Raw genomic sequence first — 57,671 nt, 5'->3', positions numbered from 1 at the left:
CGGTCCACCCAGCGCCGGACCGGGCCGTCCGCGAGGACCCGGATCAGGAAGTTGTACGGTCCGGCGCCGCACGTGGAGCAGGACACACCACGGGCGTCGCACCGCCCTATGCGGGCCCCGCGTAATCTCACAAACAGGAGCCCTGCCGGCACCGCCTCTCAACTCGCCGAGCGCGGCGGCGTCCTCGTTTCTCCCACGAAGACGCCGCATGGCACACCGCAGGGCGGCAAGCTGCCCGAAGAAGGAGACGACGTGTTCGACGGTGCGCACGTGATCCTCTACAGCCATGACGCCGCCGCCGACCGGGAGTTCATCCGCGACGTCCTCGGATTCCCCCACGTCGATGCCGGCGCAGGGTGGCTCGTCTTCAAGCTGCCACCCGCCGAAATCGCCGTACACCCGACCGACGACGCGCCACGGCACGAGTTCTACCTGCTGTGCCCCGACGTCGACGAGGCACTCGACGCGGTCGCGGCCACCGGCGTCGACGTTTCCCGCGACGTCACCGAACTTCGCTGGGGCCGGCTCGCCACGATTCCCCTCCCCAGCGGCGGCGAGTTGCCGATCTATCAGCCACTGCATCCCGTCGCCTACAACCTGGCCGACTGACAGCATGATCGCCGAGGCGGCTACACCCGCCACAACCCGACGTGCGAAACACGGGTCTGGCTCGCAACCACGAAGATCGTTTTATGGGGATGTCCCGACCGGCGGACCGTCAGGTGACCAGCGTCACATATGCTTTTGCGTCGTGACTTGAGTAATTTCAGTTGCTCGCTCTGACTCCGACGATCCCACCAGATCACCACCGGCCTCCAGCGCCACCGGCCACCGGCGGAGTTCCCTCGCCCTCCGTGGCCGGGCCAGGCCGGCCCTGATCACTGAGGGGTCGGGGAGTTCGCGGCCGTCAGGTCCTGGGTATGCGGAGATTGCGCATGGTCACGAGAGCGGTCGCGCACAGCGTCTCCCCCGTGTCGCCGAGCGCGAAGACATCCGCGGCGGCCACGGACAGGGTCATTCCGGGTTTGACGACCCGCCCACGCGCCACCACACTGTCGCCCCTGGCCGGCGCCACGATCTTGACCGTGTAGTCGATGGTCATGTTCGTCCATCCCGGCGGCAGCAGCGTTCCGGCGGCCGAGCCCCCGGCGAAGTCCGCCAGGGCGCCGAGCACGCCTCCCTGAATGAAACCGTCGTGCTGGGTCAGCTCCTCTCGGTACGGCTGAACGATCTCGACCTCGCCCGGCGCGATCCGCCCGAACACGAATCCCAGATGCCTGGCGGCGGGCATGCTGAGCACCGCGGCCCGCACGGCCTCGGCGAAGTCGGGATTCTGCGCCGTGAAAACGTCCACGTACCGTCCTTCCACGTGCCGTTTTTCCGCGTGCCGCCATTCCACAGGTCGGGCCGTCAGGCGACCGAGGACGTCTGCGCCGTCCAGAGCTCGAAACCGGCCTCGAGGTAACGTTTCCGAGCGGCGGCCCGCATGATCTTGCCACTGCTGGTCTTCGGGAGGCGGCCGGGCAGCGTGAGCACCAGGTCGCCCACCGAAAGCTCGTGCTCTCGCAGCACCGCCGCGCGGATCGACGCGGCGACCTCGTTCGCGTCGGCCTTCCGCCGCTGCTCGGCCCTGATCTCCTGGACGACCACAAGCTTCTCGCCGCCGGCGCCGGGAACCGAGAAGGCGGCGCACCCACCGGCCCGCAGCGCGGGATGCGAGGACTGCGCCGTGTGCTCGATGTCCTGGGGGTAGTAGTTCCTGCCCCGGATGATGACGACGTCCTTCAGCCGGCCCACGACGTACAGTTCGCCGTCGACCACCAGGCCGAGATCGCCCGTGCGCAGATAGGCGCGGCCAGGTTCACCGGCGCACTCGGCCTGGAAGGTGCCGGCAGTGGCCTCCGGGCGTCCCCAGTAACCCCGCGCGACGTGCTCGCCGGCGACCCAGACCTCGCCGATGTGGTCGTCGGGACAGGGGCGCAGCGTCTCCGGGTCCACGATCCGGACGTGCTCGTCGGACAGGGCGATGCCCGATCCGGCGAGAGTCCGACCGCCGCCACCGCGGGCGGCGGCGTACCGTCCGCGGCCGAGCGCTTCGGTGTCCATCTCGAGCATGCGCGGACCGCGGCCCTTCTCGCTGCCGGTCACCAGCAGTGTCGCCTCGGCCAGGCCGTAGCAGGGGTACAGCGCGTTCTCGCTGAATCCGAAGGGCGCGAACGCGTCGGCAAAGCCGCGCAGCGTCTCGGGCCGGATGGGCTCGGCGCCGTTGAACGCGACCTTCCAGCAGCTCAGGTCGAGCTCGGGCAGTCCCCCGCGGGCGGCGCGGGCGACACAGGCGTCAAAGGCGAAGTTCGGCCCGCCGCTGGTATGCGCGCGGTAGCGGGAGATGGCCGAAAGCCAGAGCAGCGGCCAGCGGATGAACGCCCCCGGTGACATGAGGATGCTGGTGGCCCCGAGGTGGAGGGGCTGCAGGACGTTCCCGATCAGGCCCTGGTCGTGGAACAGCGGCGCCCAGCCGACGACGGTCGAGTACGCGTCGTGGCCGAACGCGCGCCGGATCATCTCCTCGTTCGCGGACAGGTTCCGGTGCGAGACCATGACGCCCTTGGGATCGGAGGTCGATCCCGACGTGTACTGGAGGAAGGCGATGGCGTCCGGCGGGCACGGCTGAGGCTCGAATCCGCCGTCCGGGGCGTCGGGCAGCTGGTCGACCGGGAGCCAGCGCAGCTCCGGATGCAAGGGCTCCAGCGCGGCCCTGGTGGCCTCGAGCATCGCGCCGACGGTGAGCACCACGGCCGGCGCGCAGTCCCGGACGATGCGGTATGTCGCGTCCTGAACGTGATTCCTGCGCGGCGGGCTGGCGGGAACCGCGATGACCTGCGCGAAGAGGCAGCCGAAATACGCGACGATGAAGTCGAGGCCCGGCGGGAACAGGAGCAGCGCCCGGTCACCCGGTTCGCAGTGCCGGCGCAGCTGCTCGGCCACGGCCAGCGCCCGCGTGTGGAGGTCGCGGTAGGTCAGCACCGCGGTCTCCTCCAGGTACTCGTTGACGAAGACGTATGCCCTGGCGGCCGGCTCGTCGGTCGCGCGGCGGCGCAGAACATCGGGAAGCGGTGTTCCTTGCTGTGTCATGCCCTGCCCTGTCCGCTGTCCGGGTGGGGCGCCGGAAGCTCACCCCAACGCCCGGGTGATGTGCGTCGCGATCGCCGATCGATGACGCTGATGAAAGAAATGGTCGCCGGAGAACGCGTGCATCCCGAAGTCCGCCGCGGTCAGGTCCCCCCAGGCGGCCACCTCGGCCGCGGTGACAATCGGGTCCTCAGTTCCGTGGAAGGCCGTGATTGGGCAGCCCAGCCGGGCACCCGGCTGGTACGCGTACTCCTCGGACAGCTCCAGATCGGCGCGGATCAGCCCGAGCGAGTACCGCAGGAGCGCCGGGCTTCGGCCCAGGGGCGGTGCCGTCCCACCCATCGTGGCCAGCGCGGCGGCGAACGCCTCGTCAGGCAGGTGATGAACCGGCGCCGTACGCGCCGGCCGCTGCGGTGCCCGGCGCCCGGAGACGAACAGATGCAGCGGTGGCACCCCCTCGGCGTCGAGGGCCCTGGCCAGCTCGAAGGCGACCAGGGCGCCCATGCTGTGGCCGTAGAGCGCCACCGGCAGGTCGCCGTGCCGCCTGACCCGCGGCAGGAGGGCGTCGACGGCGTCGCGGACCCGGCGGAACGCGGGCAGCGCCGCGACGTCCTCACGACCGGGCAGCTGGACGCGCACCACCGCGATCGACGGCCCGAACAGGCCGAGCCAGCGGTTGAACGACGCGGCGCCGGCGCCCGCGTGTGGGAGGCACAGCAGCCGCACGGCCGCGTCCGACGGCTCCCGTCGCGGCCCTGTGCCCGTTCGCAGCCAGGGGTCGGTCAGGAGCCGGCCGGCCGTCACCCGCGGCCCCGAACCGTGACCGGCAGGTTTTTCAGGCCGCGGACGATGAAGCTGTGGTCCTGCCACTGGAGCTGACCGCCGAGCAGCTCCAGGCGCCCGACGCGCCGGAACAGGTGGTCGAAGGCGATCTCGGCCTGCAGCTCGGCGAGAACTCCTCCCAGGCATCCGTGCATCCCGTGGCCGAACGCGAGATGCCCCCGCGCGTCCCGGCCGATGTCGAAGTCGTCCGGCTCGCCGAACACCGCGGGATCGCGGTTCGCCGCGCCCAGGCACAGGAGAACCTGGTCGCCCGTCCGCACCCGCTCCTCCCCGATCTCGACGTCACGGGTGGCGACCCGCTTGGTGAGCTGGAGCGGGCTGTCATAGCGCAGGGCCTCGGTGACGGCGCTCTTGCCCAGCGCGGGCCGGTCGCGTAGGAGATCGCCCTGGTCAGGATGGCGCAGCAGTGCGAGCAGGCCGTTGCCGATGAGGGATTTTGTGGTCTCGTTGCCGGCCACGAAGCACATGATGCAGACAAAGACGAGCTCTTCGTCGCTGAGTCGGTCGCCGCCGCCGCCGGTGCGGGCGGCGAGCAGGTGGCTGATCAGGTCGTCGCCCGGCGCGGATCGCCGGTGGGCGACGACCTCGTCGAGAGCGTGCGCGAACAGGTCGACGACCTGCGCGACGCGCACGAAGTCGTCGGCTCTCATCAGCCCCGGCTCGAGCAGGAAACGGATGTCGTGGGTCCAGGGGCCGACCTGCGCGCGCAGGCTGCCCGGCAGGTCCATCCAGTCGCACATGACCGTGAGCGGCAGGACCGCGGCGAAGTCGGCCATGGCGTCCATGCCGCCGTCGTCCAGGGCCCGCTGCACCAGGCGCTCGGCGATCTGGGAGACACGGGGCCGAAGCCTGGCGGCCGCCGGCGCGGTGAAAACACGGTTCACCAGGCCACGTAGCCGCGCATGGTCCGGGTTGTCGGTGAAGACCAGCGACTTGTTCCCCAGCCGCACGATCCGGTCCGCGTCGACATGCGCGAACCGGTCCGCCTGCTGGCTGACCAGCCGCGGGATGAGCCCGGCGCTGAACGTGCGGTCACGCAGCACGCCCCGCACATCCGCGTGCCGGGTCAGGACCCACATGCCCAGCGTCCTGTGCACGGGCCGGATCTCGCGCAGCTCGCGGTAGACCGGATAGGGATCGCGCTGGAACTCGGCGCTGAAGGGGTTGAACCGGACCGGCGGCCGAGGCTGCTCGGCCGCGCGCTCGACGCCCACCGGCCGCGTCCGCGGGACCATCCGCCTACTCCCCCGGGCCCGCGAAGTACCGGCGGTCCCCCGAGCCCGCGAAATACCGCTGGTCATATGGGCGCAGCACGATCCTCAACAGGCAGATCTTCCCCATGCGGAATCCGAGCGCCGAGAGCTTCAGGTAGCGCTCGTACCGCGCCACCGTCTCCGGTCCGACGAGCCCGGCGGCCTCGTCGCGGCGGGAGCGCAGCCGGCGTGCCCACCGCTCGCAGGTCCACGCGTAGTCGAGGCGGCCGTTGCTCACCGACCGCACCTCGAACACGCCCTCCGCGGCGGCCGTGATCTCCGCCAGGGTCGGCAGGTCCGCGTTCGGAAAGATCTCCCGCTGCATGAACGCGCTCGCGTCGTCGCGGGACATGTTCGCGTAGGCGATCGTCTGAAGCGACAGCACGCCGCCCTGGTTGAGCCAGCCGTGGCAGCGGCGGAAGAACTCCCGGTACAGGCGCACCTTCTCGGCCGGTGGGTCCGCCGGGGTGGCGAAGTGCTCGAAGGCGCCGATCGAGATGATCCCGTCGAACGGGGCCGCCGGCTCGTAGTCCAGCCAGTTGTCCGTCCGGACCTCCACGCCGGGGTATCCGCGGTCGCGGACGTAGGCCGCCTGTTCGTCGCTGAGGGTGAGCCCGACGGCCCGGGCGACGCGGTGCGTCTCGGCCAGCCGCGCCAGGACCGCGCCCCATCCGCAGCCGATGTCCAGGACGCTCGTGGCCTGACCGGCACCGATCGCGTCCAGGTGAAAACGGATCTTCCGTTCCTGGGCGGCTTCGAGAGTGTCGTCGTCACCGGCGGGCATCGCGCACGAGTAGGTCAGGGACCGGTCCAGCCAGAGGCTGTAGAACGCGTTGCCGACGTCGTAGTGGTGACGGATCGCCGCCGCGGCCTGACTGGTCCGGCCGGTGTCGGCCGACACGGCCGTCACGGCTGGGCCACCTGCCGCGGGCTGTGGGCGTACAGGTACGCGGCGACCGCGCTCAGGTTCGGGTTCTCGAACAACGCCTCCGGCGGGAGGTCCACGCCGTAGCGCTCCTCGACCTCGATCAGCAGGGACACGGCGAGCGCGGAGTCGACTCCCAGCCGGTCGAAGTCCGCGTCCGGGTCGATCGACTCGACCGACACCTCGAGCAGGTCGGCGAGATACGCCCGGCACCACTGGACGATCTCCGCCTGGGATGGCGTCATCTTGGCTGCTCCTTATGCCGCGGCGGCGGTGACGGGATCGTCTTTCCTGGACACGCGCCTCGACCTGATTCGTTCCTTGGACGGAACGCCGAGATCCGAGGCGAGGCCGCAGGCCGCGAGCAGCCTTATCAGCCAGTAGCCCGGGTCCAGGCGGTACCAGCTCAGCCCGAAGGAGGGCGACTCCGGGAACGCGTGATGGTTGTTGTGCCAGGACTCCCCGAGAGTCAGCAGGGCGAAGAAAGCGCCGTTTCTGCTCCTGTCCCGGGACTGGTAGGGACGGGTACCGACCATGTGCAGCACGGAGTTGATCGACCAGATGATGTGTTCCAGCACGAACATCCGCACCAGCCCGCCCCAGAGCAAGCAGCTCAGCGCTCCGGTCCAGCTCTGGTAGACGATCCCGCCGACAAGCGCGGGGACCGCGAGCCCGAGCGCGACCCAGTAGTAGTAGAGCCGGGCGACGCGCAGCAGCGGGCGGTTCCTGATCAGGTCTGGCGCGTAGTGCGCGACGTTCGGGTACTCGTGCCGACGCATCCACAGGAAGTGGGAGTGGGCGAGGCCGCGCAGCCGGCCCCGCGCGCCCCCGCCGGCGAGGTTGGGCGAGTGTGGGTCCCCCTCGCGGTCGCTGCGCTCGTGGTGACGCCGGTGCAGGGCGACCCAGGACACCACGGGGCCCTGGCCCGCCATCGAACCGAGCACCGCGAGCGTGCTCGCGACGGCGGGCACCGCCTTGAAGGTGCGGTGGGTGAAGAGCCGGTGATAGCCCACGGTCACCCCGAGCCCGGTGACGAGCCACAGCGAGAACAGCAGCGCGACCTCCGTGACCCCGATGGGGCGCACCGCCAGCAGGGCGAGGGCCGCCGCGGTGCCGAGAATCGGCGCGACGTCGAACAGCAGGAAGTGGCGGCGCTGGAGGCGGTGCAGATAGGGACTGCTGATGGTCTTTCTGCGCGGCTCCGGTCCGTCGGCCCCGTTGTCGGGCTCGGGAATGTGCATCGTAGGCTGGGCGTCAGCCATTTTCCGACCGCCCCTCCTGAGCGCTAGACCTTCAGGTCGTCAGCGTTACGCCCAGGACCGTAACAGGCGGCCGGCATCACCTCGGCCATCCATTGTCGACACCAATCGCGGGATCAGGAAACAACCGTGGGTCCGGTGGGTGGCTCAGGGCAGGGCCGCGCCGCCGTCGGTGCGCGGCGTCAGCGCGCACCCACCCCGCCGCCCCGGCCCCGTATGATCGGGCCGGCCCACCGGCCGCGCCTCCCGACCGCTCACCGCTCGGCCTTCGGGCCGGCCGGCGGCCGGGCGCCACCGGCCCGCGCGACAGGAGCCGCCATGGCCTCGACCCTTGCCGCCGGCGCGGAGAACGGCACGCAGGCGCGCATCCTGCGCCACCTCCGCGACGGCGGTCCGCTGTCCCGCGTCGAGCTGGCGGAACGCATCGGCACGTCCCGCACGACGGTGGCCACCGAGGTGAGCCGGCTCGCCGAGCTCGGGCTGGTGGACGACATCGGACCGGGCGTGTCCCGGGGCGGCCGGCGCGCCACCCTGGTCGACCTGGCGGGGCGGCTGCGTTTCGTCGGCGTCGACGTCGGCGCCACCTCGCTGACGGTCGGGATCACCGACGGCCGGCTGCAGGTGCTCGTGCAGCGCGAGGAGGACCTCGACGTGCGCCGCGGCGCGGAGCACGTGCTCGGCCGCGTCCTGGAGCTGACCAGGAAGCTGCTCGCCGAGCAGCACCTGGCCCGGCCGGCCGGGCTCGGCATCGGGCTGCCCGGGCCGGTGAACTTCCACACCGGCGCCCCGGTCGCCCCGCCGATCATGCCGGGCTGGGATGGCTACCCGGTGCGCGACGTGCTGGCCCGCGAGCTCGGCTGCCACGTGCTGGTCGACAACGACGTCAACGCGATGGCGCTCGGCGAGCTGCACGCCGGTGTCGCCCGGTCGGCGAGGGACTTCCTCTTCGTCAAGATCGGCACAGGCATCGGCTGCGGCATCGTGGTCGACGGCCGGCTCTACCGGGGGGTCGACGGCTGCGCCGGCGACATCGGGCACATCCAGGCCGAGGAGTCCGGGCCCGCGTGCGCCTGCGGGAACTCCGGCTGCCTGGAGGCGTTCTTCGGCGGAGCCGCGCTGGCCAGGGACGCGGCGGCGGCCGCCCGCTCCGGCCGCTCCCCGGAGCTCGCCGCGCTGGCCGAAGGCGGCGCCCCGCTGACCGCGGCCGACGTCGGCACCGCGGCCCGACACGGCGACCAGGCCGCCCTCGCGCTGATCCGCGACGGCGGCCGGCGGGTCGGCACCGTGCTCGCCGGCCTCGTCTCGTTCTTCAACCCGGGCCTGGTCGTCATCGGCGGCGGCGTCTCCGGGCTCGGGCACCTGCTGCTCGCCGAGATCCGCGGCGTGGTGTACCGCCGGTCGCTGCCGCTGGCCACCGGCAACCTCCCCGTGGTCCTCACCGAGCTGGGCGACGCGGCCGGCATCGTCGGCGCCGCCCGCCTGGCGAGCGACACGGTCTACTCCCCCGGCTGACCCGCGCCCTCCCCCGCCGCGCCAGGCCCGGGGAGGTGGCCGAAAGCCCTGGGGTGGTGCTCGGCCGCAATGGCACCGAAACCGGGTGGCCATGTTCGGGGGGTTAGCTCGGGGAAGAGGTCTCGTGGGTGGCCGGCGGTTGGTTACCGCCTCCACGCGGCCCTCGGAGGACGGTCCTGATATGAGGGCGGCCCCACGGACTTCCGGCAACCAGCACCAGGATCGAGCCACGCGGCACGACGGGCCCGATCATCTGGTGATCTCCGAACATCCAATTCTTCGCAGGTTCTGGTACGCCGTGTGTCTGGCCGGGAGTCTGGGCGACGAACCGGTGGCGATTACCGTTCTAGGCACCCCCCTTGTGCTCTGGCGCCCTTCTCCGGGCGCCCCGGCCAGCGGCGCGCTGGACCGGTGCGCGCACCGGGACGCACCGCTCTCACGGGGCTGGATCGCCAACTGCCATCTGGTCTGTCCGTACCACGGTTGGGAATGGGACGGCGCCGGACACACACGGCGCATTCCACAGTTCCCGAACGCGCCGCATCCGACGAAGAGTGGCCTGACCATGGTCGCGACGCGGGAGCGGCACGGAATGGTGTGGGTCTGCCTGGCCGACGATCCGATCGTCGACATCCCGCCGTTGCCGGAGTACGACGACCCCGCCTGGCGCGTGGTGCCGGAATACGAGTTCGACTTCGCGTGCACCGCCATGCACCTGTTGGAGAACAACTTCGACCCGGCCCACGTCGCGTTCGTGCACCGGAACACGTTCGGAAACCCGGACCGCGCCGAGCTGACCGACACGGTGGTGACCCGCGAGCCACACGGCCTGCGCTCGCGTGGCCAGGTCAACGTCGAATCCCGGCCCGGTGAGATCGGCGCGACGACACGTACCACCGTCGCCGACCTGTACGCGCCGTTCTTCGCTCGTATCCACATCACCTATCCGGACGGCCTGCGGCATCTGATGACCAAAGCGATCACGCCGGTCGACGACGAACGGTGCCGACTGGTGCAGATCGTCCTGCGCACCGACACCGAGCAGGAGCGCCCCGCCGCCGACATCCTGGCCTTCGACGTCGCCGTCGAGACCGAGGACCGTGACCTGCTCGACCTGCTGCCGACGCCGTTCCCACTCGCGCCGCACCTGAACGCCCACGCCCGGGCCGACCGCAACAGCCTCGCGATCCGGCGCCTGTGGACCGACCTGGTCACCGGCCGCTGGCTGCCCTCCTGCTAGACGAAAATCGCCGGCGGCCGGTACGCGGGACGCCGCCGATCAGCTGGTGCGATTTTCGGAGTTCCGACTCCGAAAATCGCACCAGATCATGAGCCGGGCCATGATCTGGTGCGACCCTCGGCGACGCCTCGATCACCGGTCCGAGGATTTCCCTCTGGATCATGGACCCGGCCATGATCCAGCGGAGTATCGACGCTTCCCCGGCTCGCCGGCGTTGGCCCGTCGTCGCGCCCGGGCTGGCGTGCCACCGCTGCTCAGCGATCAACGGGTTCTTCCTGTGAGTCGCCACGCTCCGACCTCGGGGAGATGGGCGTGGTGGCGACCAGCGCAGGGTGTCCCTGCTCCATCAGACGTCGTCGCGGCGCTCGCCCCTCTCACAGTTCACCGGGCCGAACCGCCGACCGACCTGCGCTTGCTATGGCAAGCGCCTAGCAAGCGCAGGTGAGACGAGCTGCAACCAAGGCCGACGAGGACGACCCTCATCGATCACGGTCGACCGGTCGCCCGTCTTCGGCACAGGGCCGCTCCATCGAACTTTCGTCAATGACTTTGAAACTTATGAAGATGACCTCTTGACCTGGGTTGAAGGGATCTCTAACTTGACTGCAGGCCGATCAAAGTTGGTCGGAAGTGGCGCAGATCATGGGATCAGTGGTGGACAACGACCCCGCCTTACCGAACACGTCCGATCCGCTCCTAGCCGTTACCGGTGTCGTCAAGACGTTCCCCGGTGTGCGCGCGCTCGACGGCGTCGACCTCGACGTCCGCGCCGGCGAGGTGCACTGCCTGCTTGGCCAGAACGGGGCCGGCAAGTCCACGTTGATCAAGGTGCTGTCCGGGGCGCACCAGCCGGACGCCGGCGCGATCCACTGGCGCGGCGAGCAGGTCAGCCTGCAGACGCCGACCGCCGCGACCAGGCTCGGCATCGCCACGATGTACCAGGAGCTCGACCTGGTCGACGGCCTGTCGGTCGCCGACAACATCTTCCTCGGCCATGAGCTGGCCCGCGTCGGGCTGTCCCGCCGGCGCGCGATGGACGACGCCGCCCGGGCGCTGCTCACCCGGCTGGGCCACGCCGAGATCCCCGTGAACCGCGAGGTCGGCCACCTGTCCGCGGCCGGCAAGCAGGTCGTGAGCATGGCCCGCGCCCTGTCCCACGACGCGCGGCTGATCATCATGGACGAGCCGTCCGCCGTGCTCGACGCGGACGAGGTCGACAACCTGTTCCGGCTGGTCGGCGACCTGACCGTGCACGGCGTCGCCGTCGTCTACATCTCGCACCGGCTCGCCGAGATCCGCCGGATCGGCGACCGGGTCACGGTCCTCAAGGACGGCCGCACCGTGGCCCGCGGGCTGCCGGCCCGCACCACGTCGACCGACGACGTCATCCGGATGATGACCGGCCGCGCCATCGAGCACGCGTTCCCGCCCAGGGTCGGCCCGGCCCCGGACGCCCCCGAGGTGCTGCGGGTCAGCGGCCTCGGCCGCCCGCGCGAGTTCCACGACGTGTCGTTCGCCGTGCGCGCCGGGGAGGTCGTCGGCCTCGCCGGGCTCGTGGGCTCCGGGCGCTCGGAGATCCTTGAGACGGTCTACGGCGCCCGCCGGGCCGCCACCGGCGAGGTGCGGGTGGCCGGCCGGCGGCTGCGCCGCGGCTCGGTCGGCGCCGCGGTCGCCGCCGGCGTCGGGCTGTGCCCCGAAGAGCGCAAGAGCCAGGCCCTGCTGCCCGACGAGCCCGTCTACCGCAACATCACGCTCGCCACGCTGACGCGGTTCGCCGCCGGGCCGTTCACCCGGGACGGCCGCGAGTCGGCGGCGGCGAGCCAGCAGGCCGGCGCGCTCGACATCCGGCCGGCCGGGGTGGCCCGCCCGGTGCGCACCCTGTCCGGCGGCAACCAGCAGAAGGTCGTGCTGGCCCGCTGGCTGCTGCGGGACTGCCAGGTGCTGCTGCTCGACGAGCCGACCCGCGGCGTGGACGTCGGCGCCCGCGACGAGATCTACGCCCTGGTCCGCCGGCTGGCCCGGTCCGGGGTCGCCGTGGTGCTGGTCTCCAGCGAAGTGCCCGAGGTGATCGGGCTGGCCGACCGGGTCCTGGTGGTCGCCGCCGGCCGGGTCGTGCACGAGGCCGCGGCCACCGACATCAGCGAGTCCCAGGTCCTCGACCTGGTCATGGAGGAGGGACGCGTCGCGTGAACGAGCCACACCTGACCGACGCCCCGGCACTGGACCCGGCGGCGGCCGAGGCCCCGGCCGCCGCCGAACCACTCGAGCCGCCGGCAGCGGCACCGCCGGCGGCGATCCCGCCAGCCGCGGCGCCGTCGGCCGCGGCCCTGCCAGCCGCCGCGCCGCCAGCCGCGGCACCGCCGACGGATGAGCGGGCGCGGGTCGAGCGGGCCGCGGTCGAGGCGGACGCCGCCGTCGCCCCGGGCCTCACCGGCGCGCTCGCGGGGAAGGCTGACGCCGCCGAGGCGCGGGGACCGGGCATGGCCGGCTGGGCGGTGCTGGGGAGGCTGCTCGGCGGCGGCGCCGGCCGGAACCTCGGCCTGATCGCGGCCCTCGCGCTGATCTGCGTCATCGGGCTCATCACCGCCGGCGACCGGTTCGGCAGCACCGACAACACGCTCACGGTTCTGCGGCTGGCGTCGGTCATCGGCGTCGTCAGCGTCGGCATGACGTTCGTCATCGCGGGCGGTGGGATCGACCTGTCCGTCGGCGCCATCGTCGCGCTCGCCTCGGTCTGGTCGACCACGCTCGCCACCCAGAACATGGCCCGCGACTCGACGTTCCTGGTGATGGTGTTCGTCGCGCTCGCGGTCGGCACCGTATGCGGCCTCGTGAACGGCATCCTGGTCGCCTACGGCCGGATCGTGCCGTTCATCGCGACGCTGGCGATGCTGGCGTCGGCCCGCGGCCTCGCCGAGGAGATCTCGAACCGGCAGACGCAGGTCGTGCGGGTCCAGGGGTTCCGCGACTTCTTCCGCGCCGAGCCGGGTGGCATCCCGGTGCTGGTCATCATGTTCGCGCTCGTCGCGCTGGTCGGGTGGGTGGTGCTGAACCGGACGACGTTCGGCCGGCGCACGTTCGCGGTCGGCGGCAATCCGGAGGCGGCCCGGCTCGCGGGCATCAACGTGCGGCGCCAGACCCTGTGGCTCTACACGCTGCTCGGGTTCTGCTGCGGCATCGCCGCCATCATGATCACGGCGCGGACCACGTCCGGCACCTCCACCCACGGCCTGCTCTACGAGCTGGACGCGATCGCCGCCGTGGTGATCGGCGGCACCCTGCTCTCCGGCGGCCGCGGCACGATCGTCGGCACCGTCCTCGGAGTACTGATCTTCACCACGGTCAGCAACATCTTCACCCTGAACAACCTGACGACCTCCACCCAGGCCCTCGCCAAGGGCCTGATCATCGTGGCCGCCGTGCTCCTGCAGAAACGGCTGGCCCGGGAGAACACGCGGATGTAGTCCCGCGCCGTACCCACGCAGCTCAGCCGTCATTGGCGACGGCGCATCAGCGCAAGTACCAACCCGACCACGTCGTCAGCCCGGACCCAGCCCGACCACCCCCATACGCCTAACCCCGGAACCACGCATTGAGGGCGCGCAGCGCCCGAGGCGGAGCGGCGATGGTCGCCCCTGGGCGACCTTGAGCCGACCGCCGCTCAGAACGATCCAGGCTCAGAACGATCCAGAGGGAGCGGGACATGGCACAACTGCGCGGCACGATGCTCGGCCGGCGCCGGTTTCTCGCCGGCGGCGCGGCCTTAGGCGTGGCGGGCGTCGCGACGCTCGCCGGCTGCACCAGCAACGACGACGACAGCTCCGGCGATGCCACCAACGTCTCCACCGGCGGCGGCGGCGACAACGCCGCGGCCGGCAAGCAGATCACCATCGGGTTCTCCGCCCCGGCCGCCGACCACGGCTGGATCGGCGCCATCACCCGCAACGCCCGCGCCCAGGCCGGCGTGCATCCGGACGTGACCCTGAAGGCGACCGAGGGCACCAACGACCTCAATCTGCAGATCGGCCAGGTCGAGACCCTCATCAACGAGGGCGTCGACGTGCTGGTGATCCTGCCGCATGACGGCAAGGCGCTGACCGAGGTCGCCCGCAAGGCGATGCTCGCCAACATCCCGGTGATCAACCTCGACCGCGTCTTCGACAGCTCGCTGGCATACCGGACCTGGATCGGCGGGGACAACTACGGCATGGGCGTCGCCGCCGGCAACTACATCGCCGGGCAGCTCAAGGCCAAGGGGGTCAGCAATCCCGTCATCGCCGAGATCCCCGGCATCGACAGCCTGCCCCTCACCCAGCAGCGCAGCCAGGGCTTCAAGGACGCGCTCGCGACCGCCGGTCTCAAGGTCGGCCCGCGCGTGCCGGCCGAGTTCACCGTCGAGTCCGGGGAGCGATCCGCCGCGAACCTGCTGCAGGCCGCGCCGCGCATCGACGCGCTCTGGAACCACGACGACGACCAGGGCATCGGCGTCCTGTCCGCGATCGACTCGGCCGGCCGCGACGAGTTCTTCCTGGTCGGCGGCGCCGGGTCCAAGGACGTCATGGACCTGATCAAGGCGGACAGCGGGGTCGTGAAGGCCACCGTCACCTACCCGCCGACGATGGCATCCTCGGCGATCAACCTGGCCCGCCTCGTCGCGCAGGGCAAGACCCTGTCCGACCTGGTCGAGAACGACGTCCCGTCGTCGATCACCCTCGCCTCCGTGACGGTCACCAAGGACAACGTCGACAGGTACCTCAAGTTCGGCTTCGCGTCCTGACGCACGGCGCACCGCCATCCTGACCGACGGCGCGCCGCCGTCCTGACGCGCGACGCGCCGCCGACGAGGCAGAGACATCTGAGCGACGTCCCTCACCTGGAGAATCTCGCAATGACGGAACGACAGCGGCTGGGCGTCGGAATGGTGGGCTACGCCTTCATGGGCGCCGCCCACTCCCAGGCGTGGCGCTCGGTGAACCGGTTCTTCGACCTCCCGCTGGAGGTCGATCTCGCCGCGGTGTGCGGCCGTGACCAGGAGAAGGTCACGGCCGCGGCCGCGAGGCTGGGCTGGCGCTCCCACGAGACCGACTGGAAGGCGCTGCTGCGCCGCGACGACGTCGACCTGGTCGACATCTGCACTCCCGGCTCCAGCCACGCCGAGATCGCGCTCGCCGCGCTCGCCGCCGGCAAGCACGTGCTGTGCGAGAAGCCGCTCGCGAACACCGTCGAGGAGGCGCGGGCGATGGCCGAGGCCGCCGAGCGGGCGGCGGCGGCGGGAGTGCGCTCGGCGGTCGGCTTCAACTACCGACGGATCCCCGCCGCGTCGTTCGCCCGCGACCTGGTCGCCGCCGGCCGGCTCGGCACCCTGCGCCACGTGCGCGCCGTCTACCTGCAGGACTGGCTGGTCGACCCCGAGTTCCCTCTGGCCTGGCGGCTGCGCCGGGAGATCGCCGGGTCCGGCGCGCTCGGCGACATCGGCGCGCACATCGTCGATCTCACCCAGTTCATCAGCGGCCAGCGGGTCACGGGCGTCTGCGCGATGACCGAGACCTTCGTGCGGGAGCGGCCGCTGCCGGCGGCGGCGTCCGGCCTGTCGGCCAGCGGGCTGTCCGCTACCGGGCCGGGTGGCGGCAGTGGGCAGGGCGGCGGCGGTACCGGAACCGTGACCGTGGACGACGCGGCGCTGTTCCTGGCCCGGCTCGACGGCGGGGCGCTCGCCAGCTACGAGGCGTCCCGGTTCGCGCTCGGCCGCAAGAACGGGCTGCGGGTCGAGGTGAACGGCTCCGAGGGCTCCCTGGTCTTCGACCTGGAACGGCTCAACGAGCTGGAGTTCTACGACGGCCGGGTGGACGGCGAGACCGCCGGCTTCACCCGCATCCTGGTCACGGAGCCAAACCACCCCTACCTGGACGCCTGGTGGCCGCCCGGCCACGCCCTCGGGTACGAGCACTCGTTCACCCATGAGGTGCGCGACCTGGTGGCCGCCATCGCCGCCGGCACACCGCCGACCCCGAGCTTCACCGACGGCCTGCAGGTGCAGCTCGTCCTCGACGCCGTCGACCGCAGCGCCGCGGACGGCTCGTGCTGGGCACCCGTCGAGAACTGACCGCGAGCGAAGGTCACGAGGAAGGTAGGGACAGATCATGGCGCGACCGGTCACCCTGTTCACCGGCCAGTGGGCGGACCTGCCGTTCGAGGAGGTCGCCCGGCTGGCCTCCGGCTGGGGCTACGACGGCCTGGAGATCGCCTGCTGGGGTGACCATCTCGACGTTCGGCGGGCCGCCGAGGACGACGCCTACGCCCGGTCCCGGCTCGACATCCTGGAGAAGAACGACCTGAGGGTCTGGGCGATCTCCAACCACCTGGCCGGGCAGGCGGTCTGCGACGACCCGATCGACGTTCGCCACCGGGACATCGTGCCCGCCCGGGTGTGGGGCGACGGCGACCCGGATGGCGTGCGGGCCAGGGCCGCCGAGGAGATGATCGCGACCGCGCACGCCGCGGCGCGCCTCGGGGTGGACACCGTCGTCGGCTTCACCGGGTCGGCGGCGTGGAAGTACGTGGCGATGTTCCCGCCGGTGTCACAGGAGCTGGTCGACGCCGGCTACCGCGACTTCGCCGACCGGTGGAACCCGATCCTGGACGCGTTCGACGCCGCGGGCGTTCGGTTCGCGCACGAGGTGCACCCGAGCGAGATCGCCTACGACTACTGGACGACGGTGCGGGCGCTGGACGCGATCGGCCGGCGGCCGGCGTTCGGGCTGAACTGGGACCCGAGCCACTTCGTCTGGCAGGACCTCGACCCGGTCGGGTTCCTCTGGGACTTCCGCGACCGGATCTACCACGTCGACTGCAAGGACGCGAAACGCCGGGTCGGCAACGGCCGCAACGGCCGGCTCGGTTCCCACCTGCCGTGGGCGGACCCGCGGCGCGGCTGGGACTTCGTCTCCACCGGCCGCGGCGACGTCCCCTGGGATGACTCGTTCCGGATGCTGAACACGATCGGCTACGACGGGCCGATCTCGGTCGAGTGGGAGGACGCAGGCATGGACCGCCTCGCCGGGGCACCGGAGGCGCTGGCCTTCGTCCGCCGGCTCGCCGTCGACCCGCCGTCCGCCGCGTTCGACGCCGCCTTCAGCTCCGGTGGCTGACCTGCCGGTCTCGCGACGAGATCGATTCCCTGGCGGAAATCGGACGGCGTCAGGGGATTCTCGGCGCGACAGTCCATCTAGGTTCGCCTATCGAACCTAGATGGTAGGGTGCCGCCATGACGATCGCGGACCCGTCCACGCCGCCCTCGTCGGAGTCGGTGCCACCGGAATTGTTGGTGAGCCCGCCGCCGGCCTTTGACGCCTGGGGGGAACCGCGACACAAGACCGTCAACTGGCACGACCCGCTGGCGACGGCCGCGCGCGCCGCGACCATGAGCGGTCTGGAGTTCCTGCGCGCGCTGCGCGACGGCGAGGTCCCGCCGCCGCCCATCGCCGCGATGTTCGGCTTCCGGCCCGTGGGCGTCGAGCCGGGAGACGTCCGGTTCGCGTGCACGCCGGACGAGTCAGCTTACAACCCGATCGGGGTCGTGCACGGCGGGCTCGTCTGCACCCTGCTCGACACCGCCGCGGCCTGCGCGGTGCACTCCACCCTGCCAGCCGGCGTCGGGTACACCTCCATCGAGATCAAGGTGAACTACCTGCGCCCGGTGCGGGTCGAGCCGGGCACGCGGACCGATCTGGTCGCGCACGGCTGGGTCACCAAGCCGGGGCGGCGGGTGGCCTTCGCGGAGGGTGACGTCCGCGACGAGGCCGGCCGGGTCGTCGCGACAGCGAGCACGACCTGCCTGATCTTCCCGCTCACGGGGTAGCGAGCCCGGACCCAGGGTTCTTCCGTGCTCCAGCCGCCATCGGCCCGCCGCGTGGTTACCCGCGCGCCTACTCGGCGGCGACCACCTTCAGCTCGGCGTGGCCGTGATCGTGTTCGTGTTCATGGTCGTGGCCGCAGCCGCAGGCGTCGTCGTCGGCAAGGGCGTCGGCGAACTGCTCGATGCGCTCGAACAGGTCATGGGCGGCCGGGATCAGCGAGTAGTACTCGTGCATCATGTGATCGGCGAGGAAGATCGACTGAGTTCCGACCTCCTGGCCGACCAGCGCCCGCGCCTCGTCAAGGATCTTCTTGAGCGACGCACGCTCGGACTCGTCCAGGTCGTCGTCATCCTCGAGCGAGCTGACCAGGTCATCGTCGATCGTGAGGGGGCCGACGTACGCCTCGGCCGGCTCGAGGTCCTTCGCGGCCTCGAGGAAACCCTGGAGGTCGTCCTCCCAGCTGACGACCGGAAGGTCCTCATCGACCTCCGGCTCATCGGCGACGACGGCAATCCCGAGCGCCCGCAGCGACTCGGTCACCTCCCGCACCTCGACTGCCGTCATCAGTGCTCTCCTCTGCTCGGGCCGGCCAGATGGCATCCGGGGCCGCTCACGTTCCGTCGTCTCGACGGGACCCTACCGGTCCGCCTCCGCGGGCCAGGACAAGGAACCACTCCCCCGCGCCGCCCCCACCAACCGCCCGAGCCCGCGGGGCCGGACGGCACGCGCGCCGTCCCCGCGTTCCGCGGAACGCCAAGATCGCCAGCACCGCTCCCGGCAACGTTCACCCGGCCTCCAGCCCGGAAGATCGCCAGGACCGTACTGGGATCCGAACTCCGAGCCCCGGCCGGTTCGGATCCCAGTACAGTTCCGCCGATCAAGCTCACAGCGTGACGAGGTCACCGGGCCAGCCTTGCCAAACGGGCGCCTGAAGCGCCACTAGGGCCGGCACTCGGTCTACGGCCGGGCGGTGCTAGTCGTTCGCTCGACGCGACGGGTACACGGGTGGGAGCGCTCGAGACTCCGCCCGGCCAGTTCCCGTGACCGTCTCCGGTGCCAGTCCCCTGGCATAGCGCCCAGGCGCGGTCCCCACCATGCGGATGAGGTGGCGCGTCAGGTGGGACTGGTCGTAGAACCCAGCCATCGCGGCCGCCTCCGCCGGGCGGTGGCCGGCGAGGAGCAGGCGGCGGGCCAGGTCGAGACGGCGGCCGATCAGGTACTGGTGCGGCGGCAGACCGTACTCCCGCCGGAAGGCGCGCACGAGGTGCGCCGGGTGGGCGTTCAGCGCCTGGGCCGCCTCGTCGAGTGACAGGCCCCGCGGCACGCTCCCGTCCAGGAGGTCCCGCAACCGGCGGGCCACCCCGGAGTCCCGGCGGACGGGCGGGTCGCCGAGCCGGGGGCGCAGGTGCCCCAGCAGCCGCTCCCGGATCAGCGCAAGCCGGCTCTGCGCCTCGAACAGCTCATGCGGACGAGCGAGCAGGTTGTGCAGTTGATGGACCTCGCGGCGCAGAGCCGCATCCCGCAGGCTCGGAGCGTCGACCGCCGCGCCGACCAGGCCGTCGTCGAGCAGGGCGCGGTCCAGGTACAGGACCCGCTTGCGAAATCCCTCCGGACGGACCGAGCGGCCGTCATGGGGAACGTGCGGCGGCAGCAGCGTCACGAACGGGGGCAGCGCGCCGTGCTCACGCCGATCGAGGTCGTACCGCACGACCCCCTCGTCGAGGACGAGCAGTGTCCAGGCGTCGTGGGTGTGCGACGGATACGCGTGCTCGGTGAAGCGGGCGTGGAAGACCTCGACGATTCCGCTCACCGAAGGCCGCCACGCCGCGATGTCCGAACGTCCGGCCACGTCAGGAACGTACAAGACAGCCGCGCCGGCGCCGTACAGATTGCACCCATGTCAACAGACGGGCCTGTCCCCTTCACCACCAAGATCGCCGTGATGGTGCGCGACGATCTGGCGACCTGGCAACGACTCAACGTCTGCGCGTTCCTCGCCAGCGGCATCGCCGCCGCGGATCCGGAGCTGATCGGCGAGCCGTACGCCGACGCCGACGACACGCGCTACCTTCCGATGTTCCGCCAGCCAGTCCTCGTCTTCTCGGGGTCGAAGGAGACCATGACGGCAGCGCACTCCCGCGCGCTGGCACGGGGCATCGCGATGGCCGTCTTCACCTCCGACCTGTTCGCGACCGGGAACGACCACGACAACAGGGCAGCCGTGCGGGCGGTCCCCCGCGATCAGCTCGACCTGGCGGGACTCGCCCTCCACGGCCCGCGGAACGCCGTCGACAAGATCCTCAAAGGCGCCCGCCTGCACACCTGACCGACAGCGAGTCGGCCTGGGCGGCTCGGCGTCTTGCGCGATCTATCCGGGGGGCAGACATTCGGGACATGCATCCGGTGGTCGACGTCGTGCTGGAGCCCGGTCTGCGCTACACGGAGACGATCGAGTCGGGTGCGGGTAACCGGGCCGTGCGCTACTGCCGGCTCGTGGCAGGCGAGGACACGCCGGTCGGCGAGTTGGAGGTGCATTCCTTCCGGTGGCGGTTCGCCGACCAGGGGCCAGGCCCGGCCTGACGGTGGGTCCGCCCGGACCAGCCGACAGCCGGACAAGCGCCAGACGGTCGGACGAAGCCCGGACGGCCGGACGAAGGCCACATGGTCGGACGAAGGCCGCGCGCGTGGCCGGGAGCCTCCTACGATGCGACCGCGTCGCCGCCGACGACCGGCCGGCAGACGGCGTTGCCGCCCTGCTCACCGCGGGTGGTGGTACGCCGTCCGGCGGCCTTCTCCCGCGAATGAGGAACTGCCATGATGATCGATGATCGCGACGCCGCTCACCCAGACCGGGCACTCGCCGCCGTCCTGGACCATCGCGTCCCACAGCTTTGGCTCGCCTGCTTCGTCGCGAGACTCCCTCGGCCTACCGTGGCAGTGCCCTCAGGCCGTCGCCGGTCAGCAGGTAGCCGGGCGCGACGGTGGCGGCGTCGGCCCGCGCCAGGTCGACCAGGGCGGTCCCGGCGATCTCGGGGGTGAGGGGCTCGCCCAGCTGCCGGAGGTAGTCGTCCTCGGACTGGCCGCCGCGCGCCGCGTAGGCCCGGACCGCGGGCTGCCCGAGACCGGTCAGTGGCGTGAGCCGGGGAAGCACCGCGGTGAAGGTGATTCCCAGGCCGGCGCGGTCCGCCTCGTCGCGCGCGTAGCCGGTGATCAGGTGCTGGGTGGCCTTGGCGCCGGCGTATCCGCCGCTGAGCGGGGACCCGGCCAGCGCGGCGCCACTGCTGACCACGACCACTGTGGCGCCAGGCCGCAACGGCCGGAGCAGGGCCTCCCGGAGCCAGTGGAACGCGATCCGGACGTCGGTGTGCCAGTTGGCCGAGAAGGTCTCCCAGGTCTGGTGGTGCAGCGGACGCATCAGCGGGCTGGCGCCGGCGACCAGAACGACGATCGACGGCTCGTAGCGGTCGAAGAGGCTCCCCGCCGCCGCGGCGTCGGCGGCGTCGGCGACCTCGGTCCGGATGCGCGCGTCGGTGGCGGCGAGCTCCGCGAGCGCCGCGCCGGTGCGGGCGACCGCGACAGTCGGGGCACCCGCCTCGGCGAAGGTCCGGGCGATCCCCCGTCCCAGGCCCCGGCTCGCGCCGACGACGAGAGTGGTCCGGTCCGAAAGGTCATTCATGCTGTCCTCTGGTCGATGCTGTCGGGATCGGGGTGAGGTCGTGGCGACCTGGGACGGCCGCGGCGGCGAGGATCCCGACCGCGGAGAACGCCGCCCCGATCCACACGGCCGTGGTGAAGTGGTCGACGAACGTCCGCGTGGATGTGTAGACGCCGGAGCCCGCGAAGACGGAGGCCAGGATCGCGATCCCGAACACGCCGCCGATCTCGCGCACCGAACTGTTGGTGCCCGACGCGACGCCCATCTCCGAGGCGGGCACCGAACCGACGACCGCGTTGGCGACGGTCGGGAAGCACAGCGATATCCCGACACCGGCGACGCCGAGCGCCACCGCCAGCCACCGGTAACTCATCCCGGGTTCGGCGATGGCGGCGATCCAGCCCAGCCCGACGGCCTGCAGGGCCAGGCCGACGACCAGGAAGGGACGATTCCCGAACCGGTCGGCCAGCGCGCCGGCGATGGGCGCGACCACCATCGGGGCACCCGTCCACGGCAGGGTCCGCAGGCCCGCCGCGAGTGGCGAGTATCCGAGCCCGGTCTGCAGGAACTGCATCATCAGGAACAGCACGCCGAACAGCGACGCGTACATGAAGAAGCTGACGCCGTTGGCGGCGTTGAACGCCCGCGACTGGAACAGCCGCGCCGACAGCATCGGCGTCGCGGTGCGCCGCTCCCACACCAGGAACGCCGCGACCAGGACGAAGCCTGCTCCGAGCGCGCTGATGGTCTGTCCACTGTCCCAGCCGACCCGGCTGGAGCGGATCAGGCCCCAGGTGATGCCGAAGAATCCGGCGGCGGCCAGCACCAGCCCGACGATGTCGAGTTGCGACCGGGGACCGAAGCTCTCGTTAAGCCGGGCCATGGACAGCGGTACCAGCGCCAGGCCGACGGGGACGTTGAGCCAGAAGATCCAATGCCAACTGATCCCGCCGACGATGGCGCCGCCCACGACCGGCCCGAGCGCGACCGCCAGCCCGGTGATACCGCCCCACAGCCCGATCGCGGCGCCCCGCCGGTCGGCCGGGAAAGCTTCGCTGATCAGGGTCAGCGTCATGGGCATGATGGCCGCCGACGCCACGCCCTGCACGCCGCGGGCCGCGATGAGCACGCCGACGCTCGGTGATAGCGCCGCCGCGGCGGAGGCAAGGGTGAACCCGAGCAGGCCCATCCAGTAGGTCCGTTTGCGTCCGTACCGGTCGCCGAGGGCGGCCCCGGTCAGGAGCGCGACCGCGAACGCCAGGTTGTAGGCGTTCACCGTCCATTCGAGATCGCCGAGATCGGCGTGCAGGCTCGCCCGCAGCGCGGGCAGGGAGTTGGCCACCACCAGCGTGTCGAGCGCGGTCATGAACACCCCGAGCGAGGCCAGGACCAGCGTCCAGGCCCGCCGCGCCGGCTGGGCGCCCGGCTCGGTGGGCAGCGTGGTCGGGGCTCGGTCGCCCCGGTCCAGGCCCGGTGCCGGTGCCGGCTCAACGCCGGGCCCGGTAGTCGTCGATGACACTGACATGTCGCGTCGTTCTCCTTCGGTTCCGCCCTCATGGGCGTTCGCACGTCGTCGACCGCCGAGGCCGCCAGGTCGCACGGCGGTCCGCGGCCGGTACGGATGCGTTCGAAGGAACAGAACCGACGCTCGCCGGAAACTGGGCGGCCCGACGGCGACCAGTTCCGCTCACGCCCGGGGTCAGTAGGTGGAGAGACGACCAGACGGAGGTGGCAGATGTCGGCGGAACTGCTCCAGCGGGCCCGCGACGGCGACCGCGACGCGTTCGCCGACCTCGTCGAGCCCTACCGCGGTGAGCTGGCCGTGCACTGCTACCGGATGCTCGGTTCGCTCCAGGACGCGCAGGACGCGGTGCAGGAGACGATGCTGTCCGCCTGGCTCGGCTTGGCCGGCTTCGAAGGGCGTTCCTCGGTGCGGACCTGGCTGCACCGGATCGCCACCAACCGGTGCCTCAACCTGCTGCGCTCGTCCACGCGGCGGCCGACGACGGCGTCGCCCCTGCCCGCGCCGCCCCTGCCCGCGCCGTCGCCGGAGCCGACTCACCTGGGTGAGGTCCCGTGGCTGCAGCCGTATCCGGACGCCCTACTGGAGGGGCTGCCCGACGAGGCGCCAGGGCCCGAGGCCCAGTACGCCTCCCGCGAGGCGATCTCGCTCGCGTTCGTCACCGCGGTCCAACTGCTGCCGCCAAACCAGCGGGCCGTCCTGATCCTGCGAGACGTGCTCGGGTACCGCGCGAGCGAGACCGCCGACCTGCTCGGGCTCACCGAGGACGCGGTCACCAGCGCGTTGCGACGCGCCCGCGCGACGATGGACGCGGCCCGCTCGCCCGGCCCGCCGCCGCCGGTGCCCCGGAGTCCCGAGGAACGCGCGCTGCTCGACCGCTTCGTCGCCGCCTTCACCGACCTGGACGTCGACGCGCTCGTGGCGCTCATGACTGACGACGCCTGGGTACGGATGCCGCCGCTGCCGTTCGAGTACCGCGGCCGCGAGGCCATCCGCCAGTTCTTCACCGCCGTCCGCTCCCGCCTGCGGCGGATCGATCGCCTGGTGCCCGTGCGCGCGAACGGCCAGCCCGCGTGGGGCGAGTACCTCCGCGATCCGGTCACCGGCGGCCTGCACCTCGCCGGGATCATTGTGATCGATGTCGCCGGCGACCTGGTCCGGGAGATCACCCGCTTCGAGACAACGGTCGCCCCGCACTTCGGCCTGCCCCGGACCCTCGACTAAAGGTGCGTCTCACGGGGACCCATACGACGGTCGGCTCGATCGGCCCACCCGCCGGGTTCGCGTAACATCGCCGCCGCGACCGGCGCTTCGTGGACCGCGTCGTCGGGCTCGACGGTGTCCCCGAACATCGGCGATCTCGACGACGGCACGCCCCGACCTTGCGGCGGCACGACCGGCCTGCCGCCTGTGGGTGCCTGGCCGTCGCGGGTTGTTCCCGTACGCGCCGGTCGTCGACTGTGCCCAGTCCTGGCATCCCACAGGCCGCCGCCCGCCTCGGCGTGCTCGGCGGTATCGGTCAGGCCGTGACGGCGCGCAGCACCACGACGATGACGGCGAAGGCCCCGACGCCGATCGGCGGTACCAGGGCCGCCCCCAGGAATCGCACCCGTAGGTGCAACGCGACGGCGCCGGCCATCAGCAGCGCGGCGCCGACGGCCGCGGCGACGCCGAGGGGCGCCCGCCACAACCCGGCCACCAGGCCGACGGCGGCGAACGCCTCCGGGAGACCGACCGCGGTCCACAGCCACGGCGGCACGCCGAGGCGGTCGCGCAGCAGCAACGTCTGCTTGTCCGGGTTGGCCTTGCGGACCGCGGACTGTGCCATCACGGCGGCGAGGAGCAAGGACAGCACGGCGGTGAGAATGAACATGGAACACCCTTCGCTATAGTGTCGATGAAATGAGGTGAGCATGACTGTAGCGAAAGAATCGCGGCCCTACCATGCCCCGCGGCGGGCAGAACAGGCCGCGGCGACCCGAGAGGCGATCATCTCGGCCGCGTCGGTGTTGTTCGCCGAGCACGGGTACGCCCCCACCACGATGGCGGCGATCGCGAAGCGGGCCCGGGTCACGCCGAAGTCGGTCTATGCGGTGGCCGAGAAACCGCAGCTGCTGCTGCTCGCCGTCGACCGGGCGATCGTCGGCGACGACGAGCCGGTCGCCCTGGCCGACCGGCCGGAGATGCAGGCGCTGTTCGCCACCCGCGATCCGGATGCGCAGGCCAGGCTCGCCGCCCGGATCGGTGCGCCGACCCTGCTGCGGCTCTACCCGATCTACCGCGCGTTCGAGCAGGCCGCCGTTACCGACCCAGCGCTGCGAGAGGCGTGGCGCGAATCCCAGCGCCAGCGCCACGACGACGTGCGGCGGGTCGTCGGTGCCGTGGCCGAGGCCGGCGGCCTGCGGCCCACCCTGTCCGTCGACGACGCCACCGACACGCTGTGGGCGCTGGTGGGCTGGCACGCGGTCGCGCTGCTCGTCGAGGAGCGCGGCTGGGACCTGGCCCACCTCACCCGCTGGCTCGAAGACGTCTTCGTGTCACTGCTCGGTCCGGCATCCGAGGACGACCGCCGTTGAGGGACGGCGTGGACGACGACATAGTGCTGGCCGCGCTCGCCGCCCTCGCCGACCGGATCCCGCCGCTGACCGTCTGGGGCTCGCAAGAGACAGCGTTCCCCTGGAAGACTGCTGGGCAGCCCGCGGCGATCGTCAGCAGAATGAGGCGGGGCCGCGGCTGTACGCGGCCGTGGGACCGGTGGCGGCGGAGAGCGGAGCGAAACGGATGCACACGGTGGGGATCGTGCTGCACCCTCTTCGCGACTCGGCTGAAGCGGTGACCGCCATCGTTGACTGGGCCGCCGTCCGCGGTGCCCAGGTGCTCGGCGTCGACGAGGAGATCCGGCGGTTGCGATGCGCCGCCCTTCCGGTGCCGGCGGCGGAGCTGGGCCGTCGTAGCGACCTGATCGTCAGTCTGGGCGGCGACGGCACGATGCTGCGGGCGATGCGGCTGGCCGACGGCGGACACGCGCCCGTGCTCGGCGTCAACCTCGGCAGGCTGGGCTTCCTGGCCGAGGTCGACGTACCCGACCTGCCCGACGCCCTGTCCGCGATCGACCAACATCTGTATACGGTCGAACCGCGGCTCGCGGTCGACGCCGAGGTGCACGGCGAGACGGTCAGCGCGTTCAACGACGTCGCGGTCGTGCGAGTACCCGGTCACGGCAGCGCCGCGGTCGCCCTGCGGGTCGGCGGCCGGCCGTTCGTCAGCTACGCCGCTGACGCGGTGGTCGTCGCCACGCCAACCGGATCGACCGCCTATAGCTTCTCCGCCGGGGGGCCGATCGTCAGTCCGTCGGTCGAGGCGCTTCTCGTCACCCCGGCGGCTCCGCACTCGGCGTTCAACCGCGGGCTCGTGCTGTCGGTGCATGACGCGCTTGCTCTGGACGTTCTGCCGGCGAGCGGTCGGCTCGCGGTCGAGGTCGACGGCCGCGTGTCCGGCTACGTCGAGCCGGGCGCATGCGTCATCCTGCATCCGCGGCCCGCCGCGGCCCACGTCGTCCGCCTCGGCCGGACGACCTTCTACGAGCGCGCGCAACGCAAGCTGCGGCTGATGGGATCAGCCGAGGTCGAGCCGACGCCGACCTGGCCGCGCGACGGCCGTCCCACACCGTCATGACCCGCTGACCCGGTCGGGGCATCGACGCGTCCGTCGCGGGGACGCGGGTCCGGGTAGCCAGAGTCGTCGCTGATCTCGTGGACCGGCCGAGGTACCTGAGCCCCGGTTCGCGGTGGCCGGTCACCGCGGTCGATCGGCAGGGCTGGGGAATGCTTGCGGTGTGGTGCCGAGCCCTGCCGCCGCCTCATGACGAGCGACCCGCCCCGTCCTCCGGTTCCCGCGCCCGCCGGCCCGAGCCGGATCGGCGCGGTGTTCGGCGTGGCCCGCCCCCGCGGGCGGCTGCGGATAGCCGTGGTCTGCGCGATCGCGTTCGCCGTGCCGTTGACTGTCGGTGAACTTGCCGGAAAGCCGCAGGACGGACTTTTGGCGACGTTCGGTGCCTTCATCGCCGCCTACTTTCCGGACGCGGCCTTGGCCTTCCGAGCACGGGCACTACCGGTGATCGGAGTTGGCCTCGCCCTGTCCGCCGCGATCGGGGTAACCGCGGCGGGAGCCAGCTGGACGATCGCGGTGGGGATCTCCGGACTGGCGGCCTTGGCGACCCTACTCGTGCGCGCGTTCGACGTGCCCGCTCCTGGGGCATACCCGTTCGTCATCAGCTGCGCCGTGGCGACGCAGCTTCCGCAGGACGTCGAGCGGATCGGGGAACGCGTCGCGCTCACGCTGGCCGGCGCCGGTTTCGCCTGGCTGCTGACGATATCCGCGTCGCTCCCGGACCGGCACGGGCCGGCGCGGCGGGCAGCCGCGACGGCCCTGACCAGCCTCGCCGACATGCTGGAGGCGATCGGCACGCCGGACTACGACTCCGCGCGGCACAACGCCGCGCAGGCCGTTCGCCACCTCAGGACGGTGCTCAGGGAAGGCTCCGGGCAGGACCGGAGCAGGCGAGCACTGTCGGCGGTGGCATACGGGGCGCAGCACGTGTTCGACGCGTCCGTTTCCTACGCGACCGTGACCCGGGAACCGGTCCCACCCGTTCTCCCCGCGACCCTGCGCGAACTGGCCGCCGGGATCCAGGTCGGCGCTGGTGGCACCGGTGCCGACCTGGTCGACCAGGACCAGGACCGTGCCGGCCTGCCAGGCGTGGGGGCGGCGGCCTCGAGGGCGCGGGCCGGCCTCTGTGCGGCCGTCGCCGGGCTGGCTCATCCCGCGCCGGACCGGCCGGCGGCCCCATTGCTGCCCGCCGCCCGGGCCGAGCGGCGCGGGCGGTTGGACCGGGACGCCCTGGCCTGGCCGCTGGCGGCCCGGGCCGGTCTGGCCGGGCTCGTCGCGGCGGCGCTGGCGATCGCCGCCGGGGTGGATCATCCCTACTGGGCTCCGGCCGCCGCGGCCACGGTGGTGCAGGGGACGACCGTCCGCGCCGCCGGCCGACGGTCACTGCAGCGGGCCGCGGGGACGGCCATCGGAGCGGTGGTCGCGCTGGGCATCCTCAGCGTGCAGCTGCCCGCCTGGTGGCTGATCGGCATGATCGCCGTGTTGGAGGGGGCCGCCCAGGTCCTCATGGCGGCGAACTACGCACTGGCCACGGTGCTTATCACACCCTTGGCCCTGATACTCGTGGAGTTCGCCAGACCGGGCACGCCCCCAGCCGAGCTGGTCGCACCACGACTGCTGGACACGCTGCTGGGCTGTGCCGTCGGCCTTGTCGTCGTCCTGCTGCTCTGGCCGCGCGCCGCCGAACGCAGGCTGCCGCGGGCAATGGCGGACTCCCTCGACGCGACCGGCGACCTGCTCGTCCTTCGGCTCACGGCGGGCGGTGAAGGCCCAGGCGACGCCAGTCGCGCGGCGGGAGTCGCCGATGCCCGCGAACGGCTGGAAACGGCCCTCGCCCGGATGACCGCCCTGCACGTCGACGCCGAGGACGAGTGGATACGCGGACCACGAACGGCGGACCTGCTCTGGCCCGCCGTGGTCGCCGCCCGCCGGCTCGGCTATCTGGTGCTGGCCGATCCGGCCGGTCTCCACGGGTCGCTGCCTGCCGGACCGACCGCCGTCCGCGCCGCGTTCCAGGCATGCGCGGACGCGATGACCGGCCTTCCGGTGTCCGGCGGAGATCCGATGTCCGCGCTGCCCGCCTTCACCCCCCTGCGGACCGAGTTCGCCGCCTTGGCCGAGGCGGTGACGGTCGCCCGGGCGGCCGGAGCGCTACCCCCGTCCGGTGAGCCTTCCTGACCCGGACGAACCCGTCGACCGCACAGCAACGGATCCCGCACCCACGGCGACGTGACCCTCCATCGCCACCGGGTTCACCCAACGCCCGACCGGCATGACAGGCTGAGGCCTGTGACAACTGTGGGCGTCTCGCTCGTTATTGACGGCACCATCGAGCACCGGGTCGACATCGGCGGCCTGGTGGACGCCCCTGCGCCCTGGGATGCCCGGATAACCGCGTTCATGCGGGACATCCAAGGATGGATCACTCAGGGCGACGTGACGGCGTTCCCACTGGATGGCGGCGGCCAGGTGGTCGTGTCGTGGCGAACAGTCCGGACGGTCGAGGTCCGGCCGTAGCCCCGCGGGCGGTCACCGATCCAGATGGCCGCCGGCGTCCATGGCGACCGGAGCGGGCCGGTAGCCGAGAATTCTGGCCCGCTCCTTTCTGTACCACTTGACGTCCCGGGCGAGACCCGACCGCTCGAGCGACCAGATCAGCCATTTCGTGGGATCGGGACGCAGGCCGGACCCGTGGACCACGCACCCCGGAATCACGTGATGCATCCAGTGCCATCCCTCACCCATGGTCGGGAGCGCGATCAGGGCGAAGTCACGAGCCAGGCGAGCGGTGCGGACCGCTGACGGCTTCCGGCTGCCGTGAGTTCCCCAGATGTGGCAGACGGAGTTGATCGAGGCCGTGAAGTGGAACAGCAGAAAGACCCGGAGGAAGCCGGCGACGAGGAGCCCGTCGAACTGCCAGCCGGTCGCGGCCCACGGGATCAGGAAGCTCAACACCGCCGGCACCGCGTAGTACTGACGCTGCCACCGCACGAGCAGATCGACGTCGTTGCGTTGGTCGAACGGCTCGGGAAGCTGTTGATGTACCATCATCCAGCCCACGTGCGAATGCCACAGACCCATCCAAAAACCGTCGTACTGGTTCGGCGTGTGCGGGTCGAGATCCCGCACATCGGTGTGCGCGTGATGGGCCAGGTGCGTTCTGCGCCAGCTTTCCAGGGTCCCCTGGATGGCCATGGCGCCCGTGAAGAGCAGGATGGCGCGGAGAACCGCCGAGCACCGGAAGCCCTCGTGCGTCAGGTATCGGTGGTATCCGACCGTGACGCCGAAGCCGGTCACGAAATAGCTGCCGACCGTCCAGGCGAGAACGTCATGGCTGACGCCGTGATAGACAACACGCCCGACGGCCGCGACCGCCAGTACGGTCAGCAAAGCCAACCACACGACGTTCAGCGTGATGACGCCCGATCTGGGTGGCGCGCTCTCGTGCGATCCGTCGATGCGAGGGCGGGTGGACGTTCCCCTGCCATCACGGGAGTGCCTCGAAGGCGCCGACGACGATTGGCGGTCCAGAATCACCGCGCGACGTCCGCGATCACCGGGACCACACCGATCCGGCGGGGACCGAGACCGCAAAGAACTCGGCCGGCGGGAAACGCATACCGCTCTACTTCGGTAAACAGATCGCCACTCCCTGCGTTACGAGGATCTTGCCCAGTCCCGTCAGCCTGTCATCCGCGAGCAGCCGCCGAAAGGACAATCGGGTGAAACCGCCGTGTCGTCCGGGTGAGTCCGTCGGAACGGCTGGGGGAATATCCCGTCGGGTAGGTCTGTCTATGCCGGGCCGTCGCCGAGGCGTGCTCGCAGTTCGGCGAGCGACCGTCGCTGGCGGCCGGCCCCGTCGAAGTTGTCGTCCGCGAGCCAGGCTTCGAGCGCCTTGCGGACAAGGGGCCACTCGTGGTCGGCGATCGAGTACCAGGCGGTGTCCCGGTTGCGCCCCTTGACGACCAGGGCGTTGCGCCAGGTGCCCTCCTCCACGAAGCCCAACCGGGTGGCGGCCACGCGGGAGGGCTGGTTGAGACTGTCGCATTTCCACTCGTACCTGCGGTAACCAAGGTCGTCGAAGGCGTACCTCATGAGCAGGTACTGCACCTCGGTCGCGGCTCGGGTCCGCTGCAGCGACGGCGCGTAGATGATCCCGCCGACCTCGATCGACCCGACGTCCGGCTGGCTGCGCAACAGCGCCACCCGCCCCTGGAACACCCCACTGGCCAGGTCCACGATCGCGAACGCGCACGTGTCCGCCCGCTGGGTCATGACAGTGATCCCTAGGGCCGCCTCCTCCGCGTCGGCCGGCGCGTCGTCGCCTTGGTAGGTCCACAACTGGGGATGCGGGCTCAGCTGCTCGACCACCTGCCGCGCATGCTCCTCGACGGACAACGGGCACAGCCGCACCGAGCGCCCGGTGAACACCCGCGTCCGTGGCGGTCGCGCTCCCGACCAGCCGACTGGATCTCCTACCAGCTGTCCCAGGTCGTTGCGTCGCGGCATGCCACCCATCATCACCGACCCGCACGACACCGCCGCCGCCACAGGCCCGGGCCAGGAACAGCGGACGTGCGGTCCCTTACGCGCCGCACCCGGCCATATGGCCAAAGGCCAGTGGGCCGAGGCGGTGAACGCCGCTCGCTGGCCGGTCACCGTTGCCACTCGCGCGGCGAAGGCCACGCGAGCTCCGCTCCGCCGGGGGTCAGCTGCTGGCGGCGGCCTTGGCCAGGGTCGGCTTGAGCTGCTCGAGCTGCCACGGGATGTTGAGAATCGTCGGGTTGTTCACCGCGCCCGCCGTGAAGGCGTCGACCTCCAGGACCCGTCCCGCCCTGACCGCCGGGATCTCGGTGAACAGCTTGTTGCCGTCCATCTCGGTCTTCAGGTCCGGGGTGGCGTACCCGATCAGCACGAAGTCGGCGTCCAGCGCGCTGAGCTTCTCCATGCTCAGCGAACGGTCGACCACGTTCTCCGTGACGCCCGGCGCGAGCTTCATGCCGAGCTCGGAGTAGAGCTGGACCGAGACCGTCTCCGGGTCGTCGATGACCGCCAGGCCACCCGGCTCGTAGTAGAAGGAGTAGCTGAACGTCTTTCCGGCCAGGCCGGGCAGGCCCGTCGCGGTGTCCTTAATGATCTTATCGGTGGCCGCGATCGCCTTCGCGGTGTCGGCCTCACGGCCCACGGCCTTGCCGATGATGGTGCTGTTCTCCTGCCAGGTCGCGATACCGGCGTCGTCGGTGAAGCCCACGGTCGGCGCGATCTTGGACAGCCGGTCGTAGTAGTCCGCCAGACCGTAGAAGTTCGTGGCCAGGATCAGGTCGGGCTTCAGCGCCGCGATCTGCTCGAGGTTCAGGTCCCCGGCGGTGTCGAGCGCGGTGCTCTTCGAGAGGTCGACCTTCCCCGTCAGCCACGGGAAGACGCCGTCGGGCTTGTACTCGTTCTTCCCGTAGGCGATCGGCGTGATGCCGAGCGCCGCCAGAGTGTCCTCTTCGTAGCTGAGCGCGATGATGCGCTTCGGCTCGGCCGGGACCACCGCGGTGCCGAACTTGTCCTTCAGCGTGACCGGAAAGCTGCCCGAGGCCGCGCTCGCCGGCGCCGGCGCCGGCGTCCCGTCGCCGTCGTCGCTGCCGCCGCAGCCCGCCGCGAGGGCGAGCGCGATGACGGCGAGGAAAAACGCCGGAATGAGCTTCAGTCTGTTTCGCACTCTTTCTCGTTTCCATGGTCAGGCCGCGCGCCTGGACAGCTCGCGGTCACGGGTGAGATTGCGCGGCTGGTCGACCTGGGATGTCGTCCACCTGCGTCGCGCCGAATCAGGGTTATCGCCGTCCGACGGATGGCGTCCGTGGGCGGGCGGGCGCTGACGCCGATTCGGTCAGAGCGCGGCGGTCCACCTTTCCGCCGGCGGTGACCGGGAGCGTGTCGAGCACGGTCACGACGCTCGGCACCATGTATTGGGGAAGCAGGTCGGCGCACCAGGCCAGCACCTCGTCGGCGAACGGCTCACCCGCCGTCCCCGGCGCCGGGGAGCCCCCGGCACGGTCGGCGGCGGTCGCGCCGGCATCGGGGACGACGAAGGCGAGCAGCCGGGGCGCGGCGGTGTCGCGGGACACCGCGACCGCCGCCCGCCGTACCCGGGGGTGCGTGGCGAGCGCCGCCTCCACCTCTTCCAGCTCGAGCCGCATCCCGCGGATCTTCACCTGGTTGTCGGCCCGGCCAACGAACTCCAGCCAGCCGGCGGCGTTCCAGCGGGCGAGGTCCCCGGTCCGGTACATCCGCTCGCCACCGCCCACGAACGGGTTCGCGACAAAACGCGCGGCGGTCAGCGGCCCGTTGTTCACATAGCCCCTGCCGAGCAGAAACCCGGCCACGTACAGTTCACCGACCTCGCCGTCGGGCACCGGTGCCATCGTGTCGTCGACGACGTGGAGCTGGGTGTGCGGGTTGGGCCGGCCGATCGACGCGGCGAGACGCTCGGCGTCGTCCTTGTAGATCACGTGGGAGACGCCGATCGTCGTCTCGGCCGGTCCGTAGCCGTGGTACATCGCCGTACCGAGCTGGGCGCGGAACCGGGCGAAGAGCGCGGGCGTCAGCACCTCTCCGCCGCACCAGACATGCCGCAGCGAGGCCAGCGCCTCCGTGCCCTCCGCCGCCTCCAGCAGGATGTCCAGCATCGACGACACCAGGTAGACGAAGGTGACCCGCTCGCCCTCGATCAGGTCGACCAGGTATCCCGGGTCGAGCTCGCCGTCCGGCTCCGCGATGACCAGCCGGCCGCCGCAGACCAGCGGCAGCAGGATCTCGTTGATCGAGATGTCGAACGACAGCGGCGCCTTGAACAAGGACGCGTCGTCCGGGCCGAAGCCGAACAGGTCCGTCACCTGCCACCGCAGCCGCTCGGCGATCGCGTCATGCCGGATCATCGCCCCCTTGGGAGCGCCGGTCGACCCTGAGGTGAAGATCACGTACGCCAGCCCCGCCGGTGGGATCGGCAGATCGAGCGGCTCGGCCGACTCGGCGCCCCAGGACCAGGCGTCCAGGTCGACCGGGACGGCCGGCACTCCGTCGACCAACCCGCCGTCGACCAACCCGCCGTCTACCAACCCGCCGTCTACCAGGCCGCCGGGCGTGGCCGGCGCCTCCGCATCGGTCACGATCAGCCGGGCCCGCGCGTCGGCCAGCACCCGCCGGCGCCGCTGGTCGGGCCATCCCGGCTCGATCGGGACGAAGGCCCCGCCGGCGACCATGACCGCGAGCAGCGCGACGACCATTTCGGCGGACCGGACCAGCCGGATGCCGACGATGTCCTCCGGGCCGAGGCCCCGGGCGCGCAGTACCCGCGCGAGCTGGAACACCCGCGCCCCGAACTCCCCGTAGGTCATCCGCGCCCCGGGAGCCACGACGGCGGTCGCCTCCGGCGTGCTCCGCACCTGGGCCGTGAACAGATCGACGACGGTCGTGATGGCCGCGGGCACGCTGAAGTCGTTGAAGTTCTCGAGCGTCGCCGGTCCGTCGACCGGCCGGGCCGGCAACGCACCGTCGCCAGAGCGCGAACTCACCATCGTTCCCCTCGGTCAGCGGGCAAGATCCAGCCTGCCCCGGCACACACACGGCCAACTCCCGAGGGCGGCGGAGGCCAAGTCGGACCTGACGCGCAGGAAGATTAGCAGGTAAGCCTTACCTACACAAGAGTTAGCCTTACCTAACAAACCCTTTTCGGGTGATCACGGACTGCCTCCAGATGCCAGGTCCGCCGGGCGACCGCCGCGTGGGACCGTCCCCGCCCGGCCGCGAGACCGTAGCCTCTGTTCAAGGTCTTTCATTGCGGATGTTGGGGTATCCGATGGGGAGTCTTCTTGCGGTCAATCTCGCCGTCGTCCGGAATGACGCGTGGACCGGGCGGAAGGGCCGGAGCGGGATCGACAAGCGTCCCGTCAGCGGGCCGGTGCGCGTCGGCCGTGTCGGCCTGACCGGGGACACCATCTGCGACCTCACGTTTCACGGCGGTGTCGACCGCGCCGCGTACGTCTACGCCCAGGAGGATTTCTCCTGGTGGGAGAGCGCGCTTGACCGCGGCATCCCTCCCGGCAGTTTCGGCGAGAATCTGACCTCACTGGGGATAGATGTCACCGGTGCTCTGATCGGCGAGATGTGGGCCATCGGGTCCGCGGTGCTCCAGGTGACGGCGCCGCGCATACCATGCCGCGTGTTCGCCGGCTTCTGGGACGTCCCCGACCTCATTCAGCGTTTCATCCAGCGCGGCACGCCCGGCGCGTACCTCCGGGTTCTGGGTGAAGGAGACGTCTCCGCCGGGGACCCGATCAGGATTCTGCGCCGGCCCGATCACGGGATAACCGTCGGGCAGGTCTTCCAGGCGCTCACGACTGATCCCGACCAGCTCCCCGCCCTCGCCGGGGTCACGCGGCTCCTGGCGGAGGACGTGCGGAAGAAGGTCGAGCGGCGGCTCGCTCCGCCGGCTCCCGTCGGAGGCGAGCTTCATGATCTGGTGTGATTTTCGAAGTGATAGCCCGAAAATCACACCAGATCATGAACGGCTCACACGTTCTGGGCCAAGGTGCGTCGCACGGCTTTCTGCGTGAGGGGTGCCGGTGCCGAAGCTGTCGAAGGTCGAGGTGTGCGCGGCGATCCGCGACGACCGCCGCCCGGAGCCCATTCCCGAACGGCGCTCCGCGGCCCGCCACGGAACGATCAGGTGGTCTGGGACGACCGGCCGGTCGTCCCAGACCAGGGCACGACGAGCACATGCCCGAGCCCTGGGTGACGTGGTCGCGTCGGCGGGCTCAGAACCTCAGGTACATGTCGTCCGGAATGATCGGCTGGTGGTAGGTGCACGATCCCGACAGCACGGTGGACCCGTGCAGCCGCGACTTCGGAATCAGGATCTTGTCGCCGTCACTCAGCGCGATCTTGTGGGTGACGTTGTTCCAGAAGTGCATGTCACCGGACTCGATCATGACCAGCCGGTGCTCGTCGTGGACGTGCGTCGTCGACGTCTCGTCGCAGGACTCGACGAACGTGTCCAGGTCGACCTCGATCCGCTCCGCCGTCAGGTATGCGTCGATGGCCTCGGCCTTCGCCTTGTACTCGTCGATCGAGTCCGCCCACGCCAGCTGCGCGGCTAGGTCCCGGTCCCACAGGCGGGCGAGGTGGGCCGCGTCGGCGAAGCCGGTGTGGAAGGCGGCCAGCGCCGCGTCGCCATACAGCGCGAGCAGCGGGGCGAGGAGCGTGTCGACCAGGTCGTCCAGCGCCGCCGGGGCCACCGCCGGAACCGACGCGAAGAGGGCCGTCCGCTCGCCGAGGCCGTCCTCGACCGCGTCCGCCCACGCGGTGGCGACGGCCACGTCGTCGATGCGCTGGTGCACGAACGCGCCGAGCAGCTCCGCGTGCCGTCGCGGCGACCGGGACAGCTGGTGGAGATGGTTGCCGCGGGCCAGCGAGGTGTTCAGATAGAGCTGCCAGTACGCCCCGGCCCCCGGGGTGAGCCGGGCCGCGGCGAGCAGGGCGGTCCACGCGGCCGAGCTGGCCACCCAGCGCTGGTAGTCGCCGAGGAGCAGCGCCCGGGCGGCGGGCTGGGCGAGGTCGTACTCGCCGAGTGACGCCCGGGCGGTCGCGGCGCGCCCCGCCGGCAGGTAGGCCGAGAGCTGCAGCAGCGCGAACGTCGTCGCCTCCCGCCGGTCGCGGGTGCCGCGCAGCACCGCGAACGCATCCCCGGGACGGTCCCGGCGCTCCTCCCAGTAGCCGTGCAGCTCGCGCAGGAGCCCGCCCAGGCGCTTGTCACCCGCGCCAGCGCCGGCGTCGGCCCCGCCGGCCGGCGCTGTCTCGGGGTTGGCGGCAGGTTCCGCCGGGCTGCCCGGCACGGAGGGGCGCTGGTGCGCCAGGAACGAGAACAGGTGGTGTTCGAGAATCGGCTGGGCGAGCGCGCCGCGCAGCCGGTTCGCCTCGCCGTAGAAGTCCGCCGCGTCGCGCTCGGCCGCCGCGTCGCGGCTCGGCGGCAGGTACAGCAGGTCCGCGTCGTAGATGTTGCGCAGCATCCGGTGCCCGAGCAGCCCCGAGAGCTTCAGCACCTCCTCGGGCCGCAGCGGGGTGCCGTAGTCCAGCCAGGCCAGGTCGGCGGGCCGGACCGGGCGCCGGTACGGGTCGTCCTCGGTGGTCAGCTCCTCCCACTCGGCCGGGCGGAAGGCCGGGTTCGACGCGAACGAGCGCACCAGCGCGTGCGCGCCCGGCCCGCGCCGGGCGGCTTCCACCCGGCGGGCCAGGTCGTCGAACCCGGCTGGGCCGACGGGTCCGGATGGGCCGGGCCGCTCGGCCGCCTCGTGCGGGTGGACCTGTCCGGCCGCGGGCGGAGCCGGCGGCGTGGCCAGCGGGGCTGTGTCGGGTAGAGCTGTGTCGGGTAGAGCTGTGTCGGGTAGAGCTGTGTCGAGTGGGCTGTCCGGGCTGCTGAGCTCGGCCAGCGTCGTCTGGTCCGGAGTCATCGGATTCCTCTCCCGGCGGGGCTGGTGGTTCGGGCGTGTTGCCGGTCCAGGCGGTCGACCGGGCCGAGGAACTCGACCTCCCCGTCAGCGCGGAACCGGGCCAGGTCCCCGGTCGCGTACATCCGGCTGCCGGGTACCGGACTGAACGGGTCGGGCAGGAAGCGCTCCGCCGCGCGGCGAGGGTCGTCGAGATAGCCCCAGGCGAGCGGCGGCCCGCCGAGGAACAGCTCGCCGATGAACAGCTCGCCGACGGCGCCGACGGGCACCGGGTTGTACTCGGCGTCCAGGACCCGGATCTGGGTGTTCCGGTCCGCGCGCGGACCGGCATCCTCAGCCTGCGCCAAGGCCGGAGCCACCACCGGACCCACGGAGGCGACATCTCCGCCCGCGGAATCGGCGTGGAACGGGCACCTGGCGGGGACCGAGGCGTCGTCGCGCAGGAAGTACTGCTTCCACTCCCGGTTGGCGGGATCACCGTACGAGCCCAGCAGCGGGGTCGAGTCCACCTTGTCCATCCGGCGGAGGCGCTCGCGGATGGTCCTGCGGGCGGCGGCGCCGCGCGGGGTGTGCGGCTCCAGCCCCTCGAAGACCCAGCGCGGCTGGAACGTGATGTTGAAGACCGGGCTGCTCCGGCTGCGCAGCCGCTGGTGGGCCGGCGTGTTGCAGACGACGAAGATCGGGGTGCCGCGGAAGCTGAACTCCCAGCCCGGTGTGTCGGTGTCGGTCGGGATGTCCGACGGCCAGGGCTCGCCGTCGCTGTCGTGCAGGTACCGCAGCAACGACCAGAACCGCCGCTCGTACCCGAGGATGTCGTCGGTCCACTCGCCCACCGTCTCGCCGCCGGACCCGAAGAACACGACGAGTGAGGTGTTCCGGGATATCGACTGGTAGACCGAGAGGTAGGTGGCGAGTATGTCCGGCAGAACGGACCAGGTCCGCTCGTCGTCAAGGTCGTCGACGAAGCCGAACCGCAGCCCGCCCCGGTTCGCCGCGGCCGTCGCGAAGATGCAGGGGAACGGCTCGGCGCTGGACCGCAGCGTCGCGATCATGTCCCGCGCGCAGCCGGTGCCCCATTCCGGCACCGGACCGATGGCCAGGTCCAGGATCTCCTCGCGGTGCGCATCCTGCGCATCCGTCGTGCCGGCCATGCTCGCCCCACTGAGTTTCAGCCTGTCTCGCACTGTGGTTTCTCTCTTTGGTCAGCCGCGGGCCGGTCCCGACCCGGGTCATGGCGTGGCTCGGTTGCGTGGCTCGGTTGGAATGGCTTGGTCGGGGCGGCTCAGCTGGCGCTGTCTGAGACGGATGCCGAGGATGCAGGCTCCCCCAGGCGCGTGGCGCGGGCCGAGAGGGCGTCGAGCGCCCGCGTCCACGAGGCCGCGAGGCCGCGCAGGACCCCCGCCGGCGGACCGTCCGGTCCCACGGACCACCGCGCGCCGAGCTCCGGGCCGTCCGGGCCGTCGACGGCCCGGACGATCAGGCTGAGCGGGAACGGGTCGGGCTGGTCCGCGTTCCAGTCGGCGAACAGCTCCTCGTCCTCGGCGGCGACCGACCAGTCCGCGACCTCGCCCCGCGTCAGCCGGCCCACGTAGTTCAGGTAGACCGTGGGCAGCGGCGTCGCCGCGAGGACCGGCGCGGTCCGCGGGTTGAGGTAGCGCAGCATGCTGTAGTCGGTTCCGCCGTCGGGGATCTGACCCATGAGCGCGTGCACCCGCGCCACCGTGGCGTCCACGGAACGGTCACCGAAGACGGCGCCGTCGTCGGGGGCGCGCTCGAGCAGGAACGGGAAGATCTCGGCGAGCCAGCCGACCGTCCGGGACAGGTCCAGGTCGTCGACGACCTGCTCCTGCCGGCCGTGGGCCTGCACCACGGCGACCATCGCCGACGAGCCGGCGCGGTCCGGCTGGGTCTGGTCGGCCACGGCCAGGGACAGCGCCGCGAGCAGGAGCTCGTCGACACCGACCCCGAACGCGGCGGGAACCGTCGACAGCATGGGCGCCGCCCGCTCCGGCGGCAGGCTCACCGTGAGCGCCGCCGCCTGGTCGTCGCCGCCCCGACCGGCCACGCCGACGGCGTTCGCCTGACCGGCCGTGTTCGCCTGACCGGCCGCGTCCTGCTGACCGACGGGGTCCGCCTGACCGGCCGGGTCCCGCGGGCCCGCCGAGTCGGCCGGTCCGGCCGGGTGCGCCGTCCACACCACGGGCGTGGCGCGGTCGAGCAGGCCCGACCAGAAAGGCAGCCGCTGGTCCGTCTCCGCCGCGCGCGCCCGTTCGTCGAGGCGGCGCGCCCAGTCGGTGAACGAGACCGGGACGGGCGCGAGCCGGGGCCGCCCGCCCGCCGCCAGCGCGTTCGCCGCGGCCGCGAGGTCCTCCAGCACGACCGGCCAGGAGACGCCGTCGATCAGCGCGTGGTGAATGATCAGCAGCAGCCGGCCGGGACGGGAGCCGCCCGCGTCCAGCCAGACGCAGCGCATGGTCTGCCCGTCGTCCGGATCGAGCTCGGCGTTCGCCGCCGCCGCGAGCCCGGCGACCAGCGCATGCCCGCCCGCGCCGTCGAAGCCCTCCCCCGCGGCGAGGTCGGCCGCGTCGACCCGGCGGACCCAGCGCCCGACCTCGACGCCGCCGCGCGGCGCGACCGCCAGCGACCAGGCGGGACCGCCGTCGGCGCCCGTCGCCGCCGCGCCGTCCGGGAGCGGCCTGGCGGAGTCCGAGCGGACGAGACGGGCCCGCAGGACGTCGTGGTGGTCGACGACCGTCGTGATCGCCGCGACCAGCGTCGCCAGGTCGAGACCGGCGGGGGTGCGCAGCAGCACCGGCGAGGAGAAGGACGCGAACGCGAGGCGCCCGTCCGTCTCGGTGCCGCGGCCGCGCACCGCCTGCAGCGCGGGCGTCGGCGGGGCGACGACGACCTCGGCGGGCTCGGGGCCCGCCTCGGCCGTGCCACCGGCCGCCTGCCCGGTCTGCCCGCCAGCAGCGGCGGTGGACCGCGACGGCGCGCGGCGGGTGACGACGGTGGCGAGCGTCTCGGGGGTGCGGTGGCCGAACAGCAGCCGCGGGGTCACGGTGAGGCCGGCGGCGCGGATCCGGTTGACCAGCCGCATCGCGACGATGCTGTCGCCCCCGAGGGCGAAGAAGTCGTCGTCGACGCCGACCTCGTCGACCTTGAGCACCGCGGCGAACGCGGCGACCAGCGTCGCCTCGATCTCGTTCGAGGGCACGCGCCCCGCCACCGGCCGGGCGGTCCGCGCGGAAATCGGCGCCGCCTCCTCGAATTTCCTCACCGCCAACGCGCGCTCGACCTCGCCGCCGACGTCCAACGCGCTGACCGGTGCCGGCTGGTCCGCGGCGACCGCGGCGAGAACGTGCAGCAGCCGCTCGCCGAGCCGGTCGGCGCTGGCGCGGTCGAACAGGTCGTCGCTGTAGCGGACGCCGACGACCAGGCCGCCGTCGGCGCCGGTCCGTTCGAGGAAGTCGAAGGACAGGTCGAACTTGGCGCTCGCGGTCCGCACCGGTTCGGGGCGGGCGCCCACGCCGTCGAAGGCCAGCTCGCCGACGGCGTCGGACGCCGCCAGGTACACGATCATGACCTGGAACAGCGGGTGACGGGCCAGCAGCCGTGGCGGGTTGACGGCGTCCACGACCCGGTCGAACGGCAGCTCCTGGTGGTCGAAGGCGGCGAGGTCGCTGTCGCGGACCCGCCCCAGCAGCTCGCCGAACGTCGGGTCGCCCGACAGGTCGGTCCGCAGGACGACCGTGTTGAGGAAGAAGCCGACGAGGTCGTCGAGAGTGTCGTCGACCCGGCCGGAGACCGGGCTGCCGATCGGGATGTCGTCGCCCGCGCCCAACCGGTGCAGCAGGGTCGCGACGACGGCCCGCAGCACCATGAAAAGGCTGGCGTTGTGGGCTCGGCCGACGGCGCGCAGCGCGGCGACGTGCTCGGCGTCGATCGACAGCTCGACGATCCCGCCGGTGTGGGTCGGCTCGTCCGGGCGCGGCCGGTCGGTCGGCAGCGCCAGCCCGGCCGGCAGGCCGGCGAGCTGGCGGCGCCAGAACTCCCGCGACGTGGCGGCGGGGCTCGTCGCGTCGGCCTCATCGCCGAGCAGCTCCCGCTGCCACAGCGTGTAGTCGACGTACTGGACGGGCAGCGGCGCCCAGTCCGGCGCGGCGCCGGCGGCCCGCGCCCGGTACGCGGCGGACAGGTCGCGGGCCAGCGGCCGGTCGGAGCCCTCGTCAGCGGCGATGTGGTGGATCAGGAACAGCGCGATGTGCAGCTCGGGCGAGCACCGGACGACGGTCACCCGCATCGGTGGTTCGCGCTCCAGGTCGAACGCGTAGGCCGCGGCCTCGGCGAGGACGTCCGCCAGCACCGGGTCGCCCGGTTCCGGCACGGGCCGGCCGCCGCCGCCCCCGGCCACGGACGCCCACTCGACGACGTCGAACGGGATCTCCGTGTCGGCCGGGTCGAGGATCCACTGGACCGGCTCGCCACCGGGCGCGGGGAAGACGGTCCGCAGCGCCTCGTGCCTGGCGACGACGTCGTCCACCGCCGCGCGCAGCGCGGCCAGGTCCAGCGGCCCGGTCAGCCGCCAGGTGATCGGGATGTTGTACGTCGAGCTGGGGCCCTCCACCTGCGCCAGCACCCACAGGCGCTGCTGCGCGAACGACAGCGGCGGGTTCACCGGGCGCCGCGCGCGGCCGACGGCCGGACGGGCGGCGCCGGCCTGGTCCATCCGCCGCGCGAGCCGGGCGACCGTCGGGTCCTCGAAGACCGCGCGCGGCGTGATCTCCACGCCGAACGTCGACCGGATCGCGGCGCACAGCCGCATGACGAGCAGCGAGTGGCCGCCGAGGGCGAAGAAGTCGGCGTCGGTCCCGACCCGCCGGGCGCCCAGCACGGCGGCGAACCGCTCGGCGAGCAGTTCCTCGCGCGCGTCGCGGGGCCGGCGGCCGCCGGCCGGCGCGGGCGCTGTCGGCTCAGGCAGCGCGGCCCGGTCCAGCTTGCCGTTGACCGTGCGGGGCAGCCGGTCCAGCGCGACGAACGCCTGGGGCACCATGTACGCCGGCAGCACCCGGGCCGCGTGCGCGCGGGCGGCCTCGACCGGGTCCGACCCGGCCGTCGCGCCGGACGCGCCCGGCCCGGCCGCGTCGGCAGTGGCGGCAGTGGCGGCAGTGGCGACGGCGACGGCGGCGACGGCGGCTGGCACCAGGTAGGCGACGAGCTGGAGAGCGGGCGGGGCGTCCGGGCGGAACCAGACCGCCGCCTGGGCAACACCCGGCGCCGCCTCCAGCGCCCGCTCGATCTCGCCGAGCTCGATCCGGAACCCGCGCAGCTTGATCTGGTCGTCGGCGCGCCCGAGGAACGCGAGCGAGCCGTCGGGCCGGCGGCGCGCCAGGTCCCCGGTGCGGTACATGCGCTCCCCCGCCGCGCCGAACGGGCCGGCGACGAAACGGCCCGCCGTCAGGCCCGCGCGGCGCAGGTAGCCCCGGGCGAGCCCGGGACCGGACAGGTACAGCTCGCCCGCCACCCCGTCGGGAACGGGCCGCAGCGCGGCGTCCAGGAGGTACGCGCCGGTGTTCCCGATGGGCGCGGCCCAACCAGCGCCGGCCTCGGCCGCCGAGTCCGCGCTGTCGGCCGCCGGCCGTGGGACGCCACCCGCGCTGTGCCAGCCGTAGGCGTCGACCGAGAACTCGGTCGGCCCGTACAGGTCGTGGGCCACCATCCCGGGCAGCGAGCAGAGCCGCTCCCACAGCGCCGGCGGGGTGGCCTCGCCGCCGACCAGGAGCACGCCCGGCCGGTGGCCCGCCGGCCGCAGGAAGCCGTTCTTGACCAGCTCCTGGAGGTAGGTCGGGGTCAGGTCGAGCACGTCGATCCGGGTCCGCTCGATGTAGTCGACGAGGGCGGCCGCGTCCCGCGCGACCCGCTCGTCGACGACATGCGTCTCGTGCCCGGCCAGCAGCCACAGCAGCGGCTCCCAGGAGCCGTCGAAGCTGAACGAGGCCGCGTGCAGGACACGCCGGGCGCCCCGACCGGGACCGGCGGCACGCTCGGCCGGCGCGATGAGGTCGACCGCGTGCGAGGCGAAGAGGTTGACCAGGCCCCGGTGGGTGCCGACGACCGCCTTGGGGACGCCGGTCGACCCCGAGGTGTAGATCACGCTGGCCGCGCCGGCCGGGTCGGGCCGGCGCCGGCGCGCCGCCGGCCGGCGGGCCGACTCGGACGCGCCGTCGGGAAGGGCGGCGTCACGATCCGGGCCGTCGGACGGCGCGGCGTCGAGCGTCCGGCCGTCGAGCGGCGAGGCGTCGGGCAGCGGGACGTCGAGCGGGATGACAGCGGCCGGGACAGCGGGCAGCAGCCTCGCGAAGGCCCTGGTCGTGAGGACGGCCGCCGGCGCCGCGTCGGCCAGCAGGAACGCCAGCCGGTCCGCCGGCGCCTCGACGTCGATCGGCAGGTAGCTCGCGCCCGCCGCCAGCACGCCGAAGATCGCGGGGACCATCAGCGCGCGAGGCAGCGCGAGCGCCACCACCGCCTCGGGGCGGGCGCCCAGGCGGGACACCACGCCGGCGATCCGGTCGGCCTCTCTCCCCAGCTCCGCGAAGGTCGTCCGGCCCTCGGCGGTGACCAGCGCGACCCGGTCGGGATACACGGCGACGGCCCGGGCAAGCAGGTCCGGCACCGTCGTCCCCGCCTCGGCGGCACCGACATCGGCACCGGCGTCGGCATTCAGGCCGGGCAGCGCCCGCACCGGGCCACGGGACACGCGCAGGGCGGCCGCGCGCTCAGCCTCGTCGACGATCTCCAGCCGGCTGACCGGCAGGTCCGGGCCGCGGACGATCTCGGCGAGCAGCCGGACCAGCCGGTCGGCCAGCCGGGCGCCGCTGTCCGGGTCGAGCACGTCGGTGGCGAACTCGACCAGCGCCGTGATCTCGCCCTGGGCGAACCGGTCGACGAACGTCACGTCCAGGTCGAACTTGGCCGTCCCGGCCTCGGGGCTGATCCAGGCCACCGGCGCCCCGAGCAGCTCCCGGTCGTCGTCGGCCAGGTGGTGGTAGCCGGCCATCACCTGGAACAGCGGGTTGACGCCGGGCGCGCGGCGCGGGTTGACCGCCGCGACCACCTCCTCGAACGGGAGGTCCTGGTGGTCGAAGGCGGCCAGGTCGGTCTGGCGGGTCCGGCCCAGCAGGTCCCGGAAGGTCGGGTCGCCGGTCAGATCGGACCGGATCACCAGTGTGTTCACGAAGAATCCGACGAGGCGGTCGAGGGCGGCGTCGGTCCGGCCGGCGATGGGCACGCCGATCGGGATGTCGTCGCCGGAGCCCAGCCGGTGCAGCAGGGTCGCGATGGCCGCGTGGGCGAGCATCGACATGCTCGTCCCGGTGGCCGCGCACAGGGCGCGCAGCCCGGTCGCCACCGGTGCGGTCAGGACGCGGGCCACCCTCGCGGACGCACCGTCCCGGGCATCCGGGCGCGGCCGGTCCAGCGGCAGCGGGATCTCCTCCGGCAGGCCGCGCAGTGCCTCCAGCCAGAAGGAGAGCTGCCTGGTGGCCAGGCTGTCCTCGTCGCCGGGCTCACCCAGCAGGTCGCGCTGCCAGAGCGTGTAGTCGGCGTACTGGACCGGCAGCGGCTCCCAGTCCGGCGCGTGCCCGGCCAGCCTCGCGGCGTAGGCGGCGTCCAGGTCAAGCAGGAACGGGCGGTCCGACCACTCGTCCGTCGCGATGTGGTGCAGGACGGCCACCAGCACGTCGGCGTCCGGGCAGCGCAGCAGGGCCATCCGCAGCGGCGCCTCGCGGGTCAGGTCGAACCGGCGCGCCGCGGCCCGGGTGATCCAGCCAGTCACCTCGTCCGGGGCGCACCTGAGCACCTCGACCCCGAGGTTCGCGTCGGCCGAGTCGAGGATCCGCTGGTAGGGCTCGCCGTCGACGACGTCGATCACCGTGCGCAGGGCCTCGTGCCGACTGAGGAGGTCAGTCACGGCGGCGCGCAGCGCGGCGATGTCGAGGCGGGCGCCCGTCCGGAACGCGAGCGGGTAGTTGTAGGCGTTGGTGCCGCCGGCCAGCGCCTCGACGAGCCAGAGGCGCCGCTGCGCCGGCGAGAGCGGGATCCGCTCGGGGCGCCGCGCCGGGACCAGCGGCGGGCGCTTGGCCACGGTGCGGCTGGCTACCTTCGCCGCCAGCGCCTCGACCGTCGGCGCGTCGAACAGGTCCCGGATGGCGAGCTCCGCGTCGAGCGCAGCCCGGGCCCGGCTGACCACCCGGGTCGCGAGCAGGGAGTGGCCGCCGAGCGCGAAGAAGTCGTCGTCCGCCCCCACCTCGGGCAGGCCGAGGACGTCGGCGAACAGCTCCGCCAGGGTCCGTTCGACGGGGGTGGCCGGCGCCCGGCCCGAACGCGGCGCCGCGGCCGCCTCGGCCGGCGGCAGGGCCGCCAGGTCGAGCTTGCCGTTGGCGTTGCGGGGAATGGCCGGCAGCGGCACGAACGCCGACGGGACGAGGTAGTCCGGGAGGACGGTGGCCAGGTCGGCGCGCAGGCGGCCGACGAGCGCGCCGGCGGCGCGGGCCGCCGTCGGGTCGTTCGTCAGCGCCGCCCCCGGGTGCGGCCGGCCGGCCGGGTCCGCGGCCGGCCGGGTCACCGGGAGGGCCGCCGGCCCCGAGCCGCGCACGAGCACGGCGTCTAGCCGTCCGGCGTCGTCGGGGCGAGGCGTCACGGCTGCCTCGTAGCCCAGGGCGTCGGCCAGCGCGTACACGTCATGCGGATCGACGGCGCCGGCCTCGGCGTCCGCCGAGCCCGCCCGGCCAACCGGGTCGAGCCCCGCCGCGGCGACGTCGGCGGCGACGCGGGCGTCCGGGATCGCGGTGAGGCGGATCCGCTCCGGTCCGCGGGCGCGCACGAAGGCGCCGAACTCGTCCAGGCTGTGCACGTCGACGCCCCAGGCCGTGACGAACGGGTCCGGCTCAGCGCCGGGTGAGGCGGTGGCCGGCCCGGTGCCGGTGTCCGCCGGGCCGGGGTGGCGCAGCACGACGTCGTAGCGGTGCTGGGTGAGCTCGTCGCGGTGGCGTCCCCGCCGGACCCGCACGCACACCTCAAGATCGGCGACTTGGGCCACGTCGGCGAAGAACGCCGGCGCGACCACCAGCTCCTTCTCCAGCAGGACCCGCCGGTCGACGGCCGCCGCGAGCCGGGCCGGGTCGGGGCCGGGCCGCACAGGCGCGGTGGCGGCGGGCGCGTGGCCGGAGCGGGCGAGCTCGATCGCGCTGTGGAACACGCGCAGCCGGCCCAGGTCCCGCACGTCGCCGACGAACAGCGAGCCCCCGGGGGCGAGCAGGTCGAGCGCGCCGCGCAGCACCGACCGCAGGTAGTCGGCGCCCGGGAAGTACTGGACCACCGAGTTGATGACGATCGTGTCGAAGAAGGCCGCGGGCAGCCCGTCGGTCACGTGGGCCGGCTGGTGGCGCAGCTCGACCTGGCCGAAGCGGGCCGGGTCGGCGGCGAGCTCGGCGCGCAGCTTCGCGATGACGGGGGCGGCGAAGTCCGTGCCCCAGTACTGCTCGCACCCGGGCGCGAGCTGCCCGAGCAGCAGGCCGGTGCCGACACCGATCTCCAGCAACCGGCGGGGCGCGAGCGCCCGGATCCGGTCGACGGTCCTCGCCCGCCACTCCCGCATGTGCTCCAGCGGGATCGGCTGGCCGTCGTGGCTGGAGTCCCAGCCGTCGAAGCTCTCCGCGCGCAGCGCGGTCGGGATCCGCTCGTACTCGTCGGTATAGACCTGGCGCCACTCACCGACCTGTTCGGCCTCGATCGCGGCCCGGTCGGCCGCCGACCGCTCGGCCGGCACCACGTAGGCGACAAGCCGCTTCGCGCCCGGTGTCGCCGGGTCGTCGGCCGCGATCACGGCCGACTGGCTGACCGCCTCGTGGCCGTCGACGGCGGCGGTGACCTCGCCGAGCTCGATCCGGTGGCCGCGGATCTTGACCTGGTCGTCGGTGCGGCCCAGGAAGTCGAGGTTGCCGTCGCCGGCCCGGCGCGTCACCAGGTCGCCCGTGCGGTACATCCGGCCGCCCGGACGGGCCGGGTCGGCGACGAACCGGGTCGCGGTCAGGCCGAACTGGTTCAGGTAGCCGCGGGCGAGGCCCTCGCCGGCGATGTACAGCTCGCCGGGGACGCCGTCCGGGACCGGGCGCAGCCAGCGGTCGAGCACGTAGACCGAGGTGTTGCGGATCGGCCGGCCGACGGTCGGGGTCCGGCTGTCGGCGGTGGCGGCACCGAGGGTGTTGATCGTGTACTCGGTCGGCCCGTAGAGGTTGTAGCCGGCCGTCCCGTGGGTGTCGCGCAGCCGGTTCCAGACCGAGTCGGGCACGGCCTCGCCGCCGAGCATGACCAGGGGCGGCCGGTGACGGTACCCGTTCGCCGGGGCGCCCTCCCGGTCCGGCGTCGCGCCGGAGCCCGACCCCGCCTCGCCGGCGGCGGGCTCGTCGGTCCGGTCCAGCAGCCCGGACTCGAACAGGTGGGCCGCGTAGGTGGGCGTGACGTTGACGACGTCGATCCGGTGGCGGTCGCAGTAGGCGACGAGGCCCTCGGCGTCGCGGCGCAGGTCCTCGTCGCAGATGTGCACCTCGTGGCCCTCGACGAGCCAGAGGAGCTCCTCCCAGGACATGTCGAACGCGAACGAGACGGTGTGCGCGATCCGCAGACGCCGGCCACGACCTCCCAGATCGGCTTCGCCGATCCGGCAGGAACCCCGGGCCGCGGCCACGGTCGGGCCGAAGATCTCGTCCCGGTGGTTGAGCCACATGTTCGTCAGGCCGCGGTAGGGCGTGACGACGCCCTTGGGCCGGCCGGTCGAGCCCGACGTGTAGATCACGTAGGCGGGGTGGTCGAGCCGGTCCGCGCGGCCGCGGGCGAAGGCGCCGAGCTCGGCGTCCGACAGCGTGCCGGGGGCGGTCGCGGCGAGCTCGGCCGCGACGGCCTCGTCGTCGAGCACCAGCCAGGCCGGAACGACCCGGTCCGGGCCATCGGCCGGCGCGACCGTGCCGGCCACGACCGTGCCGGGAGCGTTCGTGCCGGGAGCGTCCGTGCTGGGAGCGTCCGTGCTGGGAGCGTCCGTCCCGCCGGTGAGGTAGCTGCCGGCGGCCTGGGTGGTCACCACCAGCTCAGCCCCCGCGTCGGCCACCATCTCGAGCAGGCGGGCGGGCGGATGGTCCAGCTCGAGTGGCAGGTAGGCGGCGCCGGTGCGCAGGACGGCGAACAGGGCGACGACCATGTCCACCGTCCGGCCGATCCCCAGGGCCACCACGATCTCCGGGCCGGCGCCGCGGGCGATCAGGAGCCGGGCCAGCCGGTTCGCCCGGTCGTCGAGCTCGCGGTAGGTCAGCCGCTGGGCGCCGAGGACCAGCGCGACCTGGTCGCCGAGGTCGCCGGCCCGCTCGGCGAGCAGGTCGGAGACGGTCTGGCCGCCGATCGGCAGCGCCGGCGCCGCCCCGACCGCGAGCCTTGCCCGCTCGGCGGGCAGCAGCAGGTCGAGGGAGCCGACCGGCGCGTCGACCTCGCCGACCAGCGCGTCGATCGTCGCCATGAGGCGGGCGAACAGTCCCTCGGCCGCCTCCGGCGCGACCACGTCCGCGCGGTACTCCAGCCGCGCCGTGATCCGCGCCCCCGGGAACAGGACGAACGTGAGCGGGTAGTGGGTGTGGTCGAGGCTGCCGCCCCCGATGATCCCGTGGCGGGCACTCGTCTGGTCGTTCGCCACCTCGTCGATGAAGTTCTGCAGGACGTAGAGGGTGTCGAACAGCACCGGGTGGCCGCTGGCCCGCTGGATGTCGCCGAGGCCGAGGTACTCGTGGTCCAGCAGGTCCAGCCGCTGCCCCGTGAGCCGGCGCAGCAGCTCGCCGACGGTCTCGCGCGGGTCGAGCCGGATCCGGACCGGAACGGTGTTCAGGAACAGCCCGACGACCTCGTCGATCCCGTCGAGCTCCGTCGGGCGGCCCGCGACGGTCGTGCCGAACACGACGTCGTCCGTCCCGGTCGCGGTCGCCAGCACCAGCGCGAGCGCGGCGTTGAAGACCGTGTTCAGGGTGACGCCATGGGCGCGGACGGCCGCCCGCGCCGCGCTCGCCGTCGCCTCGGGCAGCTCGGCGGTGATCCGGGCCGGCGCGACCGGCTGCAGGCCCCGCGCCGCCGGTACCACCAGCGTCGGGCCCTCCAGGTCGGCGAGCGCCGAGCGCCAGGCCTTCTCGGAGGCGGCCGTGTCCCGCTGGCGCAGCCACACCAGGTAGTCCCGGTACGAGCCGCGCGGCGCGGGCGGCGCCGGGCGCGACGGGTCCCCGCCCGCGGCGTAGAGGTCAAGCAGGCCCTCGACGAACAGGGCGCCGGACCAGCCGTCCCACAGCAGCACCTGGCGGTTGACGACGAGCCGGTCGCGCCCCTCGGCCAGGTGGATCAAGGTCAGGCGGAACAGCGGCGGCCGGGCGACGTCGAACGGGCGGGCCCGGTCGGCCGCGGCGATCCGCTCGGCCTCGGCTGCCCGCTCGGGCTCGGGCAGGCCGGACAGGTCGACCTCGTCGACCGGCGCGGGCAGCTCGCGCGCGATGACCTGCACCGGGCGAGGCAGGCCGTCGCTGAGGAAGCCCGCGCGCAGGGTCGGGGTACGGGCCATGAGCGCCTGGCAGGCTCGGCGCAGCCGCTCCACGTCGAGCCGGTGGTCGAAGTCGAACGTGAACTGGGCGGTGTAGGCGTCGCTGGTCTGGTCGAGGGCCGAGTGGAAGTACAGGCCCTCCTGCAGCGGCGAGAGCGGCCAGACGTCCTCGACCGCCGCCGGGAACGCGCCCGCGATCCGAGCCGACTCCTGCGCCGAGAGCGCGAGCAGCTCGACCGGCGGCTGAGCCGTCGCCGTCGCGGCGGTGGTGGCGGCGGCGGTGGCGGCGGCGGCGGTGGTGGCGGTGGTGGCGGCGGTGGTGGCGGCGGCGGTGGTGGTGGCGGCGGCCGGCGCGAGCGCGGCCAGCTCACGCAGGGCGTCGAGGAAGCCGTCGGCGATGCGCGCCGTCTCATCCGCCGCGAGCACCGTCGTCAGGTAGGTGAACGTCGCGCGCAGCGCCGGCCCGTCGGCGGTCTCGACGCAGACCGCGTCGACGGTCAGCGGGTAGCCCACGCCCAGGCCGGGGTCAGGCCTGGCGGCGAGCGCGTCGAACTCCTCGGCCGGCCCCCAGTCGGCCCGGCGGTCGGCGCCGAACCGGCCCAGGTAGTTGAACAGCACCTGGGCCCGCCCGGCGCGGGCGAGCGCCGGGCCGGCCAGTGGGCTGGCGTAGCGCAGCATGCCGAAGCCGATGCCGCCATCGGGCGCGGCCCGCAGCCGCGCCGTCACGTCGGCGAGCGTCGCGCGCGCCTCCGCCCGGGCCGGCGCCAGCCTGACCGGCGCGATGCTGGTGAACCAGCCAACGGTCCTGGCGAGGTCCACCCCGGAGACGATCTCCTCGCGGCCGTGGCGTTCGAGGTCGACGAGAAGGTCGCCATCGACCTCACCGGCGGCGTCATCGGCGCCGGCCGGCCTGCCGCCGGGCTGGCCGTCCGCCTGCCGGGCCGGGACAGCCAGCCGCAGCCCGGCCAACAGCACGTCGGTGACCTCGGCGCCCGTCGCGACGGGAACGCCGGTGAGCAGGGCGGCCGTGGCGGCCGGTGGCAGCTTGACGACCAGGCTCGCGGTGTCGGCGATTGTGCCGACGGCGCCGGGCCCTGGCTGGGGCTCGGCCAGGCCACCGGAAACGGTGACCGGCCTCGCCGGTTCGGCGAACGGTCGCCCGCCCGGCGCGAGCGTCGCCAGCCAGTGGGCCAGCTCGCCGAGCCGGGCCGGCGCGGCCGCCTGCTCGCCGAGGACCTGGCTGAACGCGCGCAGCGAGGTGGCCACCGGGTCGAGCCAGGGCCGGCCGCCGGACCGGGCCGTGACGTACGCGGCCTCCAGGTCCGCGAGCAGGATCCGCCACGACACGCCGTCGATGACGAGGTGATGGGCGACGAGCACCAGCCGGCCGGGCTCGCCGGGGCCGGCGTCGAGCCAGACCGCGCGGAGCATCACCCCGGCGTCCGGGTCGAGGCGCCCGGCGGCCGAGCCAGAGGCGGCGGTGATGACGGCGCGCAGCGCGGTCGGGTCGAGCCCGGCGACGTCGATCCGGGTCAGCAGGCCGGCGTCCGCCGCCCCGTCGCCGGCCGTCGTGTCCCCCGCTGCCGTGCCTGCCGATGCCGTGCCTGCCGCGGCCCCGTCACCAGCGGTGGCCCCGTCACCAGCCGTGGGTGCCGCCGGGTCGATCTGGAGCAGCCACACGCCAGGCGCGGGCCGCAGCAGCCGGGAACGCAGGCCGTCGTGGTGCGCGACCAGCGCGGCGAGCGCGGCCCGCAGCGCGGCCTCGTCGGTGCCGGCCGGCGTCCGGGCCAGGAACGCCTGGTTGAACCGCCGGATCTCGCCGCCCCACTCGGCGAGCCGGGCCACGATCGGCAGCGGGGTGAAGATCCCGGTGGCCGTCGCGTCGAAGGTCCCGGCCGGGACGACCGCCGCGGCGGCGGACCCCTTGGCCGATGCCGGCCGGGCGGGCTCGGTCTCCAGGACTGGCTGCGGCTCGGGCACAGCGGCGCGGCCGGCGACGAGCGCGGCGAGCGCGGCCGGCGTCCGCTGGACGAAGACCTCGCGCGGGGTGAGCTCGACGCCCTCCCGGCGGGCCCGGTTGACCAGCTGGATCGCGAGGATGCTGTCGCCGCCGAGCGCGAGGAAGTCATCGTCGACGCCGACCCGGTCGAGGCCGAGCACGGCGGCGAACACCGCGCACAGCGCGCGCTCCAGGTCGGTGCCGCCGGGGCGCGCCGACGTCACGGCGGTCAGGTCGGGGGCCGGCAGCGCGGCCCGGTCGAGCTTCCCGTTGCCGGTCAGGGGCAGCGCGTCCAGGCTGACGACCGCCGCCGGGACCATGAAGTCGGGCAGCGCCGCCGCGGCCCGGGCCCGCAGCGCCGCGCCGTCGACGTGGTGGCCCGCGCGGGGGACGGCGTAGGCGACGAGCCGGCGCCGGTCCGCGCCGTCCTCCCGGGCGACGACGACCACCCGCTCCACCGCTGCGTCGGCGGCGAGGACGGCCTCGATCTCGCCCGGCTCGATCCGGAAGCCCCGGATCTTGACCTGGTCGTCGGCCCGGCCCAGGTATTCCAGCGAGCCGTCGTCGCCCAGCCGGGCCAGGTCGCCGGTGCGGTACATCCGGTCGCCGGGCTCGCCGTACGGGTCGGCCACGAACCGGGCCGAGGTCAGGGCGGACCGCCCCAGGTAGCCGCGGGCGAGCTGGCCGCCACTGACGTAGATCTCGCCGGCGACGCCGGGCGGCACCGGGGCGAGGTGGCGGTCGAGGAGCCGCGCGCGCAGGCCACGCAGCGGTTCGCCGATCAGGCCGCGCCGCCCGGACGCGGCGTCGGCCTGACCAAGCCGCAGGTACGTGACGTGCACCGTGGTCTCGGTGATCCCGTACATGTTGACCAGGGCGGGGGCGCCGTCCGGGTGGCGCTCGTACCACGGGGCGAGCCGGCCGACCTCCAGCGCTTCGCCGCCGAAGATGACCAGGCGGAGGCCGAGATCGCCGCCGCCACCGGCGGCCGCCTCGGCCGCCATCAGCGCGCCGAAGGCCGACGGCGTCTGGTTGAGGACGGTGACGGACTCGCGGCGCAGCAGGGCGAGGAACTGCTCGGGGGAACGGGAGACGTCGTGGTCGACGACGACGAGTCGGCCACCGTGCAGGAGCGGCCCCCACAGCTCCCACACCGAGAAGTCGAACGACACCGAGTGGAACAGCGTCCACACGTCCGACTCGTCGAAGTGGAAGTGGTCCCGGCTGTCGGCGAACAGGCGCACCACGTTGCGGTGCGGGATCAGGGTGCCCTTCGGCCGGCCGGTCGAGCCGGAGGTGTAGATGACGTAGGCGAGGCTGTCCGCCCGTGCGCGCCCGTCCGGGCCCGGTGGGCCAAAGGAGGTGCGAAAATGGTCTTCCTTCGCACCTCCGGCGGCCCCCGTCCCCGGAGGCACAAGCGAGGTCGACGGCTGCTCGGCCAGGGCCGCGACGACCAGCGGGTCGTCCAGCGCGATCAGGGGCACGCCCGTGCGGGTCGGCAGCGTCACCCGGGTCGCCGCGGTGGTCACCGCGCACACCGGCGCGGCGTCGCGCAGCATGAACGCGATCCGGTCCGCGGGGTAGTCCGGGTCGACCGGCAGGTAGGCGCCGCCGGCCTTCTGCACCGCCAGCAGGGTCACGACCAGGTCGGTCGACCGGGGCAGCGCGACCGCCACGATCGACTCCGGCCCGACGCCCCGCCCGCGCAGCAGCCCCGCGAGCCGGGAGGCGCGGGCGTCGAGCTCGGCGTAGGTGAGCTCCTCTTCGCGCCAGCGCAGCGCCACCGCGTCCGGGGTCCGGCGGGCCTGGGCCTCGAACAGGTCGGGCAGGGTGGCGTCGGCGCCCCAGTCGCCGCGCCGGGGCGCCGAGGTGAGCGCGGCCTGGGCGCACGCGGCCGGGGGCAGGGCGGCGACGGCGCCGATCGGCCGGTCCGGGTCGGCCGCGATCTCGCCGAGCAGCGCGAGCATGCGGTCGGCGAGGCCGGCGACGGTCGCGTCGTCGAGGACGCCGCGCTGGTAGCCGAAGGTCAGCCGAAGCCGGTCGCCGGGGATCACCCGGATGGTCAGCGCGTAGTGGGTGGCGTCGTGACCGTCGACGGCGGCGAGCCGCGGCCCGCCGGCGGGAATCAGCGTGACCGCGTCGAACGGGTAGGACTCGAGCACGAGCAGGGTGTCGAACAGGTCCCCCTGGCCGGCCAGCGCCTGGATGTCGGCCAGGCCGAGGTGCTGGTGCGCGAACAGCCGGCCCTGGGCGGCCTGGAGGTCGGCCATGAGCGCGGCGAACGTCCGCTGCGCGGTGACCGTGGCCCGGACCGGGACGGTGGTGACGAACAGGCCGATCATGGCATCGACGCCGGTCAGCTCCGGCGGCCTACCGGCGGTCACCGCGCCGAGGACGACGTCGTCGCGGCCGGCCGCCCGCGCGAGCAGCACCGCGTGGGCCGCCCGCAGCACGGTGCTCAGCGTCAGGCCCCGCTCGCGGCCGAGCGCGGCGAGCCGGTCGGCCAGCTCCAGGTCGACCTCGCGGTCGAGGGCGGCCGCCGGGCCCGGCTCGGCGGCGCCCGCCGACTGGGCTGCCCCGGCCGGCGCGGCGGCGCGGTGGCCGGCGCCGGGCGCCAGCAGGGTCGGTCCCTCAATGCCGGCGAGCTCCGCGCGCCACGCCGCCCGCGCGGCGTCCCGGTCCTGGGCACCCAGCCAGCGCAGGTAGTCCGCGTAGGGGCGGGCGGCCGGCGGGCGGGCCGCCGCCGTGTCGGTGGCGGGGCCAGAGCCGCCGGCGGCGATGGAGTTGGCGTCGGAGCCGGCGGCCAGCTCGAACAGCTCGCGCAGCAGGAGAGGCAGCGACCAGCCGTCGACGATGACGTGGTGGGCGCAGACCGCCAGCCGGGCGCTGTCCGGCCCGGTGCGGACCCACAGGAAGCGGATGAGCGGGGGCGCCGCCAGGTCGAACCGCGCGGCCCGGTCGTCCGCGACCAGCCGGTCCGCTTCGGCCGCCCGCTCGGCGGCGGGCCAGGCAGACAGGTCGACGACGGTCCACTCCGGCTCGGCGTGGGCCAGGATCACCTGGGCCGGTGCCCGGCCGTCGGCCAGGACGGCGGCGCGCAGGATGGCGTGCCGGGCGGTCAGCGTCCGCGATGCCGCCCGCAGCCGGTCGAGGTCGAGCTCGCCCTCCAGGTCCAGGACGAACTGGATCACGTATACGTCCGGCGTGTCGTCGCCGTCGACGAGGCGGTGGAACAGCATCCCCGCCTGCGACGGCGACAGCGGCCACACCTCGGTCAGCCCGGGCAGCCGGTCACGCCAGCGGGCGAGGTCCGCCGGATCGACGGGCGCCAGCTCGGCGAGTTCCGGCTCGGCCGGGGGCACCGGACCGGCCGCGGCCGTCAGCTCGGCCGTGGCCACCGCGTCCGCGGCGGCGGCCAGGCCGGCGCCGGTCGGGGTGGTGAACACGTCGGCCAGCGCGACCGGCACGCCGGCGGCGGCCGCCTGGGTGACGACGGCGAAGGCCAGGATGCTGTCCCCGCCGTGATGGAAGAACGAGTCGTCGACGCCGAGGCCGGGCTGGCCGAGCACGGCCGCGAAGACGTCCCGCAGGACCGTCTCCGTGCGGGTGGTGGGCGCTCGGCCGGGCCGGGCCGCCGCGAAGTCGGGGGCGGGCAGGCCGCGGCGGTCCAGCTTCCCGCTCGTGTTGGTGGGCAGGGCGGGCAGCGTCACGAAGGCCGCCGGCACCATGTAGCCGGGCAGGAACGACGCCGCGTGCGCGCGGAGCCGGTCCGCGAGCGCCGCGCTCCTCCCGTCCGAGGCCTCAGCGGGCTGGCCCGCCGGCGCCGGCTCGAGCCGGTCGGCCGCGCGGGCCGCGCGGGCCGCGCCGGCCGCCGGGACGACGTACGCCACCAGCGCGCGCCCGGCAGGTCCGTCCTCGCGGACGACGACCGCGCAGCGCGCGACCGCCGGGTGGCGTTCGAGCACCGCCTCGATCTCACCCGGCTCGATCCGGAAGCCGCGCACCTTGACCTGGTCGTCCGAGCGGCCGGCCACGACCAGCTCGCCCGGGGTCCCTGCCGGATCGCCCCCGGCGATCTGGGAGGTCCGCGCGGTCCAGTGGGCGAGGTCGCCGGTGCGGTACATCCGCTCGCCGGCCGCGAAGGGGCTCGCGACGAAGCGGGCCGCGGTCAGCTCCGGCCGGGCGAGGTAGCCATGGGCGACGCAGACCCCGGCGATGTACAGCTCACCCACGACTCCGGGCGGCACCGGCATGAGCGCGCCGTCCAGCACGTAGGCCCGGGTGTTGCGCAGCAGCCGGCCGACCGGCGGTGGCCCGCCGTCGGCGCCGGCGCCGTGCCAGGGGCCCACCGTCACCCAGACCGCCGTCTCGGTCGGCCCATACAGGTTGGTGACGCTCTGCGCGCGCGCGGCAAGCTCCCGGGCAAGGCCCGCCGGCATCGGTTCGCCGCCGCACAGGACGCGCACCCCCGGGTAGGCCTCGGGGGCGGCATCGAGGATGGACCGCCACCGCGACGGGGTCGCCTGGGCGAGCGTGACCGCGCCGGTGGTCAGCAGCCGGGAGAGCTGGGACGGGTCTCGGGCGGCCTCGCCTTCGACGAGGTGGACCGAGGCGCCGACCGTCAGCGGCGCGAGCAGTTCGAGCGTGCTCGGGTCGAACGTCAGCGTGGTCGCGGCCAGCACCCGGTCGTCCGGTCCGATGCCAACCGTGTCGGCGACGGATGAGAGGAAGTTCGTGAGTGACCGGTGGCCGAGCGGGACGCCCTTGGGCCGGCCGGTCGAGCCCGACGTGTAGATCACGTACACCAGGTCGTCCGGGTCGACGGCCGGCGGCCAGGGTCCGGCGACCGCCGCGGCCGCGGGCTCGGGCTCGTCGATGAGGACGAGTTCCATGCCGGGTGCGGCCGGGATCCGCGGGGCGAGGGCGCGTGTGGTCACCACGACCGACGGGGCCGCGTCCTCGATCATGAACGCGATCCGGTCGGCCGGGTAGTCGGGGCCGATCGGAAGGTAGGCGGCGCCGGCGCGGCCGACGCCTGCCAGCGCGACGACCAGGTCGACCGAGCGGGGCAGCGCGATCCCGACGACGGAGCCGCGTCCGGCTCCTCGGCCGGCCAGCCGGCGGCCGAACGCGTCGGCCGCGGCGGCCAGCTCGCCATAGGTCAGCGTCCGGCCGGCGGTGACCAGCGCCGGCCGATCGGGGTCGCGGTCCGCCCGCGCGGCGAACAGAGCCTCCCACGGCTCGGTCGGGCTGGGCCCGGCAGTGTCGTTCCAGGCGCGCAGGACCTGGTCACGCTCGGCCTGGTCGAGCAGGTCCACCGGGCCGATCGGCGCGTCGGGCTCGGCCACCACCCGGGTCAGTAGCCGGGCAAGGCGCGGGCCGACGGAGCTGGCGAACGCGGCCGACACCGTCCCGGGCTGGAAGGTCGTCTCCAGTTCGAGCGAGTCGGGCTGGCCCGCGTCCCCACCGAGCTCGGCCACCACCATCAGCGGGAACTGGGCGGTGCCGTTGTGCAGGGGGCGGCGCTCGCCGCGCAGGTCGCCGCCGGCGGGGTCATGGCGGTGCAGCGCGGCGGCGGCCGGCGAGCGGACGCCGAACATCGTGCTGAACAGGCTGGACACCCCGTCGGAGCGGTCCGGGTTGACGGCGCGCACGACGTCGACCAGGTCGACGTCGGCGTGGGCGAAGGCACCCAGG

36 protein-coding genes and 1 pseudogene (1 of these 37 only partly in view) are annotated in these 57,671 nt (G+C 73.2%); 18 read left to right on the top strand and 19 right to left on the bottom strand.

Annotated features, from left to right (window positions below; all coding sequences use genetic code 11):
• Positions 1-252: 252 nt before the first annotated feature.
• Positions 253-609, top strand: coding sequence for a VOC family protein (locus tag BCD48_RS26960; protein ID WP_071051165.1), 357 nt, complete (start codon positions 253-255; stop codon positions 607-609).
• Between the two features lie 298 nt (positions 610-907).
• On the opposite strand, the gene BCD48_RS26955 is transcribed toward BCD48_RS26960, so the two are convergent.
• Genes BCD48_RS26955 through BCD48_RS26925 form a run of 7 tightly spaced genes read right to left on the bottom strand, consistent with a single transcriptional unit; the run spans position 908 to position 7,412 of the window.
• The gene (locus tag BCD48_RS26955) at positions 908-1,354 is read right to left on the bottom strand and encodes a PaaI family thioesterase (RefSeq protein WP_071051164.1); all 447 of its coding nucleotides are present in this window, start codon (positions 1,352-1,354) and stop codon (positions 908-910) included.
• 56 nt (positions 1,355-1,410) lie between these two features.
• A complete protein-coding gene (locus BCD48_RS26950) occupies positions 1,411-3,132 on the bottom strand; it encodes a fatty acyl-AMP ligase (RefSeq protein ID WP_071051163.1) in 1,722 nt (573 codons plus the stop codon).
• A 39-nt stretch (positions 3,133-3,171) separates the two neighbouring features.
• Complete coding sequence (locus BCD48_RS26945) at positions 3,172-3,933, bottom strand: thioesterase II family protein (RefSeq protein ID WP_241842008.1); 762 nt, start codon at positions 3,931-3,933, stop codon at positions 3,172-3,174.
• Positions 3,930-5,207 carry a cytochrome P450 gene (locus BCD48_RS26940; RefSeq protein WP_071051162.1) on the bottom strand — a complete coding sequence of 426 codons (1,278 nt, stop codon included), beginning with the start codon at positions 5,205-5,207 and terminating at the stop codon, positions 3,930-3,932. Before BCD48_RS26940 ends, BCD48_RS26945 begins: the two co-directional genes overlap by 4 nt.
• Positions 5,208-5,211: 4 nt before the next feature.
• Complete coding sequence (locus BCD48_RS26935) at positions 5,212-6,135, bottom strand: SAM-dependent methyltransferase (RefSeq protein WP_071051161.1); 924 nt, start codon at positions 6,133-6,135, stop codon at positions 5,212-5,214.
• Complete coding sequence (locus BCD48_RS26930; protein ID WP_071051160.1) at positions 6,132-6,395, bottom strand: acyl carrier protein; 264 nt, start codon at positions 6,393-6,395, stop codon at positions 6,132-6,134. The genes BCD48_RS26935 and BCD48_RS26930 overlap by 4 nt, the downstream gene beginning before the upstream one ends.
• A gap of 12 nt (positions 6,396-6,407) precedes the next feature.
• On the bottom strand, positions 6,408-7,412 hold the full coding sequence (locus BCD48_RS26925) for an acyl-CoA desaturase (protein ID WP_071051159.1): 1,005 nt from the start codon (positions 7,410-7,412) through the stop codon (positions 6,408-6,410).
• A gap of 315 nt (positions 7,413-7,727) precedes the next feature.
• On the opposite strand from BCD48_RS26925, the gene BCD48_RS26920 reads away from it, so the two are divergent.
• The 9 genes and pseudogenes from BCD48_RS26920 (at position 7,728) to BCD48_RS26885 (ending at position 18,019) form a co-directional block, all read left to right on the top strand.
• Positions 7,728-8,921, top strand: a complete 1,194-nt coding sequence (locus BCD48_RS26920) for an ROK family transcriptional regulator (protein WP_071051158.1) — start codon at positions 7,728-7,730, stop codon at positions 8,919-8,921.
• Positions 8,922-9,012: 91 nt separating this feature from the next.
• A pseudogene (locus BCD48_RS54105) lies at positions 9,013-9,444 on the top strand (Rieske 2Fe-2S domain-containing protein); the annotation flags it as partial.
• 42 nt (positions 9,445-9,486) lie between these two features.
• Positions 9,487-10,161: a hypothetical protein gene (locus BCD48_RS54100; RefSeq protein ID WP_241842016.1), complete on the top strand. Its 675-nt coding sequence runs from the start codon at positions 9,487-9,489 to the stop codon at positions 10,159-10,161.
• Between the two features lie 642 nt (positions 10,162-10,803).
• Positions 10,804-12,351, top strand: coding sequence for a sugar ABC transporter ATP-binding protein (locus BCD48_RS26910; RefSeq protein WP_071051216.1), 1,548 nt, complete (start codon positions 10,804-10,806; stop codon positions 12,349-12,351).
• Entirely contained in the window at positions 12,348-13,625 is a 1,278-nt protein-coding gene (locus tag BCD48_RS26905) for an ABC transporter permease (RefSeq protein WP_083419252.1), read from the top strand. Before BCD48_RS26910 ends, BCD48_RS26905 begins: the two co-directional genes overlap by 4 nt.
• Positions 13,626-13,864: 239 nt before the next feature.
• Positions 13,865-14,938 (top strand): substrate-binding domain-containing protein, encoded by a 1,074-nt coding sequence (locus BCD48_RS26900; protein WP_071051156.1) that lies wholly within the window; start codon positions 13,865-13,867, stop codon positions 14,936-14,938.
• Positions 14,939-15,049: 111 nt separating this feature from the next.
• Entirely contained in the window at positions 15,050-16,264 is a 1,215-nt protein-coding gene (locus BCD48_RS26895) for a Gfo/Idh/MocA family protein (protein ID WP_071051155.1), read from the top strand.
• Between the two features lie 37 nt (positions 16,265-16,301).
• Positions 16,302-17,309: a sugar phosphate isomerase/epimerase family protein gene (locus BCD48_RS26890; RefSeq protein WP_071051154.1), complete on the top strand. Its 1,008-nt coding sequence runs from the start codon at positions 16,302-16,304 to the stop codon at positions 17,307-17,309.
• 116 nt (positions 17,310-17,425) lie between these two features.
• Positions 17,426-18,019, top strand: coding sequence for a PaaI family thioesterase (locus BCD48_RS26885; RefSeq protein WP_083419251.1), 594 nt, complete (start codon positions 17,426-17,428; stop codon positions 18,017-18,019).
• Positions 18,020-18,086: 67 nt separating this feature from the next.
• Here the strand turns inward: BCD48_RS26885 and BCD48_RS26880 are convergent, their stop codons facing one another.
• Positions 18,087-18,581 (bottom strand): hypothetical protein, encoded by a 495-nt coding sequence (locus BCD48_RS26880; protein ID WP_071051153.1) that lies wholly within the window; start codon positions 18,579-18,581, stop codon positions 18,087-18,089.
• A gap of 409 nt (positions 18,582-18,990) precedes the next feature.
• Positions 18,991-19,827 carry an AraC family transcriptional regulator gene (locus BCD48_RS26875; protein WP_071051152.1) on the bottom strand — a complete coding sequence of 279 codons (837 nt, stop codon included), beginning with the start codon at positions 19,825-19,827 and terminating at the stop codon, positions 18,991-18,993.
• Positions 19,828-19,914: 87 nt separating this feature from the next.
• On the opposite strand from BCD48_RS26875, the gene BCD48_RS26870 reads away from it, so the two are divergent.
• Both BCD48_RS26870 and BCD48_RS26865 read left to right on the top strand, forming a co-directional pair.
• Positions 19,915-20,343, top strand: a complete 429-nt coding sequence (locus BCD48_RS26870; protein ID WP_071051151.1) for a DUF2000 domain-containing protein — start codon at positions 19,915-19,917, stop codon at positions 20,341-20,343.
• Between the two features lie 68 nt (positions 20,344-20,411).
• On the top strand, positions 20,412-20,597 hold the full coding sequence (locus tag BCD48_RS26865; RefSeq protein ID WP_071051150.1) for a hypothetical protein: 186 nt from the start codon (positions 20,412-20,414) through the stop codon (positions 20,595-20,597).
• 346 nt (positions 20,598-20,943) lie between these two features.
• On the opposite strand, the gene BCD48_RS26860 is transcribed toward BCD48_RS26865, so the two are convergent.
• Positions 20,944-21,693 (bottom strand): SDR family oxidoreductase, encoded by a 750-nt coding sequence (locus BCD48_RS26860; RefSeq protein ID WP_071051149.1) that lies wholly within the window; start codon positions 21,691-21,693, stop codon positions 20,944-20,946.
• Positions 21,686-23,197: a DHA2 family efflux MFS transporter permease subunit gene (locus tag BCD48_RS26855; protein WP_071051148.1), complete on the bottom strand. Its 1,512-nt coding sequence runs from the start codon at positions 23,195-23,197 to the stop codon at positions 21,686-21,688. Before BCD48_RS26855 ends, BCD48_RS26860 begins: the two co-directional genes overlap by 8 nt.
• 210 nt (positions 23,198-23,407) lie before the next feature.
• On the opposite strand from BCD48_RS26855, the gene BCD48_RS26850 reads away from it, so the two are divergent.
• A complete protein-coding gene (locus BCD48_RS26850; RefSeq protein WP_071051147.1) occupies positions 23,408-24,418 on the top strand; it encodes a sigma-70 family RNA polymerase sigma factor in 1,011 nt (336 codons plus the stop codon).
• A gap of 295 nt (positions 24,419-24,713) precedes the next feature.
• On the opposite strand, the gene BCD48_RS26845 is transcribed toward BCD48_RS26850, so the two are convergent.
• The gene (locus tag BCD48_RS26845; protein ID WP_071051146.1) at positions 24,714-25,067 is read right to left on the bottom strand and encodes a DoxX family protein; all 354 of its coding nucleotides are present in this window, start codon (positions 25,065-25,067) and stop codon (positions 24,714-24,716) included.
• 40 nt (positions 25,068-25,107) lie between these two features.
• Here BCD48_RS26845 and BCD48_RS26840 point away from each other — a divergent pair, with 40 nt between their 5' ends.
• From BCD48_RS26840 to BCD48_RS26825, 4 genes are all read left to right on the top strand, one after another.
• Positions 25,108-25,770: a TetR/AcrR family transcriptional regulator gene (locus tag BCD48_RS26840; protein ID WP_071051145.1), complete on the top strand. Its 663-nt coding sequence runs from the start codon at positions 25,108-25,110 to the stop codon at positions 25,768-25,770.
• A 205-nt stretch (positions 25,771-25,975) separates the two neighbouring features.
• Positions 25,976-26,869 carry an NAD(+)/NADH kinase gene (locus BCD48_RS26835; protein WP_071051144.1) on the top strand — a complete coding sequence of 298 codons (894 nt, stop codon included), beginning with the start codon at positions 25,976-25,978 and terminating at the stop codon, positions 26,867-26,869.
• 186 nt (positions 26,870-27,055) lie between these two features.
• Complete coding sequence (locus tag BCD48_RS26830) at positions 27,056-29,041, top strand: FUSC family protein (protein ID WP_071051143.1); 1,986 nt, start codon at positions 27,056-27,058, stop codon at positions 29,039-29,041.
• Positions 29,042-29,152: 111 nt separating this feature from the next.
• Entirely contained in the window at positions 29,153-29,380 is a 228-nt protein-coding gene (locus tag BCD48_RS26825; protein ID WP_071051142.1) for a hypothetical protein, read from the top strand.
• 12 nt (positions 29,381-29,392) lie between these two features.
• Here the strand turns inward: BCD48_RS26825 and BCD48_RS26820 are convergent, their stop codons facing one another.
• The 4 genes from BCD48_RS26820 to BCD48_RS26805 form a co-directional block, all read right to left on the bottom strand.
• A complete protein-coding gene (locus BCD48_RS26820; protein WP_157910569.1) occupies positions 29,393-30,400 on the bottom strand; it encodes an acyl-CoA desaturase in 1,008 nt (335 codons plus the stop codon).
• A 255-nt stretch (positions 30,401-30,655) separates the two neighbouring features.
• Positions 30,656-31,372 carry a GNAT family N-acetyltransferase gene (locus BCD48_RS26815; RefSeq protein ID WP_071051213.1) on the bottom strand — a complete coding sequence of 239 codons (717 nt, stop codon included), beginning with the start codon at positions 31,370-31,372 and terminating at the stop codon, positions 30,656-30,658.
• A gap of 199 nt (positions 31,373-31,571) precedes the next feature.
• Positions 31,572-32,570, bottom strand: a complete 999-nt coding sequence (locus tag BCD48_RS26810) for an iron-siderophore ABC transporter substrate-binding protein (RefSeq protein WP_083419247.1) — start codon at positions 32,568-32,570, stop codon at positions 31,572-31,574.
• A 112-nt stretch (positions 32,571-32,682) separates the two neighbouring features.
• Positions 32,683-34,425 carry an amino acid adenylation domain-containing protein gene (locus tag BCD48_RS26805; protein ID WP_083419246.1) on the bottom strand — a complete coding sequence of 581 codons (1,743 nt, stop codon included), beginning with the start codon at positions 34,423-34,425 and terminating at the stop codon, positions 32,683-32,685.
• A gap of 281 nt (positions 34,426-34,706) precedes the next feature.
• Here BCD48_RS26805 and BCD48_RS26800 point away from each other — a divergent pair, with 281 nt between their 5' ends.
• Positions 34,707-35,375, top strand: a complete 669-nt coding sequence (locus BCD48_RS26800) for an MOSC domain-containing protein (protein WP_071051140.1) — start codon at positions 34,707-34,709, stop codon at positions 35,373-35,375.
• Positions 35,376-35,664: 289 nt separating this feature from the next.
• Here BCD48_RS26800 and BCD48_RS26795 read toward each other — a convergent pair whose 3' ends face one another.
• The 3 genes from BCD48_RS26795 to BCD48_RS26785 all read right to left on the bottom strand — a co-directional run.
• Entirely contained in the window at positions 35,665-37,356 is a 1,692-nt protein-coding gene (locus BCD48_RS26795; RefSeq protein ID WP_241842007.1) for a peptide synthetase, read from the bottom strand.
• On the bottom strand, positions 37,353-38,504 hold the full coding sequence (locus tag BCD48_RS26790) for a YqcI/YcgG family protein (RefSeq protein WP_241842006.1): 1,152 nt from the start codon (positions 38,502-38,504) through the stop codon (positions 37,353-37,355). Before BCD48_RS26790 ends, BCD48_RS26795 begins: the two co-directional genes overlap by 4 nt.
• A 131-nt stretch (positions 38,505-38,635) precedes the next feature.
• A protein-coding gene (locus BCD48_RS26785; protein WP_071051139.1) for a non-ribosomal peptide synthetase crosses the window boundary here: on the bottom strand, positions 38,636-57,671 show its 3' portion. Its footprint extends 1,151 nt past the window's final position; 19,036 of the gene's 20,187 nt are visible here — the last part of the coding sequence; its start codon lies beyond the right edge, outside the window; it ends in the stop codon at positions 38,636-38,638.

The organism is Pseudofrankia coriaricola (assembly GCF_001854805.1).
GTDB lineage: Bacteria > Actinomycetota > Actinomycetes > Frankiales > Frankiaceae > Pseudofrankia.
This window is presented reverse-complemented; position numbering and strand designations above follow the sequence as displayed.

What these genes read in the sequence shown, in the direction of transcription:
- BCD48_RS26840 (WP_071051145.1), top strand. Translation starts at nt 25,108, where the DNA reads ATGACTGTAGCGAAAGAATCGCGGCCCTACCATGCCCCGCGGCGGGCA.
- BCD48_RS26870 (WP_071051151.1), top strand. Translation starts at nt 19,915, where the DNA reads ATGTCAACAGACGGGCCTGTCCCCTTCACCACCAAGATCGCCGTGATG.
- BCD48_RS26850 (WP_071051147.1), top strand. Translation starts at nt 23,408, where the DNA reads ATGTCGGCGGAACTGCTCCAGCGGGCCCGCGACGGCGACCGCGACGCG.
- BCD48_RS26790 (WP_241842006.1), bottom strand. Translation starts at nt 38,504, where the DNA reads ATGGCCGGCACGACGGATGCGCAGGATGCGCACCGCGAGGAGATCCTG.
- BCD48_RS26860 (WP_071051149.1), bottom strand. Translation starts at nt 21,693, where the DNA reads ATGAATGACCTTTCGGACCGGACCACTCTCGTCGTCGGCGCGAGCCGG.
- BCD48_RS26795 (WP_241842007.1), bottom strand. Translation starts at nt 37,356, where the DNA reads ATGACTCCGGACCAGACGACGCTGGCCGAGCTCAGCAGCCCGGACAGC.
- BCD48_RS26880 (WP_071051153.1), bottom strand. Translation starts at nt 18,581, where the DNA reads ATGACGGCAGTCGAGGTGCGGGAGGTGACCGAGTCGCTGCGGGCGCTC.
- BCD48_RS54100 (WP_241842016.1), top strand. Translation starts at nt 9,487, where the DNA reads ATGGTCGCGACGCGGGAGCGGCACGGAATGGTGTGGGTCTGCCTGGCC.
- BCD48_RS26855 (WP_071051148.1), bottom strand. Translation starts at nt 23,197, where the DNA reads ATGTCAGTGTCATCGACGACTACCGGGCCCGGCGTTGAGCCGGCACCG.
- BCD48_RS26800 (WP_071051140.1), top strand. Translation starts at nt 34,707, where the DNA reads ATGGGGAGTCTTCTTGCGGTCAATCTCGCCGTCGTCCGGAATGACGCG.
- BCD48_RS26925 (WP_071051159.1), bottom strand. Translation starts at nt 7,412, where the DNA reads ATGGCTGACGCCCAGCCTACGATGCACATTCCCGAGCCCGACAACGGG.
- BCD48_RS26830 (WP_071051143.1), top strand. Translation starts at nt 27,056, where the DNA reads ATGACGAGCGACCCGCCCCGTCCTCCGGTTCCCGCGCCCGCCGGCCCG.
- BCD48_RS26805 (WP_083419246.1), bottom strand. Translation starts at nt 34,425, where the DNA reads ATGGTGAGTTCGCGCTCTGGCGACGGTGCGTTGCCGGCCCGGCCGGTC.
- BCD48_RS26885 (WP_083419251.1), top strand. Translation starts at nt 17,426, where the DNA reads ATGACGATCGCGGACCCGTCCACGCCGCCCTCGTCGGAGTCGGTGCCA.
- BCD48_RS26835 (WP_071051144.1), top strand. Translation starts at nt 25,976, where the DNA reads ATGCACACGGTGGGGATCGTGCTGCACCCTCTTCGCGACTCGGCTGAA.
- BCD48_RS26910 (WP_071051216.1), top strand. Translation starts at nt 10,804, where the DNA reads ATGGGATCAGTGGTGGACAACGACCCCGCCTTACCGAACACGTCCGAT.
- BCD48_RS26845 (WP_071051146.1), bottom strand. Translation starts at nt 25,067, where the DNA reads ATGTTCATTCTCACCGCCGTGCTGTCCTTGCTCCTCGCCGCCGTGATG.
- BCD48_RS26940 (WP_071051162.1), bottom strand. Translation starts at nt 5,207, where the DNA reads ATGGTCCCGCGGACGCGGCCGGTGGGCGTCGAGCGCGCGGCCGAGCAG.
- BCD48_RS26865 (WP_071051150.1), top strand. Translation starts at nt 20,412, where the DNA reads ATGCATCCGGTGGTCGACGTCGTGCTGGAGCCCGGTCTGCGCTACACG.
- BCD48_RS26890 (WP_071051154.1), top strand. Translation starts at nt 16,302, where the DNA reads ATGGCGCGACCGGTCACCCTGTTCACCGGCCAGTGGGCGGACCTGCCG.
- BCD48_RS26950 (WP_071051163.1), bottom strand. Translation starts at nt 3,132, where the DNA reads ATGACACAGCAAGGAACACCGCTTCCCGATGTTCTGCGCCGCCGCGCG.
- BCD48_RS26900 (WP_071051156.1), top strand. Translation starts at nt 13,865, where the DNA reads ATGGCACAACTGCGCGGCACGATGCTCGGCCGGCGCCGGTTTCTCGCC.
- BCD48_RS26920 (WP_071051158.1), top strand. Translation starts at nt 7,728, where the DNA reads ATGGCCTCGACCCTTGCCGCCGGCGCGGAGAACGGCACGCAGGCGCGC.
- BCD48_RS26815 (WP_071051213.1), bottom strand. Translation starts at nt 31,372, where the DNA reads ATGCCGCGACGCAACGACCTGGGACAGCTGGTAGGAGATCCAGTCGGC.
- BCD48_RS26895 (WP_071051155.1), top strand. Translation starts at nt 15,050, where the DNA reads ATGACGGAACGACAGCGGCTGGGCGTCGGAATGGTGGGCTACGCCTTC.
- BCD48_RS26930 (WP_071051160.1), bottom strand. Translation starts at nt 6,395, where the DNA reads ATGACGCCATCCCAGGCGGAGATCGTCCAGTGGTGCCGGGCGTATCTC.